At 70.4% G+C, this 56,436-nt stretch carries 49 protein-coding genes (2 of these 49 only partly in view); 22 read left to right on the top strand and 27 right to left on the bottom strand.

Annotation, left to right across the window (positions count from 1 at the left end; genetic code table 11):
• Positions 1-435: the 5' portion of a phosphatidate cytidylyltransferase gene (locus LPC04_RS11125; RefSeq protein WP_275682288.1), read on the bottom strand. 465 nt of this gene lie to the left of the window's left edge; 435 of the gene's 900 nt are visible here — the first part of the coding sequence; its start codon is at positions 433-435; its stop codon lies off the left edge, out of view.
• Positions 436-474: 39 nt separating this feature from the next.
• Entirely contained in the window at positions 475-873 is a 399-nt protein-coding gene (locus tag LPC04_RS11120; RefSeq protein WP_275682287.1) for a response regulator, read from the bottom strand.
• Positions 874-1,082: 209 nt separating this feature from the next.
• On the opposite strand from LPC04_RS11120, the gene LPC04_RS11115 reads away from it, so the two are divergent.
• From LPC04_RS11115 to LPC04_RS11105, 3 genes are read left to right on the top strand one after another with little or no spacing between them, the layout of a single operon-like run.
• Positions 1,083-2,318, top strand: a complete 1,236-nt coding sequence (locus tag LPC04_RS11115) for an AI-2E family transporter (RefSeq protein ID WP_275682286.1) — start codon at positions 1,083-1,085, stop codon at positions 2,316-2,318.
• 2 nt (positions 2,319-2,320) lie between these two features.
• On the top strand, positions 2,321-3,535 hold the full coding sequence (locus tag LPC04_RS11110) for a DUF2252 family protein (protein ID WP_275682285.1): 1,215 nt from the start codon (positions 2,321-2,323) through the stop codon (positions 3,533-3,535).
• Between the two features lie 10 nt (positions 3,536-3,545).
• Entirely contained in the window at positions 3,546-4,628 is a 1,083-nt protein-coding gene (locus tag LPC04_RS11105) for a cation diffusion facilitator family transporter (protein WP_275682284.1), read from the top strand.
• Here the strand turns inward: LPC04_RS11105 and LPC04_RS11100 are convergent.
• From LPC04_RS11100 to LPC04_RS11075, 6 genes are all read right to left on the bottom strand, one after another.
• Positions 4,561-5,025: a hypothetical protein gene (locus LPC04_RS11100; RefSeq protein WP_275682283.1), complete on the bottom strand. Its 465-nt coding sequence runs from the start codon at positions 5,023-5,025 to the stop codon at positions 4,561-4,563. The genes LPC04_RS11105 and LPC04_RS11100 overlap by 68 nt on opposite strands.
• A complete protein-coding gene (locus LPC04_RS11095; RefSeq protein ID WP_275682282.1) occupies positions 5,025-5,522 on the bottom strand; it encodes a GAF domain-containing protein in 498 nt (165 codons plus the stop codon). Before LPC04_RS11095 ends, LPC04_RS11100 begins: the two co-directional genes overlap by 1 nt.
• Positions 5,523-5,708: 186 nt before the next feature.
• A complete protein-coding gene (locus tag LPC04_RS11090; RefSeq protein ID WP_275682281.1) occupies positions 5,709-6,470 on the bottom strand; it encodes a ribonuclease T2 family protein in 762 nt (253 codons plus the stop codon).
• A gap of 237 nt (positions 6,471-6,707) precedes the next feature.
• A complete protein-coding gene (locus LPC04_RS11085; RefSeq protein ID WP_275682280.1) occupies positions 6,708-7,220 on the bottom strand; it encodes a hemerythrin domain-containing protein in 513 nt (170 codons plus the stop codon).
• A gap of 75 nt (positions 7,221-7,295) precedes the next feature.
• Complete coding sequence (locus tag LPC04_RS11080) at positions 7,296-8,576, bottom strand: MFS transporter (protein ID WP_275682279.1); 1,281 nt, start codon at positions 8,574-8,576, stop codon at positions 7,296-7,298.
• 3 nt (positions 8,577-8,579) lie between these two features.
• Complete coding sequence (locus LPC04_RS11075) at positions 8,580-9,221, bottom strand: TetR/AcrR family transcriptional regulator (protein WP_275682278.1); 642 nt, start codon at positions 9,219-9,221, stop codon at positions 8,580-8,582.
• A gap of 151 nt (positions 9,222-9,372) precedes the next feature.
• Here LPC04_RS11075 and LPC04_RS11070 point away from each other — a divergent pair, with 151 nt between their 5' ends.
• Positions 9,373-9,795: a hypothetical protein gene (locus LPC04_RS11070; protein ID WP_275682277.1), complete on the top strand. Its 423-nt coding sequence runs from the start codon at positions 9,373-9,375 to the stop codon at positions 9,793-9,795.
• Here the strand turns inward: LPC04_RS11070 and LPC04_RS11065 are convergent.
• From LPC04_RS11065 to LPC04_RS11055, 3 genes are all read right to left on the bottom strand, one after another.
• A complete protein-coding gene (locus LPC04_RS11065) occupies positions 9,792-11,984 on the bottom strand; it encodes an ATP-binding protein (protein ID WP_275682276.1) in 2,193 nt (730 codons plus the stop codon). The genes LPC04_RS11070 and LPC04_RS11065 overlap by 4 nt on opposite strands.
• Before the next feature lie 90 nt (positions 11,985-12,074).
• Positions 12,075-12,902 (bottom strand): biliverdin-producing heme oxygenase, encoded by an 828-nt coding sequence (locus LPC04_RS11060; protein WP_275682275.1) that lies wholly within the window; start codon positions 12,900-12,902, stop codon positions 12,075-12,077.
• Positions 12,903-13,023: 121 nt separating this feature from the next.
• Positions 13,024-14,028 (bottom strand): aspartyl/asparaginyl beta-hydroxylase domain-containing protein, encoded by a 1,005-nt coding sequence (locus LPC04_RS11055; protein ID WP_275682274.1) that lies wholly within the window; start codon positions 14,026-14,028, stop codon positions 13,024-13,026.
• 223 nt (positions 14,029-14,251) lie between these two features.
• Here LPC04_RS11055 and LPC04_RS11050 point away from each other — a divergent pair, with 223 nt between their 5' ends.
• Positions 14,252-15,361, top strand: a complete 1,110-nt coding sequence (locus LPC04_RS11050; protein WP_275682273.1) for a nucleoside hydrolase — start codon at positions 14,252-14,254, stop codon at positions 15,359-15,361.
• A 37-nt stretch (positions 15,362-15,398) separates the two neighbouring features.
• Here the strand turns inward: LPC04_RS11050 and LPC04_RS11045 are convergent, their stop codons facing one another.
• Entirely contained in the window at positions 15,399-15,662 is a 264-nt protein-coding gene (locus tag LPC04_RS11045; protein ID WP_275682272.1) for an SWIB/MDM2 domain-containing protein, read from the bottom strand.
• Positions 15,663-15,766: 104 nt separating this feature from the next.
• Positions 15,767-18,037: an aminotransferase class V-fold PLP-dependent enzyme gene (locus LPC04_RS11040; RefSeq protein WP_275682271.1), complete on the bottom strand. Its 2,271-nt coding sequence runs from the start codon at positions 18,035-18,037 to the stop codon at positions 15,767-15,769.
• Between the two features lie 274 nt (positions 18,038-18,311).
• Here LPC04_RS11040 and LPC04_RS11035 point away from each other — a divergent pair, with 274 nt between their 5' ends.
• The 3 genes from LPC04_RS11035 to LPC04_RS11025 are packed head-to-tail and all read left to right on the top strand — an operon-like array spanning position 18,312 to position 20,871.
• Positions 18,312-19,418 carry a sensor histidine kinase gene (locus tag LPC04_RS11035; RefSeq protein ID WP_275682270.1) on the top strand — a complete coding sequence of 369 codons (1,107 nt, stop codon included), beginning with the start codon at positions 18,312-18,314 and terminating at the stop codon, positions 19,416-19,418.
• Positions 19,415-20,161: a LytR/AlgR family response regulator transcription factor gene (locus tag LPC04_RS11030; protein WP_275682269.1), complete on the top strand. Its 747-nt coding sequence runs from the start codon at positions 19,415-19,417 to the stop codon at positions 20,159-20,161. Before LPC04_RS11035 ends, LPC04_RS11030 begins: the two co-directional genes overlap by 4 nt.
• Positions 20,158-20,871 carry a head GIN domain-containing protein gene (locus LPC04_RS11025; protein ID WP_275682268.1) on the top strand — a complete coding sequence of 238 codons (714 nt, stop codon included), beginning with the start codon at positions 20,158-20,160 and terminating at the stop codon, positions 20,869-20,871. The genes LPC04_RS11030 and LPC04_RS11025 overlap by 4 nt, the downstream gene beginning before the upstream one ends.
• Positions 20,872-20,941: 70 nt before the next feature.
• Here LPC04_RS11025 and LPC04_RS11020 read toward each other — a convergent pair whose 3' ends face one another.
• A complete protein-coding gene (locus LPC04_RS11020) occupies positions 20,942-21,205 on the bottom strand; it encodes a hypothetical protein (protein ID WP_275682267.1) in 264 nt (87 codons plus the stop codon).
• On the opposite strand from LPC04_RS11020, the gene LPC04_RS11015 reads away from it, so the two are divergent.
• From LPC04_RS11015 to msrA, 6 genes are all read left to right on the top strand, one after another.
• On the top strand, positions 21,174-22,124 hold the full coding sequence (locus LPC04_RS11015; protein WP_420854714.1) for a purine-nucleoside phosphorylase: 951 nt from the start codon (positions 21,174-21,176) through the stop codon (positions 22,122-22,124). The two genes, LPC04_RS11020 and LPC04_RS11015, sit on opposite strands and share 32 nt — an antisense overlap.
• Before the next feature lie 401 nt (positions 22,125-22,525).
• The gene (locus tag LPC04_RS11010) at positions 22,526-24,805 is read left to right on the top strand and encodes a TonB-dependent receptor (protein ID WP_275682266.1); all 2,280 of its coding nucleotides are present in this window, start codon (positions 22,526-22,528) and stop codon (positions 24,803-24,805) included.
• A gap of 69 nt (positions 24,806-24,874) precedes the next feature.
• Complete coding sequence (locus LPC04_RS11005; protein WP_275682265.1) at positions 24,875-25,912, top strand: 5'-methylthioadenosine/S-adenosylhomocysteine nucleosidase; 1,038 nt, start codon at positions 24,875-24,877, stop codon at positions 25,910-25,912.
• Positions 25,913-26,120: 208 nt separating this feature from the next.
• A complete protein-coding gene (locus tag LPC04_RS11000; RefSeq protein ID WP_275682264.1) occupies positions 26,121-27,152 on the top strand; it encodes a hypothetical protein in 1,032 nt (343 codons plus the stop codon).
• A 162-nt stretch (positions 27,153-27,314) separates the two neighbouring features.
• Positions 27,315-27,764, top strand: a complete 450-nt coding sequence (gene msrB, locus LPC04_RS10995; protein ID WP_275682263.1) for a peptide-methionine (R)-S-oxide reductase MsrB — start codon at positions 27,315-27,317, stop codon at positions 27,762-27,764.
• On the top strand, positions 27,761-28,264 hold the full coding sequence (gene msrA, locus LPC04_RS10990) for a peptide-methionine (S)-S-oxide reductase MsrA (protein WP_275682262.1): 504 nt from the start codon (positions 27,761-27,763) through the stop codon (positions 28,262-28,264). Before msrB ends, msrA begins: the two co-directional genes overlap by 4 nt.
• A gap of 34 nt (positions 28,265-28,298) precedes the next feature.
• Here msrA and LPC04_RS10985 read toward each other — a convergent pair whose 3' ends face one another.
• The 6 genes from LPC04_RS10985 to LPC04_RS10960 form a co-directional block, all read right to left on the bottom strand.
• Positions 28,299-29,486 (bottom strand): vWA domain-containing protein, encoded by a 1,188-nt coding sequence (locus tag LPC04_RS10985; protein WP_275682261.1) that lies wholly within the window; start codon positions 29,484-29,486, stop codon positions 28,299-28,301.
• Positions 29,483-31,915 (bottom strand): DUF5682 family protein, encoded by a 2,433-nt coding sequence (locus LPC04_RS10980; RefSeq protein WP_275682260.1) that lies wholly within the window; start codon positions 31,913-31,915, stop codon positions 29,483-29,485. The genes LPC04_RS10985 and LPC04_RS10980 overlap by 4 nt, the downstream gene beginning before the upstream one ends.
• A 17-nt stretch (positions 31,916-31,932) precedes the next feature.
• Positions 31,933-33,024 (bottom strand): ATP-binding protein, encoded by a 1,092-nt coding sequence (locus LPC04_RS10975; RefSeq protein ID WP_275682259.1) that lies wholly within the window; start codon positions 33,022-33,024, stop codon positions 31,933-31,935.
• 10 nt (positions 33,025-33,034) lie between these two features.
• Positions 33,035-34,648, bottom strand: a complete 1,614-nt coding sequence (locus LPC04_RS10970; RefSeq protein ID WP_275682258.1) for a DUF5691 domain-containing protein — start codon at positions 34,646-34,648, stop codon at positions 33,035-33,037.
• Entirely contained in the window at positions 34,648-36,000 is a 1,353-nt protein-coding gene (locus LPC04_RS10965; RefSeq protein WP_275682257.1) for an SWIM zinc finger family protein, read from the bottom strand. Before LPC04_RS10965 ends, LPC04_RS10970 begins: the two co-directional genes overlap by 1 nt.
• 108 nt (positions 36,001-36,108) lie before the next feature.
• The gene (locus tag LPC04_RS10960; protein ID WP_275682256.1) at positions 36,109-37,014 is read right to left on the bottom strand and encodes a LysR family transcriptional regulator; all 906 of its coding nucleotides are present in this window, start codon (positions 37,012-37,014) and stop codon (positions 36,109-36,111) included.
• Between the two features lie 94 nt (positions 37,015-37,108).
• Here LPC04_RS10960 and LPC04_RS10955 point away from each other — a divergent pair, with 94 nt between their 5' ends.
• Positions 37,109-37,993, top strand: a complete 885-nt coding sequence (locus LPC04_RS10955) for an aldo/keto reductase family oxidoreductase (RefSeq protein ID WP_275682255.1) — start codon at positions 37,109-37,111, stop codon at positions 37,991-37,993.
• 160 nt (positions 37,994-38,153) lie between these two features.
• Here LPC04_RS10955 and LPC04_RS10950 read toward each other — a convergent pair whose 3' ends face one another.
• From LPC04_RS10950 to LPC04_RS10940, 3 genes are all read right to left on the bottom strand, one after another.
• Positions 38,154-38,744, bottom strand: coding sequence for a YdeI/OmpD-associated family protein (locus LPC04_RS10950; protein ID WP_275682254.1), 591 nt, complete (start codon positions 38,742-38,744; stop codon positions 38,154-38,156).
• A 155-nt stretch (positions 38,745-38,899) separates the two neighbouring features.
• A complete protein-coding gene (locus tag LPC04_RS10945) occupies positions 38,900-40,402 on the bottom strand; it encodes an exosortase/archaeosortase family protein (RefSeq protein WP_275682253.1) in 1,503 nt (500 codons plus the stop codon).
• 60 nt (positions 40,403-40,462) lie between these two features.
• Positions 40,463-40,654: a hypothetical protein gene (locus LPC04_RS10940; protein ID WP_275682252.1), complete on the bottom strand. Its 192-nt coding sequence runs from the start codon at positions 40,652-40,654 to the stop codon at positions 40,463-40,465.
• Positions 40,655-40,988: 334 nt separating this feature from the next.
• Between LPC04_RS10940 and LPC04_RS10935 the strand changes: the two genes are divergently transcribed.
• Positions 40,989-43,763: a GGDEF domain-containing protein gene (locus LPC04_RS10935; protein WP_275682251.1), complete on the top strand. Its 2,775-nt coding sequence runs from the start codon at positions 40,989-40,991 to the stop codon at positions 43,761-43,763.
• Positions 43,764-43,769: 6 nt separating this feature from the next.
• On the opposite strand, the gene LPC04_RS10930 is transcribed toward LPC04_RS10935, so the two are convergent.
• Positions 43,770-45,479: a tetratricopeptide repeat-containing sulfotransferase family protein gene (locus LPC04_RS10930; RefSeq protein ID WP_420854713.1), complete on the bottom strand. Its 1,710-nt coding sequence runs from the start codon at positions 45,477-45,479 to the stop codon at positions 43,770-43,772.
• Between the two features lie 175 nt (positions 45,480-45,654).
• Between LPC04_RS10930 and LPC04_RS10920 the strand changes: the two genes are divergently transcribed.
• Positions 45,655-48,663, top strand: a complete 3,009-nt coding sequence (locus LPC04_RS10920; protein ID WP_275682248.1) for a pyridoxal phosphate-dependent decarboxylase family protein — start codon at positions 45,655-45,657, stop codon at positions 48,661-48,663.
• Entirely contained in the window at positions 48,656-50,485 is a 1,830-nt protein-coding gene (locus LPC04_RS10915) for a tetratricopeptide repeat protein (RefSeq protein ID WP_275682247.1), read from the top strand. Before LPC04_RS10920 ends, LPC04_RS10915 begins: the two co-directional genes overlap by 8 nt.
• Here LPC04_RS10915 and LPC04_RS10910 read toward each other — a convergent pair.
• From LPC04_RS10910 to LPC04_RS10900, 3 genes are all read right to left on the bottom strand, one after another.
• Entirely contained in the window at positions 50,482-51,909 is a 1,428-nt protein-coding gene (locus LPC04_RS10910; RefSeq protein WP_275682246.1) for a glycoside hydrolase family 30 protein, read from the bottom strand. The genes LPC04_RS10915 and LPC04_RS10910 overlap by 4 nt on opposite strands.
• Before the next feature lie 93 nt (positions 51,910-52,002).
• The gene (locus LPC04_RS10905) at positions 52,003-52,908 is read right to left on the bottom strand and encodes a LysR family transcriptional regulator (RefSeq protein ID WP_275682245.1); all 906 of its coding nucleotides are present in this window, start codon (positions 52,906-52,908) and stop codon (positions 52,003-52,005) included.
• Between the two features lie 44 nt (positions 52,909-52,952).
• On the bottom strand, positions 52,953-53,705 hold the full coding sequence (locus tag LPC04_RS10900; RefSeq protein ID WP_275682659.1) for an SDR family NAD(P)-dependent oxidoreductase: 753 nt from the start codon (positions 53,703-53,705) through the stop codon (positions 52,953-52,955).
• Between the two features lie 175 nt (positions 53,706-53,880).
• Here LPC04_RS10900 and LPC04_RS10895 point away from each other — a divergent pair, with 175 nt between their 5' ends.
• The 4 genes from LPC04_RS10895 to LPC04_RS10880 form a co-directional block, all read left to right on the top strand.
• On the top strand, positions 53,881-54,789 hold the full coding sequence (locus tag LPC04_RS10895; protein WP_275682244.1) for an alpha/beta fold hydrolase: 909 nt from the start codon (positions 53,881-53,883) through the stop codon (positions 54,787-54,789).
• A 103-nt stretch (positions 54,790-54,892) separates the two neighbouring features.
• Positions 54,893-55,162 carry a BufA1 family periplasmic bufferin-type metallophore gene (locus tag LPC04_RS10890; RefSeq protein WP_275682243.1) on the top strand — a complete coding sequence of 90 codons (270 nt, stop codon included), beginning with the start codon at positions 54,893-54,895 and terminating at the stop codon, positions 55,160-55,162.
• A 32-nt stretch (positions 55,163-55,194) separates the two neighbouring features.
• Positions 55,195-56,031, top strand: coding sequence for an MNIO family bufferin maturase (gene bufB, locus LPC04_RS10885; RefSeq protein ID WP_275682242.1), 837 nt, complete (start codon positions 55,195-55,197; stop codon positions 56,029-56,031).
• Positions 56,024-56,436: the 5' portion of a DNA-binding domain-containing protein gene (locus LPC04_RS10880; protein ID WP_275682241.1), read on the top strand. 358 nt of this gene lie beyond the right edge of the window; only the first 413 of its 771 coding nucleotides appear in the window; it begins with the start codon at positions 56,024-56,026; its stop codon lies off the right edge, out of view. Before bufB ends, LPC04_RS10880 begins: the two co-directional genes overlap by 8 nt.

Here is a 56,436-nt window from a genome sequence, read left to right as displayed (position 1 = left end):
GAGCAGCAGCGTCGCGCCCGGCCGCCGCGCGGCGAACAGCGCGAGCGAAAGCGCCGTCATCGCGCCGACGCTGGCAAGCGCCCAGCCGCGCGACAGCAGCACGCCTTGCAGGGCCAGCGCCACGAGCAGGCCTGCCGAGGTTACGCGCGAGACCGGGCGGTCGGCGAGCCGGGCCAGGTCGATGGCCGCGAGCAACGACATCGCCAGCACCAGCGCCACGACGCCCACCGGCCGCAGCGCCCACGCGAGAAAGACCGGCGGCAGCAGCAGCCACCACGACGTGACCTGCTCGCGCAGCGATCCAGTGCCGATCGGGCGCGTCAGGCGCACGACGATGAGCGTGGCGACCGCAAGGCCGGCCAGCAGCGCCAGGCCGACCAGCGCGCCCGCCTCGAGATCCGGCCACGGCGGCAGCAGGGCGGGCGCGGCGCTCATCCGGCGCGACGCGATATCGGCATCGCGCCCCGCAAGGCCTTACGACCCACCCAGCGCCGCCAGCAGGCGATCGATATCGACCGGCTTGACCAGGTGCGCGTCGAAGCCGGCGAGCGTCGCCCGCGCGATGTCGTCGGCGCCGCCGTAGCCGGTGAACGCGATCAGCCGCATGGGCTTGCCGGCGAGGCGGCGGCGGATCTCCATGGCGAGCTGGTAGCCGTCCATGCCGGGCAGGCCGATGTCGATGACGGCGGCGGCGGGCGCGAAGGTCTCGAGCTTGGCCAGCGCCAGGTCCGGGTGAATGGCCGTCGCCACTTCGTAGCCGAAGGCCTGCAGCAGGATCTCCATCGACTCCACCGCGTCGACGTTGTCGTCGACCAGCAGCACGCGCTGCGCGCCGGCGGACGAGGAATCGGTCGAGCTGGGGACGTTGGACATGCGGCGATGGGCCCGTCAGGTGGATGGCGTGCGGATTATGGCAGCGAAGGCCGCGCGACTCGCCGGCTGTCCTACATGCGGTCATCCAGTCGGCCTACCGCGATCGGGGAAGGCGCCGTCCACACTGGAAGCAACTCGACAACGATGGCGGAGACCACGATGGAACACGACGGCCCACGCAACGAATGCGGCATCCGCAAGGGGGCTCGATGAGCGCCGTCCACGTCATCCCGTCCGGGGACGAGACGCTGGAGCTGCCCGTGCAGGTGGCGGGCGACGGCGACGAGCCGCCGCGCGAGAAGGAGCGCGTGCTGCTGCACATGCCCATCGACGTGCGCAACATGTCGATGATCGTCATCGCGTCGCTGCTCGGGCTGTATGCGCTGCGCTGGGCCGCGGAGATCGTGATCCCGGTGCTGATGGGCCTGCTGTTCAGCTACGCGCTGACGCCCCTGGTCAACGGCCTCGTGCGCGTGGGCGTGCCGCGCGCGCTCGGGGCGGCGGTCGTGATGATCGCGCTGGTCGGCGGCATCGGCTGGGGCGCGTGGTCGCTCGACGACCAGGCCAACAACCTGATCGAGTCGCTGCCCGACGCGGCCCAGAAGCTGCGCGACACGCTCCACCCCGCGCGCCGCGACCCGACGCCGTCGACGATGGACACGGTGCAGAAGGCCGCGGCGACGCTGGCGCAGGCCACCGACAGCACGGCGAAGTCGACCCCGGGCGTCGCCAAGGTGCAGATCGTCAAGCCGTCCTTCAACATCCAGGACTACCTGTTCACCGGCACGATGCGCGCCGCCGAGGCCGCGGCGCAGGTGCTTGTCGTGGCCTTCATCACCTACTTCCTGCTCGCCGCCGGCGACACGTTCCGGCGCAAGCTCGCGCGCATCGCCGGGCCCAACTTCGCCAAGCGCAAGATCACCGTGCAGGCACTCGACGAGATCACCGAGCAGATCCAGCGCTACCTGCTCGTGCAGCTGCTGACCAGCGTGGTCGTGGGCATCGCCACCGCGCTCGCGTTCTGGGCGCTGGGCTTCAACAACGCCGCCGTGTGGGGCGTGCTCGCCGGCGTGATGAACCTGATCCCCTACGTCGGCACGGCGCTGATCTGCGGCTCGTCCGCGATCGTCGCGCTGCTGCAGTTCGGCACGCTGCACATGGCCGTCGCGGTCGGCTCGGTCTCGATCGTGCTGCACGTCGTCTCGGGCTACATGATCACGCCGTGGCTGACCAGCCGCACCAGCCGGCTCAACGCGGTGGTCGTCTTCATCGGCGTGCTGGCCTGGGGCTGGCTGTGGGGCGTGTGGGGCCTGTTGCTGGGCACGCCCATCCTGATGGCGCTGAAGGCGATCTGCGACCGCGTCGACGACCTCAAGGCCATCGGCGAGCTGCTGGGCGGCAGCGACAAGTCCGGCGAGAACGGCAGCGGCACGGTGGCGTCCTGAGCATGCCGACGACCCGCACCCGAACGATCGCCCCGGCCGACCGGGCCGTCGCGCTGCAGGCCCAGCGCAACCTCAAGATGGCACGCTCCGCGCATGCCTACGTGCGCGGCAACACGAAGCAGTTCTACGAGTGGCTGCAGGCGCAGGCGCCCGACTCGCTGCCCGCCGGCCCGGCGATCTGGATCTGCGGCGACTGCCATCTCGGCAACCTCGGGCCGATCGGCAACGTCCACGGCAGCGTCGAGATCCAGATCCGCGACCTCGACCAGACCGTGATCGGCAACCCGGCGCACGACCTGATCCGCCTCGGGCTGTCGTTGGCGATGGCCGCGCGCGGTTCCGACCTGCCGGGCGTGACCACCGCGGTGATGCTGGAGCAGCTGATGGAGGGCTATTGCGCCGGCCTGGCCGGCGAGTCCGGCGAGCCCGATGCGCCGTTGCCCGCGCCGGTGCACCTCGTCATGAAGGACGCGCTGCGCCGCTCGTGGAAGCACCTGGCGCGCGACCGCTTCGACGCCGTCGTGCCCAGCGTGCCGATCGGCAAGCGCTTCTGGAAGCTCACGTCCGACGAGAGGGCGGCGATCGCGCGCCTGTTCGAGAAGAAGTCGGTGTCGCGGCTGGCCACGCTGATCGGCTCGCGCGACGACGATGCGCCGGTCGCCGTGCTGGACGCGGCGTACTGGATGAAGGGCTGCAGCTCGCTGGGCCTGCAGCGCTACGCCGTGGTGCTGGGCGTGGGCCAGCCGGACAGCGACGACCTGCAGTACTGCCTGATCGACATCAAGGAGGCCGTCCCCGCGGCCGCGCCGGCCTATGCCAGGCCGCGCATGCCCGACGACCACGCGATGCGCGTCGTCGAGGGCGCACGCCACCTGTCGCCGCACCTGGGCGACCGCATGCTCGCGGCGGAGCTGCTGGGCCGCCCCGTCTTCCTGCGCGAGCTGCTGCCGCAGGACCTGAAGCTGGAGATCGAGCAGCTGACCCGCGCCGAGGCGACCGAGGTCGCGGCCTTCCTCGGCGGCATCGTCGGCAAGGCGCACGCACGCCAGATGGACGCGGTCACCGCGAAGGCCTGGGGCTCGGAGCTGCGCAAGGGCCGCTCGAAGACGCTGGACGCGCCGGGCTGGCTGTGGTCCAGCATCGTCGACCTGGTCGCGAGCCACGAGGCGGGCTATCTCCATCACTGCCGGCGCTACGCATTGCGCGAAGCCGCTTAAAGTGCGGGGCATGGCTGCCCACGACCACGACCACGACCACGATCATCACGCCCATGATCACGGGCAGGCGCACGATCACGACCACCACGATCACTCGCATGGCCACCACGGCCATTCGCACGCCCCGAAGGATTTCGGCACCGCGTTCGCGATCGGCGTGCTGCTGAACGCGGGCTTCGTCGCCGCCGAAGTGATCTACGGCCTGCGCATCGACTCGCTGGCGCTGCTGGCCGACGCGGGCCACAACCTCAGCGACGTGCTGGGCCTGCTGCTGGCCTGGCTGGCGAGCGTGCTGGTCAAGCGCGCGTCCAGTTCGCGTTTCACGTACGGGCTGCGCGGCACGTCGATCCTCGCGGCGCTGGCCAACGCCACGCTGCTGACGCTGGTCACGGGCGCGATCGGGTGGGAGGCCGTGCTGCGCCTCGCGCATCCGGCGGCCACGGAGGGCAACGTGGTGATGGCCGTGGCCGCCGTGGGCATCGTCGTGAACCTCGCGACCGCGCTGCTGTTCATGTCCGGCCGCAAGGACGACCTCAACGTGCGCGCCGCGTTTGCCCACATGGCCGGCGACGCCGCGATCGCGGCCGGCGTCGTCGTGGCCGGCTTCGCGATGCAGCGCACCGGCTGGCTGTGGCTCGATCCGGTGGTGAGCCTGGCCATCGCGCTGATCGTGCTCGTCGCCACGTGGGGACTGCTGAAGGATTCGCTGGCGCTGTCGCTGCAGGGCGTGCCGCGCGAGGTCGATGCGCGGGCGGTCGGGCGCTGGCTCTCGGCGCTGCCCGGCGTCGCCGAGGTGCACGACCTGCACATCTGGGCGATGAGCACGACCGAGAACGCGCTGACGGCGCACCTGGTCTATCCGGCCGGCTTCCCCGGCGACCAGTGCCTGCGCGGAATCTGCGACGAACTGCGCGCGCACCACGCGATCGGCCACGTCACGATCCAGGTCGAGACGGGCCAGGCCGGCGGCGGTTGCCCCGGCGCCGCGGCGCCCGACGACGACGAGGCCGCCACCGGCCTCGCGTTCACGCCGCCGTGTGGCTCTCCGCTGGAGCCGTCCTCAGCGCCGCGATCGCATCCAGCACGCCCTTGACCTTGAACGGCCGCAGGACGAGGCGCCTGACCTCGAGATGCTTCAGCCGCAGCGCCAGCGGCGTGTCGCACGCCGCGGCGGTCACGGCGATGGGGACGTCGGGCGCGCACTTCGTCTCGCCGTCGCGCACGCGGCTCATCAGCTCGAGGGCGGCGGCTTCCTCGTCCAGCGACAGGAACAGCGCATCGAAGGACCGGAACGACACCAGCGTCTCGGCCTGCTCGATGGTGGTGATCTCCTTCGGATTGGCCAGTCGCATGTCGCGCGCGACGGCCGCGACGGTGCGGCGCAGCAGGAACTGCGGCTCGACGAGCAGCAGCTCGATCGGCGGCGCCGCGGGCACCGGCGCGACGGGCGCGTGCGCGGGCAGCGGCTGCGGAGCGTGGATCACGGCCATTACCCGGTCACCTCCTGCGAGACGAGTTCGCTGACGACCAGCTCGCGCAGGGATCCGAGGATCGCGAGATCCATGGCGTCGAGCGTGCGCGGCTGGTGGTCGATCATGCACAGCGTGCCGACGATCTGGCCCGTGGGCAGCTGCAACGGGGCGCCGGCGTAGAAGCGCACGTGCGGCGCGCCGGTGACGAGCGGGTTGTCCTGGAAGCGCTCGTCCTGCAATGCGTCCTCGACGACGAGGATCTGCGGCTGCACGACCACGTGGCCGCAGAACGAGAGGTCGCGCTCGGTCTCGCAGACGTCCAGGCCGACGCGGGCCTTGAACCATTGGCGCTTGGCGTCAACCAGGCTCACCAGCACGATGGGCATGTCGAATTCGTCGGCGGCAAAGCGCACCACGCGGTCGAAGCGTTCCTCGGGGGGCGTGTCCAGGATCAGCATCTCGCGCAAGGCCTGCAGGCGCTGCGCCTCGTCGGTCGGAATGGGGGCGGGGATCATGGGTCGCGGCGATGGCCGGAAGTCGGGGCTTGGGACGTCTTCGGCCGTTCACGCCGCGATCTTGAAGCGAATCGCGGTGCCCGTGTGCGGCCGCGCAGGAGTCGTCGAGGATTCCCTACGCGATTCCGTCACTCGGCGTGCGGGGGGCCGGCGCGGTGTCGCCGCGGCGGCCCCCGCCGACGTGGTTCAGTTCGTCACGGCCTTGATGTAGATCGAGCCGCTGCTCTTGCACAGCTGGCTGGACGACGCCGGCTGGATCGGCTTGGCCATGTACGACGACTGCACCGTCGTCGGCAGCGGGTTGGTCGGCAGCTTCATGTGCAGGCGCACTTCCTCGAGGTAGGACTTGCCGCCCGAGCTGATGCACAGGTACTCGATGTCCGTGCTGGCGTAGGTGCCGTAGTCGAGCTTGGCCGCCGCCTGCAGCTGCGCCAGCGTCACGTGGCCCCCGACGTTGGCGCTGACGGTGGAGCCGAGGTTGCTCGCGTTGACGCTGGCGAGCATGGCCAGCGTGGGCGCGAAGAAATTCTGCTGCGACAGGCCCGAGCACGTGCCGTGCTCGATCCATTCGTGGCGCTCGAGGTCCGACTGCGTGCCCGGCTCGGAGACCTGCAGCTGGGCCTCGGTCGCGGCCTGCAGCACGACGGCCGGCAACTGCGTCCACTCGCCGTTCTGGTCGAGCTTCTTGTTGGCTGCCGACACGCCGCAGTACGACTCGCTCTGGGGCCACAGGCCGTGCAGCGAGAACGTCTTGTTGTCCTGGCGCGAGGGCGTCTCGCTCTGGCACTCGGGCTTGCTGGAATTGGTCAGGCAGAACGTGGGCTCCCAGCTGATGGCCAGGGCGTAGTTCTCGACAGGCGACGCGGCGTGCGCGCCGGGCGACGACGCGAGTGCGACGACGGTGAGCGCGCCGCAGGCGGCGGCGCGGAGGGTCAGGGACGGGTTCATGCTCGGAATCTCCAGGGGTTTGTGATGGATCTCACGCTCGTGGCGTTCGACCGGCCCGGATTCCAGCAGAGGATCGTGACAAATCACATGGGGAAAGGCCGCTCCAGAGATTCCCTCGCCCGGCCCCATTCGAGTGCATCCACCTATGAGAAAAGCGCTCGCGGAGCGCGCGGAACGGCGTCCACGCGCCATACCCCATACCGTGTTCTGGGTATGGTGCCGCGGCGCGGTTCAGCTTCACGACGGCTCGGGCATCGCCATCAGCTGCTTCTTGCGCGCGGCGATCTGCTCGCCCATCGCGTCGAGGTCCAGCGAGGTCTTGCGCAGCTTGGGGAAGAACTCGGTTTCCTCTTCCTTGACGTGGTGGTCGATGTACTCGCCCAGCACGTGCACCTTGGCGTCGAACAGCGGCTGGTCGCTGGTCATCGTCTTGATCTGCGCGATCAGGCTCTTCGCGCTGGCGTGCTCGACGTAGGCCTCGTCGACGATGTCCTCGTCCCGGGTCAGCACCGTGCGCGCGGCCGGATAGAGGATCTCTTCCTCCACCTGCGTGTGCACCGCGAGCGCGACGCAGATCTGGCTGGCCAGCAGCATCCGCTCGTCACCCCGGCCGCCGGCGTCGGCAAGCTTCTGGTACTTCTGGAACATCGCCTTGACCTCGCGATGCTCGGCCATCAGCAACTGCAGGGCGTCCTGCTGCGGGGGTTGCGACGCGGCCTTCGCGTGGGCGGCGGGCTGGGTGGCGGACATGGCGCTCTCCTGGCTGAAATGGTTGGGTACCGAGTTTTTCGGCAACCCGTATTCCCAAGGCGGAAGAGCGCGCGTTCAGGCCGCCTTCGCGGGCGCCGGCCGCTTGACGAGGAAGATCGCCACCGCCGCGACGATGCAGGTCGCGCCCGCGGCATACAGCGCCGGGCTGTACGACTGCATCACCGTGCGCGTGAGCCCCGCGCCGTACGCGGCCACGGCGCCGCCCAGCTGGTGGCCGGCGAAGATCCAGCCGAAGATCATCGGCGCACGCTGCTTGTCGAACGCGGCGCTGGTCAGCCGCACGGTCGGCGGCACGGTGGCGACCCAGTCGAGCCCGTAGAACACCGCGAACAGCGACAAGCCGACGACGGTGAACGTGGAGTGCGGCAGCCACAGCAGCGACAGCCCGCGCAGCCCGTAGTACCAGAACAGCAGCTTGCGCACGTCATAGCGGTCGGACAGCCAGCCCGACGCGATCGTGCCGATGAAGTCGCACGCGCCGATCGTGGCCAGCACCGACGCGGCCGGCACCGGGCCCAGGCCGTAGTCGCCGCACAGCGTGATGAAGTGCGTCTGGATCAGCCCACTGGTGGACAGGCCGCAGACGAAGAACGTGCCGAACAGCACCCAGAACGCGCCGCTGCGCGAGGCCATGAACAGCGTGCGGATCGGCTCCATGAAGCCCGGCCGCCAGGCGGTCGGCGCGGGATCGACGTGGGCCGGATCGGCGCCGAACGGCCGCAGCCCGAGTTCCTTCGGACGGTCTCGCAGCAGGCAGAACGCGAGGCCGGCGACGACCAGGCAGCTCGTGAAGACGGGGATCACGGCCATGCGCCAGCCGTGGCTCTGGATCAGCGACGCGGCGATCGGCAGGAAGATCAGCTGCCCCGTCGCCGAACTCGCGGTCAGCATGCCCATCACGAGACCGCGCCGCTGCTCGAACCAGCGATTGGCCACGGTCGCGCCCAGCACCAGCGCCGTCAGGCCCGAACCGACGCCCAGCACCAAGCCCCACAGCACGACGAGCTGCCAGAGCGCCGTCATGCGGGTCGCGAGCACCATGCCCGTCGCGATCAGCAGCAGCGCGCTGCAGATGATGCGGCGCAGGCCGTAGCGTTCCATCAGCACGGCGGCAAACGGGCCGATCAGGCCGTAGAGCGCGAAGCGCAGCGCGATCGCGCCGGAAATCTCATCGGTGCTCCAGCCGAACTCCTTGCTGAGCGGCACCAGGAAGGCGCCGGGCAGGCCGAGAGCGGCGGACGAGGTCAGCATCGTCAGGAAGGCGATGCCCATGACGACCCACGAGAAGTGGATGCCGCGGCGGCCGAACCAGTGGGCAACGGGGGTGGCGAACATGCTTCAGGCCTCCTTGGTCTTGTCGCGTGCGCCCGCGCGCGCGGGCGCGGGCGCGGGCGCGGGCTCGGGCGTCAGGCGCGCTCGCGCGGCGGCGAGGATCTCCGCCGCCAGCGGCGCGCCCTCCGTCGCGCGGGCCAGCATCATGGCGCCGGCCAGCGTGGCGAAGTCGGCCAGGGCGGCGCTGCGGCTGGCCGATGCGTCGGCACCGTCCTCGACGCTCGCCAGGATCTGCACCAGCGACTCGAGGCCATCGAGATAGGCCGCGCGGATGGGCGCCCCGGCCGGCTCGCGCGCGACATCGGTGGCCAGCGAGACCGACGGGCAGCCCATGGCCACGTCCTTCAGGCTCTGCGGCGTCAGGAACTTGTCGACCAGCAGCGCGCGTCGCGACGCGTCGTCGGGCTTGCTGGCGATACGCTTGTTCCAGCGCTCGGCCGACTGCTCGAACGCGCGCGCCACGGCCACGCCGGCGAGCGCGTCCTTGGACTCGAAGTGGCCGTAGAAGCCGCCGTGCGTGAGGCCGGCGGCGCCCATCAGGTCCGCGACGCTCACGCCCTTGATGCCGCGTTCGCGGAACAGGCGGGAGGACGCCTCGGTGATCTGTTCTCGGTGGCTTTCGGCCTCGGCTCGGGAAACGCGCGGCATGGGGATTCCAGCGGGAGATGCGATGTTTAGAGTTTAATCATCATGAATAATGAATGTCAACCATCATGAATAACGGCGGGGTCATGCACCGGGCAAGCGCGTTGCTCCTCGAAGGTGCATCATCCAGGCATGCACTCATCGGGAGACAGCGATGCGACCGACACACCGATTCCCCGCTGCAGCCGGCGTGCTCGTGCTCGCGATGCTCGCCGCCGGCTGCGCCACCGCGCCATCGGGCCACGATGCCTACGAGAAGGCGCTGGCCCAGTGGCAGGGCGCGCCCGAGGAAACGCTGCGCGAGCGCTGGGGCAAGCCGGTGTCCGAGGAGCAGATCGACCACGGCAAGTGGCTCACGTACTTCGTCAACAACGGCACCGCGCCGGCGCCGACGGTCAGCTTCAGCATCGGCGGCTTCGGATTCGGCGGCGGCCGCACATCGGTGGGCGGCGGCGTCGGCGTGACCACGCCGATCGGCCAACCGACGACCATCGGCTGCACGACGCGCTTCCTCGTCGAGAACGGCAAGGTGACGACCTGGAACTTCGAAGGGCCGGGCTGCGGCAGTACCGGCTAGCCGGGCGCGCGCCGCAGCGGAATCCGCGCCTCGAAGGTGACGGTGCCGTCGCCGCCGATGTGGACCAGCGTGCCCTGATGTCCGCGCACGACCTCGTGGGCGATGTAGAGGCCCAGCCCCATGCCCGTGCGGTTGCGCTCGTTGGCAGCTGACTGGCGCTTGAACGGGTCGAACAGCGCGACCAGGATGTCCTCGGGGATCGGCGGCGCGTCGTTCGTGATGCTGACGACCGCCAAGCCGTCTTCCTCGCGCGCCGTCACGACGATGCGGCCCTGGCCGTGGTGGCGGGCGTTGCTCAGCAGGTTGGCGACGACCTGCGTGTAGCGGCCCTCGTCGGCATCGGCGACCAGTGAGCCGGGCAGCGAGACGTCCAGCGAGATCCCCGGATAGGCGACGTGCGACTCCTCGACCAGCTGGCGGATGACGGCCACCAGGTCGACGCGGCTCCACTGCATCGTCAGGTCGAAGCCGTGGTGCAGCCGCGAGATGTCGAGCACGTCGCCCAGCAACTGCTTCATGCGGTGCGTGGAACTGCGGATGACCGAGTTGAGCCGCTCGGACTGGCCGCCGCGCTCGATGGCGCTGTTGGCCATGCTCAGCGACTGCAGCGGGTTGCGCAGGTCGTGGCCCAGCACGGCCCACAGCTGGGAGCGCAGCTGGTCGATCTCCAGCACGCGGTCGGCGTAGGCGCGGCCGACGCTGTCCAGCAGCTGCGAGGCGATCTCGAGTTCGACGTCGTTCCACGGCTCGGCCTGCCCGCGCACCGTCTCGCGCCACTCGGCGAACGAGCCGCGTGGCGTCAGGCGCGGCCCGAGCGGGCCGTGCGCGATGACCTTCTCGGGCTTGCCGCCCCAGCGGATCGTCTGCACGACCTCGCGCCTCAGGCCGACGATCCAGCCCTGGCGCGGCGCGTCGAAGCGCAGCGCGAGCACGCCGCAATAGCGCTCGTCCTCGGGCTGGCCGGGCAGCGGCGGCGGCAGTTGCTCGCCGTGGAAGACGTGCACCAGGGCGGCGTCACCGTGCTGCGCGAGCCACGTCGCCAGCGCCTTCGCCCAGGCGGCGTGCACGTGATCGGCCGCGCGCGGGATGCCGCCCAGCGTGACCAGCAGCGCATCGCAGCCAAGGTTCTCGCGCAGCGCCGGCGACTCGCGCATCACGACCTCGCCGACCTCGCCGCCGACCGCGATGGCGCGCACGATCTCCGTGCGCAGCCAGGCCGCGCGCGCGATCGCGCCCTCGCGCTCCTTGGCCGCCAGCGACTGCACGGTCGACGCGATCACCTGCGCCATCACGTCGACGGCCATGCGGATCGGGTAGGGCACCTGCAGCGGCGCCATGTGGTGGCAGGCCAGCATGCCCCACAGCCGGCCGCCGATGACGATGGACACGCTCATGGATGCGCCCATGCCCATGTTCTTCATGTACTCGATGTGGATCGGCGAGACGCTGCGCAGCACGCTGTGGCTCAGGTCCAGCGGCTCGCGCTGCGTCGCGTCGGCCAGCAGCGGCACCGGCTCGTAGCCGACGTCGGCGATCAGCCGCAGCGTGTTGAGGATGTAGAGCCGGCGCGCCTGCGCGGGGATGTCGCTGGCCGGATAGCGGCGCCCGAGGTAGGGCTCCAGCGCGTCGCTGCAGGCCTCGGCGACCACGTCGCCGGAGTCGTCGTGGCCGAAGCGATAGGCCATCACGCGGTCGAAGCCGGTCATCTGGCGTACCGCGATCACGGCGGCGTCCAGCAGGCGCTCGATCGAGCGCTGGCGCTTGAGCGTGTCCATCGCGCGATAGGCGAGGTGCGCGAAGGTGGAGACCTCGCCAGCGGCCGCGGCGCGGCGCTCGAACTCGCAGATCACGCGCCCGTGCTGCGCGTGCAGGACGATGTCGAAGGTGCTGCCGCGCAGCGTCGCCTCGAGCGAGTTCGTGACCAGCTCGTCGCTGTTGGCGTCGGCCAGCGTGTCCTGCAGCAGTTGCTCGAGGGCCGCGTCGTCGCCGAACGCGCCGGGGCGCAGCGTGCGGCCGAACTCGAGCGGGATGCCCAGCAACGCGGGCACGTTGGCGCTCGCGTGGCTCAGGCGCCCGAGGCGGTCGAAGGCGAGCAGGGCGCCGTGCGGCTGGATCGAGCCGGGAATGTGGATCGGTTCGCGGTCGCAGTTCTCGAGGTTGAGCTCTGCAGGAGACGTGGACGGCTGCATCGCCGCATTTCAACACCAAACGCCCCCGCTTTCGGCCGCGGTGGCCCGGGAGATCCCGACGTCCCCGGCCGGGCGGTTGCGCGGGACGGGTCAGAGCGGCATACGCTGCGTGTCGCCGCCGTCGTCCTCGCCGCCGTCCATCGGCAACTCGACGAGCGTCGGCTCGTCGCCGGACTCGTCCTTGTCCGGCAGGTCGATGTGGATGTCGGCCAGGGGAGCGGGCTCGGGCCCCGTCGACTCGGCGCGCAATGCGCCGTAGGCCATCAGCAACGCGGGCGCGATCTGCGTCGAGGGCTCGACGTGGATGGACGCCTGCTCGGGTTCGGGTGGCGCGAGCGGCGAGAACAGCTCGATCAACGCGGCGAACGTGCGCTTGGCGCTCCGGCAGGCGCGCGCGGTGTTGCCGGAGGAGTCGCCGATCTCGAGCGCCGCCTGCGTGCGGAAGTTGGCCCACATCGCGCCCGTCTCGCCGCCGAAGCCGTGGAAGTAGCTGGCGCCGCGCCCTTGGTCGAGCCCGAGCGTCCGCTTGAGTTGCGGCGCGATGACGCGCCCGCCGAGCGCCGAGCCTTCGATCACGTACAACGAGCCCATCGCCTCGGCGGGATCGCCCAGCGGCAGGGTCGCGGCCAGGCGGGAACTCATGGCGACCGGGCCGACGCCCGCGACCGCGCGCAGCCATTCGACGTCGGCGCTCGCGAAGCCGCCGCGGCGGCGGGCCCGGAACCAGGGCTGCAGGCGTTCGGGCAGCGCGGCATGGACGCGCGGCTCCCAGGCGCGCAGGAAGGCGTCGAAGCCGCACAGGATCGCGCCGTAGCGCTCCAACGGCATGGGCTGGTCCAGGCGCAGGACGTGCTCGATCCGTTCGTGCTCGGCACGGGTCGTCAGGCGCAATTCGGCGAGGGCGTTTTCGGAGCTCAAGGCGGGTTCGTCCGGGCGGACGACAAGACGGGGCTTGTGCTCGATCGTAGCGGATCAGCTGGGCCATGGACGGCCGCCAGGCGTGACGTCGTCACGCTTGGCGCGACCCGAACATTTCGTTTCAGTTGAACGACGAGTTTGCTGCGCGGCCGTGGTCGTCCGCCGCATGGCCGCCGACATGCGACGACACCACGTTCTGGATCGTGCGGAACGAGGCGGGCAGCACGGGCAGCAGCAGCAGCGCGACGACGCCGACCGTCAGCCCCGCCTTGGTCAGCTTGTAGACCGTGCGGTTCCAGGCCTTGAAGCGGCGGCGGTACTGGCCGGCCACGTCCGAGAGGAAGAACAGCTTGTTGACGAGGCCCGTCCGGTCGCCGGGTTCGTTGGGCGAAGCCGCGGCGGCCACGACGTTGCGGCCGAACCACAGGTTGAAGCGGCGCGCGAAACCGAAACGCATCGGGCGGGCGACGTCGCAGAACAGGATCAGGCGCTCGACGTCGGTGCGGTTCTCGGCGGTGTGGATGAAGGTCTCGTCGAAGATCACGCCTTCGCCGTCGCGCCAGCTGTAGCGCTGCCCGTCCACGTCGATGTAGCAGCCGTCGTCGTTGGGCGTGATCAGGCCGAGGTGGTATCTCAGCGAGCCGGCGTACGGATCCTTGTGGGGGTTGAGCACGGCCCCGGGCGGCAGCGTCGCGAACATCGCGGCGCTGACGTTGGGAATGCCGCGCAGCAACTGCGTGGTGCGCGGGCACAGGCGCTCGGCCGACGGATGCGCGTCGCCGTACCACTTCAGGTAGAAGCGCTTCCAGCCCGACTTGGCGAACGAGTTGAAGCCGGCGTCGTCCTTCTGGTCGGGCGCCCTCATCCGGGCGTGGGCCATCAACGCGAGGCCCTCCTCGCGGATCGTCGCGGCGTTGGCGCGCAGCGGCTCCAGCTCGGGAAAGTAGGTCTGCGACGGGTAGGGCTTGTTCGGGACGGCCGAGAAGGCGTACAGGAACACGTTGACCGGCGCGAGCAGGCCGGAGTGGTCGAAGACCTGGCCCCAGAAACTGTGGCGCACGCGGCCGCGGAAATGCACCACGAGTATGCAGGCGAGGTAGAGGGCGATGATGGTCCAGGTGATCATCGAGGTTCCGGAGCGTGGTCCTGCCAAAGAACGCAAGCATGGCTCAGCTTGCCGGCTCCCGGCCAGCGGGGTGCCGATAATGACTGCTGATCAGTATGGAATTGCCGACAGGTCAGGGTGTGCTCAGTCCACCGATGATAGGTCCTGACAGGCATTCCGGATACTCGGCGGTACGGCGCTTGCTTGCCGTCGCCCCATCCCGATTTTGCCCGAAAGGCCTCCGATGATCCGTTGCCTCGCCGCCGCCCTGGCGGCCCTGCTGCTTGCCACCGGCAGCGCGCCGTCGTCGGCCGCCGACGGCCACCGCCTCGTCATCGTCGACCAGGACATGTTCGGCCCCGGCGGCAGCAACATGAACTCCGTGCTGATGCTGCTGCAGGCGCCCGACGTCGACGTGCTGGGCATCGTCGTCAGCAGCGGCGACGGCTGGCGCGAGGAGGAGATCGCGCAGACGCTGCGCATGCTGGAGCTGGTCGGCCGGCCCGAGGTGCCCGTCTATGCCGGCGCCGAGTTCCCGTTGCTCAACAGCGCGGCCCGCATGAAGGCCTGGGAGCGCCGTTACGGCCCGCTGGTGTGGAAGGGGGCCTGGACGGACTCGTTCGGCGGCCAGCCGCGCGCCGAGTACCACGCCGACCCCTTCCTGGTGCCGCCGCTGGCTGCCGGCCCCCCGTCGCTGAAGGCGCAGGCCGAAAGCGGCGTCGACTTCATGATCCGCACCGTGCACGCCCATCCGGGCCGGGTGACGCTGTGGATGGGCGGCGCGCTGACCGACCTGGCGCTGGCCAGCCGGCTCGACCCGGGCCTCGCCGCGGCTACGCGCGAGCTCGTGTTCATGGGCGGCAGCTTCAACCCGGTGGCGGCCGACAACAGCTTCGCCGACGAATACGCGCATTCGCCGCGGCGCGAGTTCAACATGCTGTGGGACGCCGAGGCAGCCTCGGCGGTGCTGCACGAGGCGTGGCCGCGGGTCGTGCAGATCCCGGTCGATCCGACCACGCGCACCTTCTTCAGCAAGGCGCTCTACGCCGAGATCGGCCAGGCGAAGACGCCGGTGGCGAGTTATGTCGCGCGCTTCGGCGAGGGCTTCCCGATGTGGGACGAGCTCGCGGCCGCGGTGTGGCTCGATCCGTCGCTGGTCAAGCGAAGCCAGAAGATGCTGGAGGACGTGGCGGCCGGCGACGGCGCCGACTACGGCAGCACGCTCAGCTGGCCGCTTGGCCGCGGCCCGGGCCTGGGCGAGCGCGAAGTCGAGGTCGTGCAGGACGTGGACGTGCCGCGCTTCGAGCGCTTGACCGTGAAGCTGCTGAGCGCGGGCAGGGCGCCCGCGCGCTGAGGCGCGTCACGCGCGGAGGCGCGCGACGCGGCGAGGCTCAGCTCAGGTGCTTGCCGACCAGGCCGGTCATCTCGAACATCGTGACCTCGTCCTTGCCCATCACGGCCTTGAGCTTGGCATCGCACAGGATGTTGCGCTTGTTGGCCGGGTTCTGCAGGTTGTGGGCCTTGATGTAGTCCCACAGGGCCTTGGTGACCGCGGTGCGCGGCAACGGTTCGCTGCCGACGATGGCGGCGAGGGCCGGGCTCGGCTTGAGGGCCTTCATGAAGGCGGAAGTCTTGGCGGGTGCTGCAGTAGCCATGAGGAAACCTCTCGAAAACGGGAAAGGGCGCGAGCATACGCCTCCGCGACGACCCTGCTGTGGCGTCAGGACCGCATGAACCTGTGGTAGAGCGTTTCGGGCGGTCAGCCGAGCGCCGCGGCGGACTGGGGCTCGTCGACGGATTCCGGCCGCCACAGGGCCACGCCGCCCGCCAGGCTCCAGGCGTTGTCGTGCCCCAGGCGACGCAGCGCGCCGGCCGCCTGCGCGCTGCGATTGCCGCTGCGGCAGTAGAACACCACCGGCGTCGGCGCGGGCAGCGCGAGCCAGTCAGGCAGCGCCTGCGGCAGCTGCGACAACGCGATCGCCTGGTGGCGCACCTGGGGAGCCGCCAGCGCCGGCGCGTGCCCGAGGCGCTGCTCGTAGCCCTCGCGGACGTCGACGAACAGCAGGTCGGGATGCGCGCGCAGCAGCGCCTGCAGCGCCGCCGGCGTCAACTCCTGGGACAGCGCATCGTCGCGCGGTTCGAGGCGCGCGCCGCAGGCCAGCGTCTGGTAGCCGGTCAGGCCCAGGTCGCGCTCGAGATCGGCCTTGGCCGCGGCGAAGCCGGCGGCGTCCAGCCCGCCGCCCAGCACGCGCGCCACCAGCGGCTGCGCGCGGCGCTCAGTGGCCAACGTGCTGGCGAAGCGGTCGTCGTAGTCGTGGCCGGGCAGCAGCAGCGTTGCCGGACCGACGACCTGCGCCAGCTTGAGCAGCGATCCGCCGAACGACAGCGGGGCGCTCTGCTCGAAATCGCTGCGGCCGAGTGCGCCGGGCATCACCGTGTCGCCCACGAAGGCCAGGCGCAGGCCTTTGGCGTCGTGCAGCAGATAGGCCGTCGAATCGAGCGTGTGGCCGGGGATGGCCAGCCGCGTCAGCGACAGGCTGCCCAGCTCGATCGCGCGCGCCCCTTCCGGCCAGCCGAGCGCCTCCAGCGGGCCGATGGCGTCCATCTGGTCGGCGAGCGCGGCGCGCAGCTCGCCGGCGGACGACGCGTGGTCGCCATGGCTGTGGGTGTCCAGCACCGCGGCGAGCGTATAGCCCTGGCAGTGCAGCAGGTCGGCCAGGCGGGTGCTGAGCTCGGGCAGCGGATCGATGACGACGCAGCGCCGGCTGGCGGCGTCGGCCAGCAGGTAGCAGCAGGCGCCGTCGACGATGAAGCGCGTCAGGCCCTCGGCGGCCAGCGTGCGCGGCTGGCTGGGCACGAGGCAGCACTCGCGCAGCGACTTGCCGCAGGCGCGGATGCGTTCGCAGGCCTCGGCGATGAACTCGTCGTCGGCGGCGGGGCCGAAGGACAGTCGCACGGCCGACGCGGTCTGCCAGGCCGGCAGGCCCATCGCCTCCAGCACGTAGCTGGGCTGCGCCTTCGAGGCGCTGCAGGCCGAGCCGCCGCTGACGCGGACGTCGGCGGCGTCGAACAGGTCCAGCAGCAGCTTGGAGGCGAGGCCTGGCACGGAGAAATTGAGCGTGGTGGGCAGGCACAACGCCGGCGGCGCGTTGAAGACGAGCGTCGGGAAAGCTTCCACGAGCGTGTCGGCGAGCCGGTCGCGCCAGGCCCGCAGCGTGGCGGCGTCGCGGAAGGTGCCGCCATCCTCGAGCGCCGCCAGCACGGCGCCGAGCGCGGCGACGCCGGTCATGTTCTCGGTGCCGGAGCGCTGCGCCGCCTCCTGCCCGCCGCCGGCCATCAGCGGCGTGAACGGCACGCCGTCGCGCACGTACAGCAGGCCGATGCCCTTGGGCGCGTACAGCTTGTGGCCGGAGAAGGGCGCGTAGTCGATGCGGCGCCGGGCCAGGTGCAGCGACAGCTTGCCCAGCGCCTGCACGCCGTCGACCAGCCAGAGCGCCGGGCTGGTCGCCAGCGCCTGCTCGATGCCGTCGAGGTCGCTGATGATGCCGGTCTCGTTGTTGGCGGCCATCGTGCAGACCAGGCCCGCCAGCGGCGCGCGCTCGCGCAGCCAGGCCAGGTCGTGGCGTCCGTCGCCGCCGACCGGGATCGCCTGCACCTGCAGCCCGAGTTCGAGCAAGGCATTCCAGTGGCGCAGCGATTCGGGCACGGCCTTGTGCTCGGTCGCGCCGTACAGCAACAGCGGCGGGATGGCCTCGCCGCGGTCGCGGCGGTCGCGCAGCGCGACCAGCGCGGACAGCACCGCCGTCTGGATGCCCTCGGTGGCCCCGCTGGTGAACAGCAGCCGCCCGGTCGGCGCGCCCAGCACGCGGCGCGCGCGGGCGCGGACGTCGTCGATCAGCGAGCGCGCCCGCAACCCGGTGCTGTGGATGCTGCTCGGGTTGCCGTAGTCCTCGGCCATCGCCGCGAGGGCGGCTTGGCGCGCCTGCGGCAGCACGGGGGTGGTGGCGTTGGCGTCGAGATAGATTTCCATGGCGTCGGGGCTCCGGGTGGGTGCCGAGAAGGCATGGGGAACTATCGTATCGGCGAGGCGCTGAAACAACATTCCAGAATTGGCGCTGAATCGGGAACATGTTGCCAAATTGGCCAGCTCAACGGCGTGGATTTGGAAAGTCATTTCCGGTCGCCCGGGCCGGACGGGCCGCCTGCGGCATCACCCCGGCGCGGCCAACCGCATTCCGGTCGCAGATTCCCGCAATCCGTCCCGCGGCGCCCGCGGCGGGCAGCCGGTTACGTACCATGGCGCCATGTCCCGGAACATCGCTCCCACCACCCCCGACGACGGCAGCCGCCGTTCGCTGTGGATCGCCTACGCCTGCGCCTGCGCGGTCGCCTGGCTGCTGTACGTGCTGGCCGGCGCCGAATTCCAGCGTGGCCTGTGGCAGCTGTGGCAGGCCGTCTACCAGGCCACGCTGAGCCTGTGGCCGCCGATGCTGCTGGGCGTGGGCGTGTTCCCGTGGGTGCACCGGGTGCAGGACGGGCAGCGCGGCACGGCGCTCGAGGTCGTGCTGCACGTGGTCGGGGCGATCGTGTTCGGCGTTGCCTGGCAGGCGTGCGACTACACCGTCTCGACGCTCCTGTACGGACACGTCTATGCCAACGTGATGCTCGTGCAGACCGTGCTGTGGCGCGCGATCTGGGGCGTGATCGCCTACGCGGCCATCGCCACGGCGTTCACCGCCTGGCTGCAGGCGCGGCGGGCGCGCGCGGCGTCGCTGGCCGCGGCGCAGGCCGAGTCCGCGCTGGCGCGCGCCGAGCTGGCGGTGATCAGCGGCAAGCTCAATCCGCACTTCCTGTTCAACACGCTCAACTCGCTGATCGCCCTGACGCGCAAGGACGCCAAGCAGGCCGAGGCCGCGTTGATGCGCTTCTCGGGCATGCTGCGCTATGTGCTCGACACCAAGCGCAGCGCGTCCGACCGCGTGCCGCTGGGCGACGAGATCGAGTTCGTGCGCGACTACCTGGCGCTCGAGAGCCTGCGCCTGGGCAAGCGGCTGCGCGTCGAATGGGAACTCGATCCCGACACGTTCGCCGACGAGATCCCGCCGCTGAGCCTGCAGCCGCTGGTGGAGAACGCCATCCAGCACGGCATCGCGCCGCGCGTCGATGGCGGCCGCGTGGGCATCCGCAGCGCGCGCAACCTGATGAACCAGGGCCTGGAGCTGAGCGTGGAAGACGACGGCGCCGGCTGCGAGCCCGCCCGGCTGGACGACCCGGCGCCCGCCCGCTCCGGCATTGGCCTGACCGCGCTGCGCCGCCGCTTCGCGCTCGACTACGACGGCCGCGCCCGCCTGCAGATTCGCACCCAACCCGGCGCGGGCTTCCGCGTCGATCTCTGGATACCGCAACCATGACCGAACTCACCAAAGTGCTCATCGCCGAGGACGAACCGCTCGCCGCCGAGGCGCTGGCCGACTGGGTCGCGCAGATGCCCTCGCTGCAACTCGTGGCCACCTGCGGCGACGGCGCCAGCGCGCTGGCGCAGATCCGCGCGCTGCGGCCCGACCTGGTGCTGATGGACATCCAGATGCCCGTGCTGACCGGCCTGCAGGTGCTGCAGGCACTGGCCGGCGACGCCCACCAGCCGTCGGTGATCTTCACCACGGCCTACGACGAGCACGCGCTGACCGCGTTCGAGCTGCACGCCGTCGACTACCTGCTCAAGCCGTTCACGCACGAGCGCTTCGTCGAGGCGATCAACCACGTGCAGCGCGAGGCCCAGGCCCCGCTGGCCGGCACGGTCGACGCGCTGCAGACGCCCGACGGCGCGCCGCTGACGCGTGTGCTGGTGCGCGACCAGGGCCGCATCTTCCCGATCAACGTCGACGCGATCGAGTACCTGCGCTCCGACACCAAGTACACCGCGCTGGCCGTCAAGGGCAAGAGCTACCTGGTGCGGCTGCCCATCGTCACCTTCGAGCAGAAGCTCGATCCGGCCCGCTTCGTCAAGCTGCACCGCAGCTGCATCGTCAACCTCGACTTCGTCGAGTCGCTGACGCCCGACGAGAACTCGCAGCTCGTCGCGCGCATGACCGACGGCACGCTCATCACCGCCAACCGCGACGTTTCCAGGAAGCTCAGGGAGCAATCGATATGAACCGCCATCTTTCTCCGCTGGTACTGGCCGCGCTCGTGCTCGCGCCCGTCCTCGCGCACGCGCAGGCGCCCGAGGGCAAGATCTACGCGCCGGGCCCGTTCGACAACGTCGTGCTGGACGGCGCGGGCCAGGTGCGCCTGGTGCAGGGCGACCGCGACGAGGTCTTCGTGGCCGGCGACGCGAACGCCCAGGAAGCGGTCGAGGTGCGCCTGAGCGGCAGCCGCCTGAAGATCGACCTGCCGGGCAGCTGGAAATTCTGGAACAACGGCAGCGGCGCGCAGGTGGAGGTGCGGGTGCGCCACCTGAGCCGGCTGACGTTGTCCGGCGCGAACGACGTCGTTGCACCCGGCCCGATCACGGGCGACCACCTGACCGTCAGCATGGCCGGCTCCGGCGTCGCGCGCTTCGATCAGTTGCAGGTGAGCAACCTCAACTTCGAGATCTCCGGCGCGGGCGAAGGGCAACTGGCCGGCAAGGTCGACCAGTTCCGGCTGTCGGTGTCGGGCAAGGGAAAGATCGGTGCCGAGCAACTGCGGGCGGGCGGAGCCGACGTGTCGATCAGCGGCGTCGGCAACGCGGTGCTGTGGACGGTGAACTCGCTGCGCGTGCAGATCTCGGGCGCCGGCCATGTCGATTACTGGGGTCAGCCGACGGTGCGCAAGTCGATCTCGGGGTTCGGGTCCGTGGATGCGCGGGGCGACAAGCAATGAACCCTTATGGATCAAATGGATACATCACTATTATGAAGCTGTTTCTAGGAAATGGGCTCATTTAAATCAATCACTTGAACCGCGAAGTTAAAGCGCAATGCGCATAACCAATCAAGGGTGTGCAATCGAAAGTTGATGTGAAGCTTGAGGTTGCGCGAGGCTGTCGAGCACGCACAATGAGGGGAATGCCTCCAACGGGAACCCCCTTGTCACGCCAGTCCTCCTCCTCACGGCGCGTCGTCGCCGCCATCGCCGCCGCCGTCTCGTTGCTGGTCGCGGCCGCGCCATCCACCGCCGCCGCTGTGAAGACCAGGCCGGTCAAGGTGATGGTCATCACGCTGTTCGGGCCCGAGGCCGCGCCCTGGCTCGCGCAGCTTCCGATCAAGCAGACGGTTCGGGTGGCCGGGTTGTCGGCGGACTATCCGGACATCAAGTGCACCGACTCGGGCATCTGCGTGATGACCACCGGCATGGGCCACGCCAACGCCGCGGCCTCGACGATGGCGCTGGTGCTGAGCCCGCAGCTCGACCTCTCGCATACGTACTTCGTCGTCACCGGCATCGCCGGCATCGATCCGAACGTCGGCACGCTGGGCGCCGCGGCCTGGGCACGCTACCTGGTCGATTTCGGCCTGCAGCAGGAGTTCGACGCCGCCGATGCCCCGCCGCAGTGGCAGGGCGGCTACGTCGGCATCGGCGCGGCCGACCCGTCGGTCAAGCCCAAGCTGGAATACGGCACCGAGGTGTTCCAGCTGGACGAGGCGCTGCTGCAGCGCGCGCTGGCGCTGTCTCGCGATGCCCATCTCGAGGACAACGACACCGCCGCGGCCTACCGCAAGCAATACCCGCAGGCCGCCGCCCAGGCCGCGCCGTCGGTCCTGCAATGCGACACGCTGGCCGGCGACACGTGGTGGCACGGCACGCGGCTGGGCGAGCGCGCATCGAGCTGGACGCGCCTGCTCACGGACGGCAAGGGCACCTACTGCACCACGCAGCAGGAGGACAACGCCACCTACGAGGCACTGCGACGCGGCGCGGCCGCCGGGCGCCTCGACCTGCACCGGGTGGCCGTGCTGCGCACCGGCGCGAACTTCGATCGCCCGCATCCGGGGCAGACGGCGCAGGAGTCGCTCAACACGCCATCGGGCGGCTTCCCGATCTCCACCGCCAACCTCTATCGCGCGGGCTGGCCGCTGGTGTCGGACATCGTCACACGCTGGCCGCAATGGCGCGAGGGCGTGCCGGCGCAGTGAGCGCGTTCGCCGGGAGGCGAGCGGGCGCGGCACCGTCCACGCACGATTGAGGCGCGCCGCGCACCCGGGCGGTGCGGGTTGCGCGCCGCGGATCCACGATGCCGGGGCGTCCTTCGACGGCGCAGCTTGGGCGAGCGCCCGAGGGCTCGCTTGTCCACTGCAAACCGAGGTCAGAGCGGGGACGCGCGGAGCCGGCGGCACGCCATGTTGCCGAATGCGAAGGCGCTCGCCCATAGCCGTCGACACATGGCCGTCATTCGACAGCCCGCATGAGCGCGTCGCCGTGCCGCGCAACCCTCGCAATCACGATGTGGCATGGCTTCCACACCCCATCCTGAACTGTGACGTGGCCCTCGTCTTGCTTTACCGTGCGCACACATAAATTTTCAGGACTCGATCCGATGACCACTCGCATCTCCAGTCGCCAAGCTTCGCGTTCCACCACGCCGCACTCCCCGGTCAAGCCCCTGGCCATGCTGATCGCGCTCGCGTTTGCGGGCACGGCCGCCCACGGCCAGGCCGTCGCGCCGGCCGATGCCGCGTCCGCGGCCGAGGCCGGCAAGCTCCAGACGGTGACTGTGACTGCCGAGCGCATCACCGAAGACGTCAAGACCGTGCCGATCTCGGTCAGCACGATCGGCGGCGAGGCGCTCGACGTGCTCAATTCGGGCGGCGAGGACGTGCGCGCGCTGTCCGGCCGGGTGCCCAGCCTGAACATCGAATCGTCGTTCGGGCGCGCCTTCCCGCGCTTCTACATCCGTGGCTACGGCAACACCGACTTCCACCTCAACGCCTCGCAGCCCGTCTCGCTGATCTACGACGACGTCGTCCAGGAGAACCCCATCCTCAAGGGCTTCCCGATGTTCGACGTCAACCAGGTCGAAGTGCTGGCCGGCCCGCAAGGCACGCTGTTCGGCCGCAACACGCCGGCCGGGGTGGTCAAGTTCGACTCGGTCGCGCCGTCGCGCATCGCCAACGGCTACTTCAACGCCAGCTACGGATCGTTCAACACGGTCAACCTCGAAGGCGCCTACGGCATGCCACTGGGGCCGGACTGGGCGATCCGCGGCTCGATGCTGTCCGAGCACCGCAACGGCTTCGTCACCAACACGGCGCCCGGCGCCGGCCCGGGCAAGCTCGAGGGTTACGACGACGAGGCCGGGCGCCTGCAGCTGCTGTACAAGCCCTCGGGCACGTTCAGCGCGCTGTTCAACGTGCACGCGCGCGCGCTGGACGGCACGGCGCGCCTGTTCCGCGCCAACATCATCAAGCCGGGCACCAACGATCTCGTCGACGGCTTCGATCCGTACCAGATCTCGATCGACGGCAAGAACTCGCAGACCGTCGACACCGACGGCGCCAGCGCGAAGCTGCGCTGGGACATCGGCGGCAACAACATCCTGAGCTCGATCACCGGCTGGGAACACGTGCACGCGGCCAGCCGCGGCGACGTCGACGGCGGCTACGGCGCGGCCTATGACCTGCCGATGGGCCCGGGCGTCATCCCCTTCGCGGACGAGACCTCCGACTCGATGAACGGACACGAGCAGTTGAGCCAGGAGTTTCGCGTCGAGCACGGCGGCACGGGTCCGCTGACCTGGCAGACCGGCCTCTACCTGTACCACGAGAAGTACAAGATCTCGAGCTTCTCCTACGACACGCTGTTCCACGGGCCGACCACCGAGGTCGACGCGACGCAGCACAACACCGCCTGGGCCGTCTTCGGTTCGGTCGGCTATGCGCTGACCGACAAGTTCAAGCTGCGCGGTGGCCTGCGCTACACCCGCGACCGCAAGTACCTCGACACCATCCCGGTCAGCGACACCGCCGTCAACGACAGCGCCGGGCTGTCGAAGAGCACCAGCGATTCGCGAACCAACTGGGACCTGAGCGGCACCTACGCCGTCACGCCCGACGCCAACGTCTACGCCCGCGTCGCCACCGGCTTCCGCGCGTCCAGCATCTTCCCGGCGTCGGACTTCGGCTACCTCACGTACGCCAAGCCCGAGACGACGACGTCCTATGAGACGGGCGTGAAGGCCGACCTGTTCGATCGCCGCGCCCGAGTCTCGGCCGACGTCTTCCACTACGAGGTCAAGGACCAGCAGCTGAGCGCGGTCGGCGGCGAGTCCAACGCCACCCAGCTGATCAACGCGAAGAAGGTGCAAGGCCAGGGCTTCGAGATCAACCTCGACGCCTACGTCCTGCCCACGCTGCTGGTGACCCTGAACGGCAGCTACAACTTCACGAAGATCAAGGATCCGGGCCTGACGGTGGCGCCGTGCGCCACCTGCACGGTGACCAATCCGAAGGACGCCGCCGGCAACGTGCTGATCAACGGCAACCCGCTGCCGCAGGCGCCCAAGTACGTGGCCAACGTCACCGCGCGCTACGGCATCCCGACGGCCAGCGGCGGCGAGTACTTCGTCTACACCGACTGGTCGTACCGCAGCAAGGTCAACTTCTTCCTCTACGAGTCCAAGGAGTTCACCGGCAAGGCGATGACCATCGGCGGCCTGCGCGCCGGCTACGACTGGGACGGCGGCAAGTACGAGGTGGCGGCCTTCGCGCGCAACATCACGAACCAGATCCGCGTGACCGGCGGCATCGACTTCAACAACCTGACCGGCTTCATCAACGACCCGCGCACGGTCGGCGTGCAGTTCAAGGCGACGTTCTAAGATCGGCGACGTCTGCGGCCGCGCGGGCTCGTGCCCCGCGCGGCCGCTTTTTCATTTCTGGAGTTCCCCGTGAAGAAATTGATCGTTGCGTCGTTGCTGGCGCTGGGCCTGTCATCGGCGTTCGCGGCCAGGCCGGCGGCCAAGTCCGCCTGCCTCACCGAGTGCACGCCGCGCATCGGCATCGTGTCGGCGTTCGGCCAGGAGGCCGACATCCTCGTCGCGCAGACGCAGCAGCCGCACGCCTGGGTCATCAACGGCAACCGCTTCACGACGGGCGTGTTGCGCGGCGTGCCGGTCGTGATCGTGCTGAGCGGCGTCAGCATGGTCAATTCGACGATGGTCACGCAGCTGATGGTGGACCACTTCAAGGTGCAGCGGCTGGTGATGTCGGGCATCGCGGGCGGCGTGAACCCGGCGCACCATGTGGGCGACGTCATGATCCCCGACCGCTGGGCCATGCCGCTGGAGGTGTTCTGGAATCGCGACAGCGTGCTGCCCGCCACCTGCGGCAAGGCGGCCGATGTCTCGTGCCTGGGCCTCAAGCTGGCGAGCGCCGACGGCAGGCCCGTGCCGCCGTTCAGCCTCGCGACCGCCGCGGGCGCGGTGCCCACGGGCCTGTTCATGCGCGAGAACTTCGTCATGACCGCGGCCAACGCGCCCGCCGGCGAGTTCCGCTTCGACTACCCGGTCGACGCCGAGATGCTGGCCGTCGCGCGCGAGATCCAGCCGGCGCTGGCGCGCTGCGGCCCCAGGGCGACGAAGACGCCCGGCGGCGAGCCCGACCCCGCGCTATGCGTCAAGACGATGCCGCAGGTGATCGTCGGCGGCCGCGGCGTCTCGGGCTCGGCCTTCCTCGCCAATCCGCAATACCGGACGTACCTGTTCGAGCAATTGCAGGCGCAGACCTTCGAGATGGAGACGGCCGCGCTGGCCCACGTCGCCTACGCCAACGCGATCCCGTACATCGCGTTCCGCAGCCTGAGCGACCTCGCCGGGGCCGAGGAGTTCAACGCCGACGCCGTCGCGCTGTTCGCGAGCGGCCTGGCCGAGACCAACGAGGCCGCCGTCACGCTGGCGTTCCTGGACGGCTGGCGCAGGCACAAGTGACGGGCGCGTAAGGTTTCGGCGCCTCGCGCGACTAACGTCGGAGACGCCATTGCCCGCGCGTTTCGCGCATACGGGGTACTGTATGTAAAGCTCAGGATTCGTGTAAGAGATCACTGGCCTCGACGACCAACGGAGGCTGCGGCCAGCACCGGCCGCGGCGCGCGGATGCCGGGCGGCATCGCGCAGTTCACCTCCAGGAGAGACAACGATGATCGAACGAATCCTGACGGCCGCTGCGGCCGCCGTCCTGCTGATGGGCGCCGCGACGGCGGCGTCCGCCGAAGGCGCGCTCGTGCTCGCCGCATCGAACGCGACGACCAACGAGCTGCTCGTGCTCGACACCGTCGGCAATGTCCTCAGGCGCATCCCGACGCAGGGCCAGGGCGGCGTCTCGGGCAACGCCGGCGGCATCGCGGCCAGCCATGACCGCGTCGCGGTCGTCAACTTCGGGTCGTCCAACGTGTCGATCTTCGAACGCGACGAGGGCGGCCGTCGTTTCCGCCTGGAGCGCGTGATCCCGACCCTCGGCAGCCCGGTCAGCGTCGCCTTCGGCAACGACCACCTCTACGTGTTGACGACGACCCACGTCGAGTCGCACCGTGCCGGCCCGTTCGGCGTGGTCCCGCAGGTCGACGGCCAGGCGCAGCTGCTGCACGGCGACGCCACCGCCGCGCAGGTAGGCGTGATCAAGGGCGAGCTGATCTTCACCGAGAAGAGCAACGCGATCGAGAGCGTGCGGCTGTCGGGAGACGGTGCGGTCGCCGGCAGCGCGAGCCTTGTCGCCAACATCCCGGCCAACGTCAACGCGCCCTTCGGGCTGGCCGCGCGCGGCGACGAGGCCTACGTGACGATCGCCCATGCCGACGAGATCAGCCTGGTGCGCAACAACACGGTGCTCGCCGTCACGCCGTCGGGCACGCAGCATGCGCCGTGCTGGGTCGCGCTCGACGGGCCGTTCCTGTTCTCGGCGAACTCGCCCAGCCAGTCGGTCTCGCGCTACGCCGTCTACGGCCAGAAGATGGTGCAGGACGCGGCCGTCGTCACGACCTTCGTCGGCAACCCGACCGACATCGTCTACCGCAACGGGTTCGCCGCCGTGATCGACGCGGCTGCCGGGATCTCGCGCGTGTCGGTGTTCAAGGTCGACCAGGACGGCAACTTCGCGCCGCAGGGCGTGGCCACGCTGAGCAGCGCGGCGACCAACGGCCTGGCCATCGTCGACGCGGACGACTGGCGCTGAGGGCTTGTGCGCCGTGGGCGGCGGCATGTCGGATGCCGGCGTACCATCGGCGCTCCGCGCGCATGGCCGCGCGCGAGCGTGACGCGCGACCCGCGCGAGCTCGACTTGAGTTGGAGCGCCCCGGCCCTACATGGAAGGGACGTTCTTGATGGAGAAACGAAGATGCCCGAGTACAGGAAGACCCCCGAGGCGCTGGCCAAGCTGACGCCCATCCAACGCCACGTGACGCAGGACAGCGGCACCGAGCGCCCCGGCACCGGAGAGCTGCTGGACAACAAGGCGGCGGGCATCTACGTCGACATCGTGTCCGGCGAGCCGCTGTTCGCGTCGTCCGACAAGTTCGAGTCGGGCTGCGGCTGGCCCAGCTTCACCAAGCCGATCGCGCCCGCGTTCGTCGACGAGTTCCGCGACGTCACGCACGGCATGATCCGCACCGAGGTGCGTTCGCACCATGGCGACAGCCACCTCGGCCACGTGTTCGAGGACGGCCCGCGCGACCGCGGCGGCCTGCGCTACTGCATCAACTCGGCGTCGCTGCGCTTCGTGCCGCGCGAGCAGATGGAGGAGCAGGGCTATGGCGAATACCTGAACCAGGTGGAGGACGTGCAATGACGACGGAACGCGCAGTGCTTGCAGGCGGCTGCTTCTGGGGCATGCAGGACCTGATCCGCAAGATGCCCGGCGTCAAGGAGACGCTGGTCGGCTACACCGGCGGCGACGTGCCCAACGCGACCTATCGCAACCACGGCACGCACGCCGAGGGCATCGAGATCCGCTTCGACCCGGCCGTGCTCAGCTATCGCGACCTGCTGGAGTTCTTCTTCCAGATCCACGATCCGAGCACGAAGAACCGCCAGGGCAACGACAAGGGCACCAGCTACCGCTCGGCGATCTACTACACGTCCGACGAGCAGAAGCGCGTCGCCGAGGAGACGATCCGCGACGTCGACGCCTCGGGCCTGTGGCCGGGCAAGGTCGTGACCGAGCTCGAGCCGGCGGGGCCGTTCTGGGAGGCCGAGGCCGAGCACCAGGACTATCTCGAGCTGTTCCCCAACGGCTACACCTGCCACTTCCCGCGGCCGGGCTGGAAGCTGCCGAAGCGGCAGAAGTGACGCGGGGCGGCGCGGCGCGCGGGCGCTGCGCCGTTCAACGGGCCGCCGGGCTGTTGACCATGCCGTTCGCGGCGGCCCATTGCGCGACGTCGTCGCGCCGGATCGCCGCCGCCATCAGCGCCGGGAAGGCGTCGGGCGTGCAGGCGAAGGATGGCATGCCCAGCGTCGCCAGCTTGGCGGCCAGGGCGTGGTCGTAGGCCGGCCGGCCCTCGTCGCTCAGCGCCAGCAGCGTGATGCACTGGACGCCGCTCTCGACGAGTGTCGCGGCGCGGCGCAGCAGGTTGGCTTCCACGCCGCCTTCGTAGAGGTCCGAGATCAGCACGAAGATCGTGTTGCGCGGCTCGCGGATGAGCGTCTGGCAATAGCCGACGGCGCCGTTGATGTCGGTGCCGCCGCCGAGCTGCACGCCGAACAGCAGCTCCACGGGATCATGGAGCTGCTCGGACATGTCGACGACCTTCGTGTCGAAGACGACCAGCTTCGTCGACACCGCCGGCAGCGTCGCCATCACCGCGCCGAAGATGCTGGCGTATACCACCGAGTTGGCCATCGAGCCGCTCTGGTCGATGCACAGGATGATCTCGCGCTGCGGCCTGCGCGCCTTGCGGCCGTAGCCGTGCAGCGTCTCGGGGACGACCGTGCGGTACTCGGGCTGCCAGTGCTTCAGGTTGGCGCGGATCGTGCGGTGCCAGTCGATCTCCGCGTGGCGCGGGCGCCGGTTGCGGCGGCTGCGATCGAGCGCGCCGCTGATGGCCGAGCGCATCGGTTCCTCGAGCCGCTTCATCAGGTCGTCGACGACCTGCCTGACGACCATGCGCGCCGTGTCCTTGGTGCTGGCCGGGATCACGCGTGACAGCGCGATGAGGCTGGCGACGAGGTGGACGTCGGGCTGGGCGCTGCGCAGCATCTCGGGCTGCAGCAGCATCTCGCGCAGGTTCAGCCTCTGCAGCGCGTCGTGCTGCATCACCTGCACGACGGAACTGGGGAAGTACTTGCGGATGTCGCCGAGCCAGCGCGCGACGCTGGGCTGCGAGCCGCCCCGGCCGCCGCGGCGGCTGGTGCCTGCCAGTCCGCCGGCGTTGCCTTGCGAGTCGTAGAGCGCGGTCAGGGCCTGGTCCATCTCGATGGCCGTCCCGGCCAGCGGGCCGCAGGCCTGTTCGGCCTCGTTGCCGATCACCAGGCGCCAGCGCGCCAATCGTTCGCGCTCGGGGATCGAACTCATGCGGCGTCTCCGTTCGAGGCGGCTGCGGGCAGGCCCAGCAGCGTCCGCAGCAAGGGCAGGGGCAGGGCGGCGCGGTCGGTGTCCCAGGCGCCGAACACGTCGTCGCCCGTGCCACCCGGCGCGGCGGCCTGCGCCGGGCCGGCCTTCTGGCGCGCCTTGTGCGACAGGTCGTGCAACTCGCTCGCCGCGAAGGCCGAGAACGTGCGGCGCACCAGCGGCAGCACGCGGATGAAATGCTCGTCGCTCAGTGCGGAGAGCCAGTCGTCCACCAGCGACCAGACGGTGGCGTCGTGCAGCAGGACGACCGCGTTGCGATTCAGGAATCCCTCGAGCCAGGCCGCCGCATGCGCCGGTTCGGCGCCGGCCGACAGGTTGAGCGACATGGCTTGCGCGGCGGCGTCGTTCGTCCACTCGCCGGCGTCGAGCAGCAGGCGCGTCGCAACGCCCTTGAGCAGGTCGTGCGCGCCGACCTGCCCGGCCACCTGGCCCAGCGCGCGGCGCCAGGCGTGCGTCGCCGCCTCGCCGTCGCGCAGCGCGATCGCCGCATGGGCCGACAGCACCACGCCGCGCAAGGCCTCGGCCGCGCTGTCGTCCAGGCCCCCGCAGGCCACGGGCAGGCCGATGGCGGCGCGCAGCGCGAGGCCGTCCAGCACGTGCGAGACCAGCGCGGCGTCTGTCTGGCGCACGTTGCCGTAGCGAAAGACGTTGGCCAGCGGCGGCAGCGTCGCGAGCAGTTGCGCGGCGTCGCCGGTGAGCGCGGCGCGATCCTCGAGGGCCTTCGTCGCGGTGGCCACGGCGAGGTCGAGGTCGGCGAGCAGGGCTTGGTCGACCAGCGCGGACAGCTCCGCCAGGCTGCCGGCCTCCGCGCAGCGGGCCTGCGTGCGCGCGGTGGCCGCCTGTTCGACGGTCTGGCCCCACAGGCTGGCCTCGATCAGGCGCAGCGCGAACTCGGGCTGCCATTGCAGCGTCCAGATCTCGTGGAAGGTGCCGCGCGCCGAACGGCCCACCTTGGCGACGCTGCCCCAGGGCACGTCGAGCAGCGCCAGGCGGTGCAGCAGGTGGCTGCGCGCGAGGTCGTTGTCGCCGCGCAGGTCGAGGTCGAGCGACTTCTGCGCGGCCTCGGGCTTGAGCCGCAGGCGCTTCTGCAGCCCCTCGAGGTCGCGTTGCAGCGGCACGGTGGGCACCGACGGCGGCACGGCGCCGAGCTGGTCGCCGACGACCAGCGCGTCGCGTATGAAGTGCAGCGCGGCGTCGTCGCCCAGCGTCAGCACCGTGCGGCTGGCCTCGTCGAGCTCGGTCAGCCCGGGCGCGGGACGTTCGCGCAGCGCGGCCAGCGTCTCGGCCAGGCGGGTGGCCTCGATCAGGTGGGCCGACGAGCAATCGAGATCGCGCTCGCGCATCAGGCGCGCGACGCGCGCGAGCCAGCCGACGGCGCGCTGGCCGGGGCGCTCGTGCGTGTTCCACAGGTGCTCGTACCAGCCGGGCGAGGCGATGCCGGCACCGTAGCCGCTGGCACGCGTGAGATGGCGGTATGTCCACGGCACCCAGGTCGACTGCACCTTGACCTTGGGCAGGCCCTTGAGCAGCGCGGCGTCGGCCTTGGCCGTGACGCTCGCGCGCAGCGCCGGCAGGTGCCAGGCGCCGCAGACGACCGCGATGCGCTCGAAGCCTTCCTTCTGCGCCGCGCGCACGCACTGGCGCATGTACGCCTCGCGCAGGGCCTCGCGCTGCGCGGCCTCGGGCGTCGGGTGGCGGTCGCCGAGTTCGGCGCGCAGCGACGTCATCGCCGTGGCGATGGCCTCGAACAGCTCGGTGCCGTCGGCGCGTTCCTCCACCATGTGGTTCCACCACGACTCGCCGTCGTCGTAGCCCGCGGCGCGCGCCAGCCAGGTGAGCGGGTCACGGTGCTCGAGCGGCTCGTCGGCCTCGGGGACGATCGCTTCGTCGACGTCGGCCGCCGCGGCCGGTTCGACCTCGACGGGCGGCGCGGCCTGCGCCGCCTCGGCCGCGGCCTGGCGCGCCTCGCGGGCCGCCTTCTCGAACGCCAGTTCGTGCGCCAGCGGCAGGTCGATGAAGCGCGCCGGCGCGCCGTGGGCCGCGGCCCAGCGCAAGGCCTGCCACTCCGGCGAAAAGGTGGCGAACGGATGGTAGACGGCCAGCCTGGGCTCGTCGGGGCAGTAGCCGAGCAGGGCGACCGGCGGCACCATGGCGTCGTCCAGCACGAGCGCGAGCAGGTCGTCGGACTCGGGCGGCCCTTCGATGAGCACGCAGTCCGGCCGCAGCTCGTCGAACGCGCGCACCAGGCTGCGCGCGCAGCCCGGGCCGTGATGGCGGATGCCGAAGAAGTGCGTCGCCGGCGCGCGGCGGCGTTCCACCGGGGCCTCGGCCGAGGTCGCGGGCGGCGCGACGGCGTCGTCGTGGTCGCTCATGCGGGAACCGCGCGCCGTCAGTTCATCTCGCGGAAGGCGCGGTACAGATCCTTCCAGTCGTCACGCTCCTTGACGACCGTCTCCAGGTACTCGTTCCACACCACCTGGTCCTGCACCGGATCCTTGATCACGGCGCCGATGAGGCCGGACGCCATGTCGTGCGGGCGAAGCACGCCGTCGCCGAAGTGTCCGGCGAGCGCCATGCCGCTGTTGATCACCGAGATCGCCTCGGCGGTGGACAGCGTCGAGCTGGGCGACTTCACCTGCGTCTTGCCGTCGGCCGTCTTGCCGCTGCGCAGTTCGCGGAAGATCTGCACGATGCGCCTGACCTCCTTCAGCGCCGGCGGCTCCGCCGGCAGCTGCAGCGCCGCGCCCATCTCGGCGACGCGCTTGACGACGATCGCGATCTCGTCGTCCTCGCTGGCCGGCACCGGCAGCACCACCGTGTTGAAGCGGCGCTTGAGCGCGGCCGAGAGCTCGTTGACGCCCTTGTCGCGGTTGTTGGCCGTGGCGATGACGCTGAAGCCGCGCACGGCCTGCACCTCGGAGGCCAGCTCCGGGATCGGCAGCGTCTTCTCGGACAGCACCGTGATCAGGCTGTCCTGCACGTCGGCCGGAATGCGGGTGAGCTCTTCGACGCGCGCGATCTTGCCCAGGCGCATCGCGTTCATCATCGGGCTGGGCACCAGCGCCTTTTCGGACGGTCCGTTGGCCAGCAGCTGAGCGTAGTTCCAGCCGTAGCGCAACTGCTCCTCGCTGGTGCCGGCGGTGCCCTGGATCAGCATGGTGGAATCGCCGCTGATCGCCGCGGCCAAGTGCTCGGACACCCACGACTTGGCCGTGCCCGGCACGCCGTACAGCAGCAGCGCGCGGTCGGTCGCGAGCGTGGCGACGGCGATCTCCATCAGGCGCGCATCGCCGATGTACTTGGCGCTCAGCTCGAAGCCGTTATCCAGCTTGCCGCCCATCAGGTAGTGCACGACGGCCCAGGGCGACAACGCCCAGTTGGCCGGGCGCACGCGGGTGTCGTGGCGACGCAGTTCGGCCAGTTCCTCGGCGAACTGATGTTCGGCGTGCTGGCGCATCACGGAGGGGGAAGGTGCGGTCATGGTGTGGGCCTCAGGGGAGATGGGCGTCGAGGGCGCGGCGCGCCTGGATGATCTGGCGGCCCTCGTGGCGGGCGCGGCTCACGGCGGCGGATTCGGCCGGCTGTGCGGGCCAGTCGTCGAAATCGGCGAGCAGCGCGAGCGGCAGCACGCTGCACAGGTCGGGCAGGGTGCGGCCGACGGCGTCCTGCGCGTGCACGATCGGGTCCTGGGCGGCCGGGATGTCGGCGGTCGGTCGCAGCGCGAGGGACTGCTTCACCCGCCGGATGATCAGGCTGGACAGGCGCGGCGACAGTGTCTCGCCGGGTCGGCAACTCGCGACGACGGTGAAGATGGTGGGCACCAGCGGCGCGTCGGCCGACTTGAGCTGCGCCTCGAACCAGCGCTCGCGCCCCTCCGGCGAGACGACCCGCAGCACCAGCTCGCGGTCGCCCAGCACGGCGCGCGGGCCGGCGTTCTTCGTCCAGTCGTCCAGCAGCGCCTCGGCCCACGCTCGATCCGGCGCGCGGCGCAGCACGTCGCGCCAGGCCAGCCAGAGAGCCTGCGCCCAGTCGCTGCCGTCGGCCCAGGCCGCAAGCTGTTTCGGCTCCAGGCCGGTGTGCCCCGTCCACCACGCGAGCGGCACCTGCCTCGCCAGCTGGTACAACCACCAGGCGCGCTCGCCCATGTTGGCGATGCCCACGGCCGGCTCGACCTGGTCGGCCTTCCAGTCGTCGGCCGCCTCGGTGGGAGGCTCGATGATCCAGCGGCGGCCGGTGAGCAACGAGCCGCGAGACATCAGCGCCGCGATGCGTTCGCCGGCGCGACGCGGGTGGGCGGCCTCGGGCAGGCGGAGCAGCAGCTCGAGGGCCTCGGCGCGCACGTCCTGGCTGCGGTCGGCGCGCAGCTGATCGAGCAGCGGCTCGTCGGCCATGCCCAGGCCGACCGACAGGCCGCGTGCCAGCTCGGCACGCTCCTTGGCGGGCAACTCAGGCAACGCGGCGACGAGACGCTCGCGCGCCGCGCGCGGGTCGCGCGCGCGTTCGCTCGCGAGAAACGCCTTGCGCTGTTCGAGCGTGCCCTCGACCCATTGGCGCGGATCGTCGTCGTCGCGCGTGGCGACGCCGGCAGCGAACGCCCAGTCCTCGCGTTGCCGTGCCAGCCACACGCCGCGCTCGCCCAGCAGCGGCTGGATCGTCGCGCGCAAGGCCAGCGACTGGCGCGCGAGTTCGAGCGCGAGCGGCAACAGCGCGTGCGGCAGGCGCAGGCCGGCCTTGGCGAAGCGCAGGAAGAAGTCCTGCTTGAGTCGATCCGGGCCTTCGCGCAGGGCCCAGCCGAACCAGTGTGCGATGGCCGGATCGTCGGCGACGGGCTGCGAGTCGTGCGCCGCCGGCCCGACTGGCTCGCGCGCGCACGCCTGCGGTCGCGCGCCCGCGAGGCCGCAGACCGCCAGCACGCCCGCGACGCGCAGGACGTCGGCGGCCGCCTGGTCGATGCCGGAGGCCTCGGTGCCGGGCCGTGCCACGTCGGCGAGCGCCGCGATCGTGGCGCCGATCTCGCCGGGCCAGCGAGGCAACGGCGCCGAATGGCGATCGGTGCCGACCATCGCCACCGGCAGCAGCGCCGACCAGGCCGAGGCGTCCTGCATCACGCGGCCTCCTTGATCCAGGCGGGTCGGCCGCCGTCCGTCCAGGCGGTCAGCGGCTGGATGGCGGCGCCGTCCCATTCGCCCGCGAGCGTGACCGACGCACCGCCCGTGCAGGCCAGCAGGCGCCACAGCTCGGCATCGCCCAGTCGCAACGGCCACGCCACGTCGGCCTGGCGCAACCAGGGCCGGCCATCGGTGACCTCGACGACGACATCGCGCAGCAGCAACGGATGCAGCGCGATCCAGGGGCAGGCCGCCACGCGTTCCGCCACCTGCCGCCAGGGCGCCTCGGGCGACGACGCACCCGGCGTGCGTTGCAGGAGGTCGCCGGCCTCGCGAGCGTCCGATGCTTCGCCCCGCTCGAGTGCCAGGGCCCGCAACGGACTGGCGCCCGGAAAGAATGCCAGCGTTGCGTCGATCGCCGTGCCCGAGAACCAGAATTGATCGAAGCCTCGGCCTGCGAAGGCGTGGTCCAGCAACCACCCGGCACGTCCGCTTCGCGTGCCGTGCAGCCAGGCCCGGCGTTCAGTCAGCTTGTTGGCGCGCTCCTCGGTGACGCTGCCGAGAACGAGCCAGCGGTCGGCGACGCGCTCGCCGGTCGCCGACACCTCCGCCTGGTCGTGCGGCCAGCCGGCCAGCGTGCGCAGGTCGGCCTGCTGTTCGGGCGAGAGCGTGTCGCGGCGGCTGAGTGCATCGCAGGCCAGTTGCAGCAGGCCGAGGCCTTGCAGCGTGCGCTCGGGCCAGCGTTCGTCGCGGCGCACGCCGGCCGCGGTTTCCTGCAGGCGGGCGCCCAGGCCCGGTGCCTGCGCGTCGACCATGCGGGCCGACATCGTGGCCCAGGTCTTGAGCACGGCGGCGTCGAGCGAGCCGATGCCGCGCGCGAGCTGGTCGGCGAGGAAGCGTTGCAGGTCCAGCGCGGCGCCCTCGATGCGCTTCCAGCGCTGGGCTTCGCGCTTCGCCGCGGCCTGCGGGTCGACCGGCGCCGCGGCCTGTTCGGCCCGCTGGGTCTCCTTCTTCTGCGCCTTCTCGCCGCGCGAGGCCAGCCATTCGCCGACCCACGCCGGCGGCTGGCCATCGACGAAACGTGGCGCGTGCTCCACACGCAGCATGAGCAGCGCCAGCCCGTGCTTGCACGGGAACTTGCGGCTCGGACACGAGCAGCGGAACGCCGGCCCCGACAGGTCGACCTGCGTCTGGTACGGCTTGGAGCCGCTGCCCTGGCACTCGCCCCAGGCCGCGGACTCGTTCGCGCCGAGCAGTGGCCATTTGGCGGGCACCACGAGGCCGCGCGCCGCCTTGGCGGATGCGTCGTCGGGCGCAAGTGCGGTCACTTCCTCCACGGTCAGCGTCATGCTGGCGTGTCTCCCTGGTTTCCTTGTGCTGCCAGTCTACGAGACGTTCGTGACGAGCCCGGCGCGCGCTTACCGGGATTTCCACCCATTCGGCGCCGGGCGACCCGCTCAGTCCGCTTCGTTGCGGCTGATGAAGTCGATGAACGCGCGCAGCGGCGCGGGCATGTAGCGCCGGCTCGGGTAGTACAGGAAGGGCCCGGTGAACGGGCGCCACCAGTCCTGCAGGATGGGCTCGAGCGCGCCGCTGTCGAAGTGCGGCTGCAACCACGCCTCGAACAGGTGGACGACGCCGCTGCCGCCGATCGCCGCGTCGACCGCCAGATCGGTGGCCGTGCCGATGCGCACGGTGAGCGGGCCGGTCGGCTCGATCTTGACGACCTCGCCGTCGCGCTCGAACTCCCACGCCGGCGTCGCGCCGCTGGGGAAGCGTCCGCACATGCAGGCGTGTTGGAGCAGCTCGCGCGGGTGCGCGGGGCGGCCGTGGCGGGCGAGGTAGGCGGGCGACGCGGCCGTCGCGGCGCGTTGCTGGCGCGGGCCAATCGGGATCGCGATCATGTCCTGCTCGAGGCGCTCCTCGTAGCGGATGCCCGCGTCGCAGCCGGCGGCCAGCATGTCCACGAAGCTTTCCTCGGCGATGACGTCGAGGCGGATGTCGGGATAGGCGGCGAGAAAGGCCGGCACGATGCGCGGCAGCACGAGCCGCACGGCGCTGACGGGCACGTTCAGCCGCAACGTGCCCGCGGGACGGTCGCGGAAGCCGTTGACGACGTCCAGCGCGGCCTCGACCTCGTCGAGCGCCGGGCCCAGCCGTTCGAGCAGCCGGGTGCCGGCCTCCGTGGGAGCGACGCTGCGCGTGGTGCGGTTGAGCAGGCGCACCGCCAGGCGGCTCTCGAGGCGGCGCACGGCCTCGCTGAGGCTGGAGGCGCTGCTGCCCGTCGCGCGCGCGGCCTCGCGAAACCCGCCGGCCCGCACGACGGCCACCAGGGCATGGAGATCTCCCAGGTCGGCCGCCATTGTTCGCCTTTCCGCACAACCCGTATCGATTGCGCCATCTTATCGTGCAGGCACGGGCTGGCTACATTGGCTTCCAACACGAAAGGAACTCCCCATGATCGACATCGGCAAGGCCGGCACGTTCGCCCTCGGCGCCCGCAAGGTCAAGCGCATCGGCTACGGCGCGATGCAGCTCGCCGGCCCGGGCGTCTTCGGGCCGCCCAAGGATCGCGCGGCCGCGCTCGCGGTGCTGCGCGAGGCGGTGGAGCAGGGCGTCGACCACATCGACACCAGCGATTTCTACGGGCCGCACGTCACCAACCAGATCATCCGCGAGGCGCTGCATCCGTACCGCGACGACCTGGTCATCGTGACCAAGATCAGCGCGCGGCGCGACGACAAGGGCGGCTGGCACCCGGCGATGTCGGCCGCCGAATTGACGCAGGCCGTGCATGCCAACCTGCGCAACCTCGGCCTGGACGTGCTCGAGGTCGTCAACCTGCGCAGCATGCTGGACGTGCACGGGCCGAAGGAAGGCTCGCTCGAGGAGCCGCTGACGGCGGTCGCCGAGCTGCAGCGACAGGGGTTGATCAGGCACGTCGGCCTCAGCAACGTCACGAGCAGGCAGGTGGCCGATGGCCGCAAGATCTGTCCCATCGTCTGCGTGCAGAACATGTACAACCTGGCGAACCGCGAGGACGACGCGCTGGTGGCCGAGCTGGCGCGCGAAGGCATCCCCTACGTGCCGTTCTTCCCGCTGGGCGGATTCACGCCGCTGCAGTCGAAGACGTTGTCGGCCGTCGCGCGGCGCCTGGGCGCGACGACCATGCAGGTGGCGCTCGCCTGGCTGCTGCAGCGCTCGCCCAACCTGCTGCTGATCCCGGGCACGTCCTCGGTGGCCCATCTGCGCGAGAACCTGGCCTCGGTCGATGTGCAGTTGTCGCCGGACGTGGTTGCCGAACTCGATGGCATCGCGCAGGGCGGGGCGCCTGCGCACTGACGCGCGAAAAAAAAAGCCTGGCGCTGGGCCAGGCTCGGAATCCTCCGTGAACAGTCGCTGAAATCACGAGGCTCGGGATCTGCAACTTGATCAGGCTGCGATCTGGAACGGACTCTAGGCCGCCGCAGGCTCATGGCGTGAGCCCGCGCGGGATCGCGCATCAGCGATCGTTCATGCCCATGCCATCGAGGATCAGCGGGATCGCCTTCTCGACGCGCGCCTCCCGCGTCGCCGATTGCTTGGCGCCCGTGAAATAGAGGTGGTATTGCCGCTGCCGACCCGGCGTCAGCTTGAGAAAGGCTTCCCGCAACGCGGAGTTCCGGTCAAGCCTGTCCTGGAATTCCTTCGGATAGACCAGATCCGAACTCTTCTTGAACGCCACCTTCAATCCCGACTTCTCGACCTCCACGGCCTGCTTGACGAAGCCCTTGATCGCCTTCTCGAGCTTGCCGATCTCGCCGACCGACGTGAATCGCATCTGCCTCTGCGACTGCGAGTTCTCGCCGGGCTGGACGAGCAGGCCCTTGGTATCCTTCAGCAAGGCGCCTTTCATGAACAGCAGCGTGCAAGTCTCCTTCAGCGGCATGATCAGGACGATGTTCGCGCCCTCATGGATGTAGGTGGGCTTGGCCCATTTCAGCTGTTCGGTGAGGTCGCAGTCCAGGAGGATGGCGCGCAGCCTGGCGCGCTCGTCGTGCCAGGTGCGGGCGTTCGCGAACCAGGCGTCGATGTCGGCGGTCTTGGGGCTCATGGGCGGGTGCTCGTCGGAGGCGGTGCGGCAACGCGCCGACTCTACCGCTTACTTCGCAGCGGAGTCGTGGGCTACCCACAGCGCGGTGGAGGCATAGCGTGGCTTGTACTGCGCATAATGTGCGTTATGTCAAATCACACTTCACCGTCAGCCCTTCAACGCCTCATCCCGCAAAGCAACCGCAACGCCCCCGCCGCCTCGCCATCGCTCAGTCCATCCCCGTCCACGACCAGCATCACCGAACGCTGCGGATCGGCGAGTCCCTGGAGCCTGCTCCAGGCCTGCGCGGCGCGTATCCGCAGGACGGAGTCGGTCATCAGGACGGCGTCGCAGTATGCCGTCTCCATGTCGCGCCGTTCTTCGACTTGCGTGCCCTGAAGGATGGCCCGGCCGTAGGTGACGCATCCGTGCGAATCGCACTGGATCACCCGCCTCGTCTGCATGTCGTGCCAGCGGCCGGACGGACCGACGGGCATTTGCCAGCGCGGCAGCTTGGCCTCAGGCGACAGGGTCTCGACGACCGAGGCCCGGATCTCCAGCCTGTCTCGGCGGTAGATCGCGGCGGACGTGGCCGTGGCGTGAACGGCATCGATTGTCCAGCGCAGGCCTGCATCGGTGCGGGCCGCGCCCGCCAAGGTTGCCGGCAACGGCAGCATGGCCTGCGGGCCGGGGCGATCCCTGTCGGCCGAGGCGGCTCCCAACGCCTGTCCCGTCGCGGTCAAGGCCCAGACCGTCAGCGGGACGGACAGGCCAGTCAGCATGGGCGCGAATCGATCGCGGCGACGAACCGCAGACTGCAGCGCGCCCGCTGGCAACGGCGAGGCCGCATCGCCTCGCAGGCGGGCCAGCGCGAACAACATGAGCACGAGCACCGCCAACACCGACAGCCACTGGATCTCGGCATGCGCCGTCAGGTTCATCTGTGAACCGCGCGCCCAGTCGATCCACACGATCGCGACGACCCGCACCAGGTTGGATGCAACACCGACAAGGGCTGCGAGGACGGCGAGCGACAGGACCTTCCAGATCGACCGGTACAGCAGCGTCCCGAAGAAGAATCCGAGGAACATCGACAGCGTCACCGAAGCCAGGCCCGAGCACTCGTCGATGACGATGTAGTGCTGGGCGCCGATCGCGACCTCGTAGCCATCGACGCGATGCGGCATCCCGGCGACGACGGCGAAGAGGTCGATGCCTCTCAGGGTGAGGTTCCGCAGCACCGGCTGCAGCACGTCGGCGGAAGGCACCATCAGGAACAGCAGCGCGAGCGTCGCGAAGCACTCGCGATACAGATGCCGGCCCAGTGCGCTGCGAGCGATGCCATGAAACGCGATCACCAGGGCCAGTTGCTGCACCACGGCGATGTGCATCAGGTCGCTGAGCCACCAGAGCATCGCGGCCGGCACGGTGGCCCACAGGCCGCGGAGATCGGGTGCCGCGCGATTTGCGCGCACGCGCTGGCTCAGGCCATGGAGCACCGCCGGCACGACCAGCCAGCACCACTGGAAGGCAGAATCGTCGCGCCAGGTGCGCGCGAGTTCCTCGCAGGTCGGCGCCATGACGAGCGCCGCGATGCCGCAGCCGACGGCGGCGTAGGCAGCGACCCGGCGATCGCCCTCGCCCGTCGTGCGCTGGACGCCAGCGTCGACGGAGGTCATGAGGCGAAGAAAAAGGCCGGCGCACTGGACTCCAGTGCCCGGCCAGCAGACAACGCCAGCTCAGCGACCCTGCTTGCGGCGGATGACGGCGACGCCGATCACCAGGCCGGCGGCGGCCAGTGCCAGCAGCGCGCCGCGGCTCAGCGCGTCTTCCAGCGGCGTTCCCAACGGCTTGATGTCCGCGGCGAAGCTGCTGGCGGCGGCGGTCATGGCCGTTGCGAAGGCGGCGACGCGCGCCAGTTTGTTGCTCATGGTGGTTCCTTTGATGAAGTTGGATCGCTTGGGCAAAGAGCCGGCGCGGTTTGGTCAAGAGGCTTAAGCACTAACCGTGCCGTGCCGATGGCATCAATGAAATCAACCACTTGGCGCACGATTCGAAACGCCGCATCCATCACTGTAAAATTATCCGACAGTCCCCTCTTCGGCGCCTTGTCGGCGTCGGCGCTTGCCTCGCGCGCACGCCCTCGCCCGCACCGTGGCGGACTTCGCACGTGGTGCCGCCATCTGTCCGCTTCGCGCGGCATCGCGTCCTGGCGCTGGGTTAAAGTCAGAAAATGCACAACGCATCCCGGCAAACGTGAGTGCCGTGTCCCTTCCCTTTGTCGTCGACGAGCAGGACCTGGAGCAACAGGAGCGCACCCTGGCGCCCTCGGGCGAAGCCCGGCTGAACGGGCTGGTGCCCCTGGCCTGGCACCTGCGCCAGCGCGACGGCAAGCGCGCCATCGGCCTGGCCCGGGAGGCGCGCGAACTGATGCGCCAATTCGAGCTCGGGGAGACGCGCGCGCGCGCCGTTGCGCTGCGTCTCGCGCTGGTCGAAGCGGAAGTCAGCTGGGGCCTGGCCGACTACGAGCACGCCCAGCGCCTGGTGGACGACGCGATCCTCGCGGCCCAGGCCTCGGGAGACACCGCCGCCGCGGCCGACGCGCGCTGGATAGCCGCCTCGCTGGCGAGCGACCTGGGCGACACGGTCCGCCGCGACGAATCCCTGCAGGCCTGCGAGGCGCTGGCCCATCGCCTCGGCGACGTGCAGCGCACGCTCATCGCCCGCGCCGCCATCGCGCGCTGGGCGGTGTTCAGCGATCCGATGCTGGCGCGCGAGCGCTGGGGCGATGCGTTCGGCGACGGCAGCGGGCCCTGGCCGGTCGGCGTCGCGACCTGGGTCACCGACTTCCTCGGCAATCTCGCCTTCTCCGACGGCGACAACGGCCCCGCGATCCTGCACCGCCTGCGCGTGCACGAGGATGCCGTCGCGAGCGGCCAGTGGCAGCGCGCGGTCGTCGCGCTCACCAACATCGGCGCCTGCTTCTCCAACCTCAACGACCACGACAGCAGCCTGATCTGGATGCAGCGCGGGCTGGACGAGGCGCGCCGCCTGGGCTGGCCGATGGCGGTGGCCGGCGCGCTGATCCAGCTGGGCGGCATCCTGCAGCCGCTGGGGCGGCTGGACGCCGCCATCGAGCTGCTGCAGGAGGCGCGCGGGATGCTGGTCATCGCGCCCAAGTCGCGCAGCCTGGTCATCGCCCTGCACTACCTCGGCGAGGGGCTCAACCTGCAGGGCAAGCACGCCGAGGCCCTCGAGGTGCTGGCCGAGCTCGAGATGCGCGCCAACACGCTCAAGCAGTCGGACATGCTGATGGAGGTGCGCCTCGCGCGCGCCACCGCGATGGCCGGACTGGGCCGGCGCGCCGAGGCCCTGGCGCTGGCGCACGACGCCCTTGCCTCCTGCCGTGAATTCAAGCGCCGCGTCGTCGAGATCCGCGTGCTGATGGAGCTCGCGCGGCTCTACACCACGACGCCGCCCGGCGAGCCGCCGGCGGACGCCGAGGATCACGCCGCGGCGCTGGCCTGCCTGCGCGAGGCGGTCGCGATCTCGCAGTCGATCGAGGGCTACCAGATCTCCGGTGACCTCTACGACGCCCTCGCGCAGGAGCACGCGCACGCGGGCGACCATGCGGTGGCCTACGAGGTGTCGCGCCAGGCCGCGAAGGCGCGCGAGGCGACGGTCGGCACGGCCGCGCTGAACCGGTCCATCGCGATGCAGATCGGCTTCCAGACGGAGCGCACGCGTGCCGATGCCGAACTGCAGCGTTCGCTGGCGACCACGCTGCAGCAGACGACGGCCACGCTCGAGGTCCTGGGCGCGATCGGCCAGGAGATCACGCGCCACCTCGACGAACAGGCCGTCTTCGACATCCTGCAGGCGCATGTGCACGACCTGCTGGACGCCACGCACTTCTCGGTCTGGGCGCTCAACGCCGCGGGCGACACGATCGAGCTGGCGTTCGGCATCGACGAGGGCCAGCCCATGGTCCCGGGGCGCCAGATCCCGATGGACCGCGAGGTCTCGAACGTCGCGCGCTGCGCCCGGACACGTCAGGAGATCCTGCGCCAGGAGGCGCCGGAAGGCTACAACCCGAACCACATTCCGGGGACGTTCCGCGCCGCGAGTGCGCTGTATGCGCCGCTGGTGGTGGGCGACAGCCTGCTGGGCGTGATGTCCATCCAGTCGCCGAAGGCGCATGTCTACGGCGAGCGCGAGCGGCTGATCTTCCGCACGCTGTGCGCCTACGGCGCCATCGGCCTGCACAATTCGCGCGCCTACAAGCTGCTGGGCGAGACGCTGGGCGAGCTGCAGCTCGCGCAGGACGAGCTCGCGCGCAAGAACGCGCTGCTCGAACAGGCCTATCTACAGCAGCAGGAGGCCAGCTTCACGGATCCGCTGACGCAGCTGCGCAACCGCCGCTTCCTGATGGCCCACATCGAGGACGAGATCGCGCTGACGCTGCGCCGCTCCGAGCGCCAGCAGCGCCAGTCGCCGATCGAGCCCACGCTCGACCACGACCTCGTCTTCTACATGCTGGACATCGACTTCTTCAAGTCGGTCAACGACCAGTACGGCCACGCCGCAGGCGATGCGGTGCTGGTGGAGATGGCGCGCCGGCTGCACAGCGTCATCCGCGAGACGGACTTCCTCATCCGCTGGGGCGGCGAGGAGTTCCTGCTCGTCGCCCGTGCCACTCATGCCGGCGAAGGCGCCGTGCTGGCCGAGCGGCTGCGCGGCGTCGTCGCGGAGCAGCAGTTCGACATCGGCGACGGCAAGTCGCTCGCCGTGACCTGCTCCGTCGGCTTCGCGAGCTTTCCGTTCCATGCGAGCGAGCCGAGGCTGGCGAACTGGTCGGAGGTCACGCGCCTGGCCGACCAGGCGCTGTATGTCGCCAAGGAAGGCGGACGCAACCGCTGGGCAGGCGTCGAGGCCACTCGCGCGCCGCGGGATCGCGCGCACTTCGAGCAGATCTGCCGCGACCCGCGGGCGGCCGAGGCCCAGGGCGACGTGACCCTGCTGCGCTCGCAGGCCGAGTGAGCCGCCTCAGCGATAGTCATTGACGACGTCGGACAGTGCGCCGAGGTGGCGCTCGTACGCCTTCCAGCGCGCGACCGAGGTCCGGTAGATGGGCTTGCGCACCTGCGCGACGCTGGCGGTCTTGACGATGCGCCGGTTCTGGTGGAAACCGAGGCAGCGCTCGTCCCACGGCAACCCGAGATACTCGACCAGCCGGCGCGCCTGGTTCTCGAAATCGCCCACCATCGCTTCGTAGGAAACGTCCAGGATGCGCCCCGCGGGCAGCACGTCGTGCCAGTGGCGCATCAACTCGTGATAACTGACCCAATACCTGCCGGTCATGCCCAGGTCGTAGCTGTAGCCGAGATTGTTGGCGATGAACAGGCGCGAGAAACACGAGAAGCAGGAATCCATCGGGTCGCGCATGGAATGCACGATGCGCGCGTTCGGGAACATCAGGTGGATCAGGCCGATGTGCTGGAAATTGTCCGGCAGCTTGTCGACGACATGCGTCGCGTTCGGTGCGAGTTCCCGGATGCGTTCGATATAGCGCCGGCCGAGCTGAAGATATTCCTCGGTGGAGTATTCGGCCAGCGTCTGCGGGAATGCACCGCCGTCGGCCCCGGGGTCGCCGTTCTCGACGTGCAGGGTTTCCGGAAGCCAGGTGATCTCGCCCGCCCCGTGGATGTTCGGCAGCGTCGCCAGCACCTGTTCCAGCAGCGACGTGCCTGAGCGCGGCATGCCGACGATGAAGATGGGCGTCGGGCCCGCGGCCGAGGGCGGCAGCTCGTGCCGCGCGAGTTTCTCGCGGGTGAATGTCGCGATGATCCGGCGCTGCAGATCCAGGTGCGCCGCCTCGTCCCACGGCGTCGTTTCGCGCTTGATGCGATTGCCCTCGGCGTAGGCGGCGAAGGATTCCTCGTGGCGGCTGGCATCCTCCAGCATCTTGCCCACGGTGAACCAGTATCGGACCTGGCCCTCGCGCGGCAGCGACGGCAGCCGGTGCTGCTGCGACAGCATCTGCTCGATATGCGGATCGCCCGGCTTGTAGGTCTTGAACTGGGCGAGATTGCAGTGCGCCTCCACCTGCAGCGGCCGCAGTTCCAGGATTCTCTCGAACGCGGCGCGGGCCTCGTCGACGAAACCCTGCAGGCGCAGGCTGCTGCCGAGATTGTTGAGCGCCTCGACATAGTCGGGCCGATACGCCAGTGCCTGGCGATATTCGGCGATCGCGCGGTCGTGTTCCTCGCGGTCCTGCAGCAGCACGCCCAGATTGAAATGGGCGACGGCGAATTCCGGCTTGAGTTCGATCGCGCGCACCAGATGGGCCTCGGCCTCGAATATCCGGCCGAGCCGGCGCAGGCAATTGCCGAGATTCGCGTGCGCCTCGGCCAGGCCCGGGCTGGCATCGAGCGCCGCGCGATACGACTGCTCGGCCTCGGTGAAGCGCTGCAAGGCCTCCTGGGCGACGCCCAGCGCGTTGCGCAGCGCGGCGTCGCGCGGCATGCCCGCCAGCGCCATGCGCAGCGGGGCCTCGGCCTCGGCGTGGCGGCCCAGCGCGACAAGCAGCAAGCCGAGATTGGCCTGGGCGGCGGCGAAGTCCGGCCGCAGCGCGACGGCCTGCTTGAACCACGCGACCGCCTCGTCGCCGGCGCCCCGCCCTGCCGCGGCGATGCCTTGCTGGAGCAGCTGTTCCACGCTCGATACGGCGGCGATGTCGTCGTGCAATGTCGTCATCGAGCCAGTTTGCCATCGCGCCGGGCACCGGTTGGAGAGGCGTCTCCCGAGGGCTACCGCGTTTCGGGTAGCAAGCTGAGCGCAGGCTGAGGGGGCGCTGGCTAGGGGCGAAGTCGGCGGCGAACACCGGCTTTTTGGACGGATCGCCTTTCAATCGGCTTTCAACAATACGGGGATGACATCTTTCGACTTCGATGACACCGGCGCGTCCCTGGACCCGACCGACTGGGCCAGCTTCCGCGCCCAGGCGCATCGCATGCTCGACGACATCCTCGATTTCACGCGCGACATCCGCCAGCGCCCGGTCTGGACACCGGCCCCGCAGCACGTGCGCGACGAGTTCCGTGCCGCCCTGCCGCATTCGCCCTCCGACCTCGGCGCCGTGCACGACGCCTTCATGCGCGACATCCTGCCCTACACCGCCGGCAACTCGCACCCCGGCTTCATGGGCTGGGTGCAAGGCGGCGGCACGCCGGTGGGCACGTTGGCCGAGATGCTGGCCGCCGGCCTGAACGCCAACCTCGGCGGCCGCGACCAGATCCCGCTGGAGGTCGAGAAGCAGGTGTTGCACTGGGTGCGCGAGCTGTTCGCGTTCCCGGCGACGGCCAGCGGGCTGTTCGTCACCGGCACGTCGATGGCCAACCTGATGGCCGTGCTGATCGCGCGCACCCGGGCGCTGGGCGCGGACGTGCGGCGCGACGGCCTCGGCGCGTCGGAGTCGCGCCTTGTCGCCTACACCTCGGCCGGCGCGCACAACTGCATCGCGCAGGCGATGGACCTGTCCGGCCTGGGCAAGGCCGCGCTGCGCCTCGTGCCGATGAACGAGCGCTTCCAGATCGACCTGGCCGCGCTCGAGGCCGCGATCGCGCAGGATCGCGCGGCCGGCCTGACGCCGTTCTTCGTCGCCGGCACGGCCGGCACCGTGGACGTCGGGGCGGTCGACGACCTCGGCGCGGTGGCCCGGCTCGCGGATCGCGAAGGACTCTGGTTCCACGTCGACGGCGCGTTCGGCGCGCTGGGCATGCTCGCGCCGGCGCTGCGTCCGCTGCTGGCCGGAATCGAGCAGGCCGACTCGATCGCGTTCGACTTCCACAAGTGGGGCCAGGTGCCCTACGACGCGGGCTTCCTGATCGTGCGCGACGGCCAGGCGCACCTCGACACCTTCGCCGCCCCCGCCGCCTACCTGCGCCGCGAGAGCCGCGGCCTGCAGGCCGGCTCGCCCTGGCCCTGCGACTTCGGACCCGACCTGTCGCGCGGCTTCCGGGCGCTCAAGACCTGGTTCACGTTCAAGGTCCACGGCGCGGACAGGATCGGCCGCGCGATCAGCCAGACCTGCGACCTCGCGCGTCATCTCGAACAGCGGATCAAGGCCGAGCCGCGGCTGGAGCTGCTGGCGCCCGTGGCACTCAACATCGTCTGCTTCCGCTACCGCTGTGCCGACGCGGATGCCGCGAATGCCGACCTCCTCGTCGCGCTGCAGGAGTCGGGCCTGTGCGTGCCGTCGTCGACGACGATCGATGGCCGATTCGCGATCCGCGCTGCCATCGTCAACCATCGGACCCGGCGCGAGGACGTCGACACGCTGATCCGCGCCACGCTGCAGATCGGCGACCGCCTGACGCATGCGAAGGCGAAACGCGCCGTGCCCGCCGCACCCGTGCCCTTCGTGCTGCTGCCGACCGAGCAGTTGCTGACGCAGGGCGGCGACGAGCGCCTGCTGCCGGTGGCGCCGGGCCGCCTCAACAAGTACGGCTGCGCACCGGTGCCCGACGCGGGCCTGGCCGCATTCGGCTCGTCGACGGCCACCTCGATCTCCACGCTTGGCTTCGCCGCCGCCGACCGCCTGCGCGGCGAGCTGCTCGCCGAGGCCGGCGCGGTCGACGCCGAGCTGCTGTATCGCCGCGAGTGCGACCGCGTGCGCGCGACGCTGAAGACGCTCTGCGGCGTCGACGACATCGCCGGCCTGGACATCGCACTGGCCGCCTCCGGCACCGACCTGCACCTGATCGCCGCCGAGTGGGCCAGCGGCGGCAGCGCCAAGGCGCCGCTGGTGATCATGATGGATGCCTGCGAGACCGGCAGCGGCGTGGCCGCGGCGCTCGGCGGCCGCCACTTCGGCGAGGCCTCGCCGCAGGGCGCGGTGCTGGTGGCCGGCGCGCCGGTCGACCAGCGCAATGCGCCCGAGGTCGTGCAGGTCGCCATCCGCGACGACGACGGCGCGCCGCGGCCGCTCGCCGACGTGCATGCGCAGATCGAGTCGCAGGTCGTGCGCGCCGTGGCCGCGGATCGCCGCGTGCTGCTGATCGCACTCGACGTGTCCAAGACCGGCCTGCTGGTGCCGGGCCCGGCGTGGGTCGCGGGCCTGCGCAGGCGCTGGCCGCGCTATCTCGACGTGGTGGTCGACGCCTGCCAGTTCCGGCTGTCGCCGGCATCGCTGCGGCGCTATCTCGACACCGGCTGCCTGGTCGCGATGACCGGCTCCAAGTTCCTCGCCGGCCCGACCTTCTGCGGCGCGCTGTTCATTCCGCCGGCGATGACCGCGCGCTGGCGCGACCGCCCGCTGCCGCCCGCACTCAGCGCCTATAGCGCGCGCGCCGAATGGCCGCAGGGCTGGGCCGCGGCGACGCACCTGGACGACGCCACCAACTTCGGCCTGCTGCTTCGCTGGCAGGCGGCGCTGGCGGAGCTGCAGGCGTTCGCGGACGTGCCCGCCACGAAGGCCCGCGACTTCGTCGAGACCTTCGCCGCCGCCGTGCGCGCGCGCGTCGAGGCCGAGCCCGCGCTGCGGCCGCTGCAGGTGCACGCGCTGCAACGCGGCGCCGGCGACGACGCATCATGGGATGCGACCCCGACCATCTTCCCCTTCGTCCTGCACCGCCTCGCGCCCGACGGCACGCGCGTGCCGCTGACGCGCGCCGAGACGCTGGACATCTACCGCCTGCTGCCCGACGACGCCGCCGGCCCGCGCTGCCAGCTGGGCCAGCCGGTGGCCTGCGGCAGCCGCGATGGCGTGCCGGTCAGCGCGCTGCGGCTGTGCCTGAGCGCGCGCCTGATCGTCGAGGCCACGGCCGACGGCGACGAGTCCGCCGCGCGCGTCATCGCCCGCGCGCTGGCCGCCCTCGACAAGCTCGTGCACCTCGTCGCCACCCGACACCCTTCCCTTTCGAAGCTCCAACATGCCTAAGACCGCCCATTCCCCGGCCGCGCGCAAGCCGGCGTCGCCGCTGCTGGCCGCCGACGAGATCATGACGCTCGCCAGCGAGGGCCGCTGGAGCGAGCTCGAGTCGCGCGCACGCGCCCTCGCCGCGCGCCAGCCCGGACACGCGCTCGGCTGGAAGGCGCTGGGCTCGGCGCTGATGCAGCAAGGCAAGTTCGCCGACGCGATCACCGCGCTCACGCGCCTGGTCAAGATCGTGCCGAGCGACATCGGCGGCCACAACAACCTGGCGCTCGCGCTGGATGCCACGGGCCGGCCCGTCGAGGCCGAGGCGAGCTATCGGCGCGCGATCAAGGTCAACCCGCGCTATGCCGGCGCGCACCAGAACCTCGGCGGCCTGCTGTCGCGGCTGGGCCGGTTCGACGAGGCGCTGAAGCACCAGCGGCTGGGTCTCGAGATCGAGCCGCAGCGCGCCGAGGCGCACCTGCTCGTCGCGCACGCGCTGCGCGAAATGGGCCAATTGCGCGAGGCCGAGGCCGCGTATCGCCGTGCGCTCGAACTGCAGCCCGACTTCTTCGACGCCCACCTGTACCTTGGCCTGGCGCTGTCCGACCTCGCCGACTTCGAACCCGCGCTGGCCCACCATCGCCGCGCCGTGGCGCTGCGCCCGGACAGCCATCCCGCGCAACTGCGCCTGGGCTCGCTCCTGAGCAAGCTGGGCCGCGACGAGGTCGAGATGCGCCAATGCTTCCAGCGCTGCATCGAACTCGAGCCGCGCAACGCGGACGGCTGGATCGCGCTCGGCAACGAGTTACTGCGCACCAAGGAACACGAGCGCGCGCGCCAGATGTTCGAGGCCGCGCAGGCGCTGCGTCCGCTGCTGCACAAGCCCGCGGTCAAGGCGACGCCCGACTTCACGGTGCTGATGCTCGACACCGCCGGCGCCGGCTGCACGCCCGTCGACTACCTCAGCGGCAAGGCCGTCTACGACCGCAACTTCTATTGCGTGATGGACAAGCCGAGCGAACACGTCGAGCTGCTCAAGACCAGCGGCGCGGTCGTCTTCAACATGATCGGCGACGCCGACAACGGCGCGGGCATCCTGCCGCACGCCGTCGACCTGGCCGATCGCCTCGGCCTGCCCGTCGTCAACCATCCGCGCCAGGTGCTGGGCACGAGCCGCGAGGCCATGGCCGCGCGCCTGGCCGGCACGCCGGACGCGCGCATCCCGAAGACGCTGCGCCTGTCGGCCGCCGAACTCGCGCAGGCGGCGACCTGCGGCGCGTTGAACAGCCTGTCGATGCCGCTGCTGCTGCGCACCGCCGGCACGCACGGCGGCGACGCGTTCGAGAAGATCGAGAGCTCGGAGCCCATCGGCGCCTTCGTCGCCCGGCATCCGGCGGACTTCTACTACGTCACCGAGTACGTCGACTACCGCTCGGCGGACGGCCTGTTCCGCAAGTACCGCTTCATCTGCATCGATGGGCAACTGCTGCCCTACCACCTCGCGATCCACGGCGACTGGATGGTGCACCACTTCCGCACCGACATGGCCAACCAGGCCTGGATGCAGCAGGAGGAGGAAGCCTTCCTCGCGCGTCCGCGCGAGGCCTTCGGCAAGGCTCAGCAGGCCGCCGTGCTGGCGATGGCGCGGGCGACCGGGCTGGACTATTGCGGCGTCGACGTCGGCGTCTGCCCCGACGGCGGCGTCGTCTTCTTCGAGAGCAACGCCACGATGCTCGTGCACGACGAGAAGGACGGCCCGTTCGTCTTCAAGAACCCCTACATCGCGCGCATCAAGGTCGCGTTCGACGCGATGATCGCGCGCAAGGCCGGCCGCGCCGCCTAACGCACGACCAGCGTCTGGATCGCGTGCGCCGGGATGGCCACGCGCGCCTCGTCGTGGCCGACGAAGAAGCGGTAGTCGACCGGCTGGTCGGTCGCGTTCATCACCACGGTGGCTAGCGAGCCGTCGGGGTTGGCCCAGGACGTCGTCGCCAGGCTGCTGCGGCTGCTCGCGGCCTCGACGCGGTGCGCGCCCGGGCGGATGAACTTCGAGAAGTGGCCCAGGTACCAGAAGCTGGGCGTGAACGTGAGCTCGCCGGTGCGGCTGTCCGCATGCACGGGCGCGAAGCAGAAGTTGCCGACGTGATTCGGGCCGCCGTGTTCGTCGAGCAGGATGTTCCAGTCGGTCCAGCCCTCGGCGCCGTTGTTGAAGTCGTTGATCAGCGCCGTGCCGTAGCGCTCGGCGTTGGCCACCGACTGCAGCCGCGCCGGGTCGAAGCCTTCGACGGCGGCCTCGGTCAGCAGCAGGTGCTTGTCGGGCCAGGCGCGCTGCACGGCCGCGACGTTGGCGAACATCGGCGCGCCGCCGGTCCAGGTCTCGTACCAGTGGAAGCCCATGCCCCAGGCGTATTTCGACGCGTCGGGATCCTCGAAGATCACGCGCGCCCGCTGCGTCATCAGGTCGCGGTTGTGATCCCACACGATGATCCTGCGATCGCCCAGGCCGGCCTGCGCCATCGCGGGGCCGAGGTGGTTCTTCAGGAAGTCGCGCTCGTCCTCGGCGCTGTAGATCATCGACTCCCAGCGCTGCGTGGCCATGGGCTCGTTCTGGATCGTGATGCCCCAGACCGTGATGCCCTCGTGCTCGTAGGCGCGGATGAAACGCGTGTAGTAGCGCGCCCAGGCGTTGGCGAACTCGGGTCTGAGCTTGCCGCCCTGCAGCATGCTGGCGTTGGTCTTCATGAACGCGGGCGCGCTCCAGGGGCTGGCGAACAGCGTCAGGTGGCCGCCCGCCGCGGCGATCGCGCGCTTGATCAGCGGGATGCGGAACTCGCGGTCGTGCGCGATGGAGAAGCTGGTCAGCCCGGCGTCGCCCTCGGCGATGTAGGTGTAGCTGGCGCTGCTGAAGTCGGAACTGTGGATCGTCGTGCGCGCCAGCGAGTAGCCGATGCCGTCCACGGGGTCGTAGTAGGCGCGCAGCAGCCGTTCCTGCTCCTTGGCGGACAGCCGGGCGAACACCTCGGCGCTGGCGTCGGTGATCGCGCCGCCGATGCCCAGCAGCGGCTGGTAGGTCCTGGCGGGATCGACGAAGACGGAGATGTCGCCTTCCGGCGGTTGCGTGCCCGGCGCCAGCGTCGCGCTGCTGGTGAGCGCGAGGCGCTGCTTGCCGTCGATCGCGGTGGTATGGACCTCCAGCGTCGCGCCGTGGGCCGGGCCCTGGGCGAGGCCGATCGCGCAGGCGACGGCGGCGGGAATGGCGGGGTTCATGGCGTCTCCGGAAGGCGGCTGGGGGCTCTCCGATAATGTTACCGCTGTTTTGAAAGCGGTTTCATGCGGTGCTCGAGCCTTCCGGCGGGAACCTCAGGCCGCCCGGACGCCTCGCGCCGGATTCAGCACCTCGATCAGGAACTCGGCGAATGCCTTGGCCGACGGCTTGGCGGCGCGGCCGCCGGCGAAGACGGCGTGGACGTCGATGTCCCCGCGGCTCCAGTCGGGCAGCAGCTCGACCAGCGCACCGGATTCGAGCTCGGCGCGGCAGCCCTCGCGTGTCATCGCGACGATGCCGAGCCCCGCCACCGCGGCCGCGACCGCCGCCTCGTTCTGGTTGGCCAGCACCTGGCCGTCGAGCCGTACCGTCACCTCGTCGTGGCCCGGTCGGCTGAAGGTCCAGCCGGCGCCCGTGCCGCTGACGCCGACGATGGCGCGATGCGTCGTGAGTTCCTCGGGCGTGCGCGGCGTGCCTGCGCGCGCGAGGTAGCCGGGCGACGCGACGATCACGCGCGGCGTCGTCAGGATGCGGCGCGCGACGGCACCCGAGCTGGGCAGCGAACCGAAACGCAGCGCGACATCGACGCCTTCGGCGATCAGGTCCTGGCGCTTGTCGTCGATCAGCAGCTCGATGCGCAGCGCCGCATGCCGCTCGGCGAACCTCGGCAGCGCAGGAATGACCGCGCGCACGGCCAGCGACGACGACAGCCCGACGCGCAGCACCCCGCGCAGCTCGCCGGTGCCGCGCGCCTCGTGGTCGGCCTCGGCCAGCGCATCGAGCAGCGGCTCCACGCGTTCGAGGTAGCGCGCGCCGGCATCGGTCAACGTCAGCGCGCGCGTGCTGCGCGTGAACAGCGCCGCGCCGAGGTCCTTCTCGAGGGCGGCGATGGTGCGCGAGGCGGTCGGCTGCGCGATCTCGAGCTCGCGCGCGGCGCGCGAGAAGCTGCCGGTGCGGGCGACGCGCACGAAGAGCCGCAGCGCGGCAAGTTGGTCGTTCATGGCGGCGACGACTATGGCACGAATGCCATGTCGCCGCCGGTGCATCACATGCCGGCGCCGCCGCCCACGAACAGCAGCTCGCCGGTGATGAAGCGTGCGTCGTCCGAGGCGAGGAAGACCGCCGGCAGCGCGATGTCCACCGGCTGGGCAGCGCGGCCCAGCGGCGTCATCGCGATCATCTGGCGCTCGAAGTCCGAGTTCGCGATGCCGGCGGTGTGCACGCCTTCCGTCAGGGTCAGGCCCGGGCTGATCGCGTTGACGCGGATGCCGCGCGGCCCCAGTTCCTTGGCCAGCGACTTGGTGACGACGCCGACCGCGCCCTTCGAGCCTGCATAGACCGCCGCGGCCGGCGGCGCCAGCGCGGTGGCCACGGTGCCGATGTTGACGATCGCGCCGCCGGACGCCGGCATCAGCGCGACGGCCTCGCGGCTGGCCAGCAAGGTGCCCAGCACGTTGGTGTCGAACATCTTGCGGAAGTTGTCCGGCGTGATCGCGTCCAGGGCCTCGAAGCTGTAGACCCCGGCGTTGTTCACGAGCAGGTCGACGCGGCCGAACAGTTCCTTGACGGCCGCGAACAGCTTGCGCACCTCGGCCTCGACGCTCACGTTGGCGCCGATCGCCACGGCCTTGCCGCCGGCGTCGACGATGTCGGCGACGACCTTGTCGGCGTCGCCGCGGCTGGTCGCGTAGTTGACGACGACGGTCGCGCCCTCGGCGGCGAACTGGCGGGCGATGGCGGCGCCGATGCCCTTGGAGGCGCCGGTGACGACGGCGATCTTGTTGGCGAGCTTGGTCATGATGCGTTCTTTCATTGAAGGAAGCCGAAGACGTTCCGGCTTGATTCCAATGTAGGAACGGCGCGCGTTTCGCAGTAGCCGGCCGGGGCGCATATGACTTATGGGCGTCCCGCATGAATCGCCCGGTGGTACAAAGCACGTCGCCGTTGCAGACCAACCCACCGGGTCCCGCTCCATGAAGCTCGTCCGCCTCGTCCTGTTGTTCCTGCTGCTTCCGTTCGCCGTGCACGCGCAGGGGATCGCCGCGCGCTTCGTGGACGGCTACGCCGACTCTGACGGCGTGCGCATCCACTACGTGACGTTGGGCAATCCGAAGGATCCGCCGGTCCTGATGATCCACGGCTTTCCCGACTACTGGTACTCGTGGCGCTTCCTGATGGCCGACCTCTGGCCCGACCACTTCGTCATCGCGATCGACCAGCGCGGATACAACCTTTCCGACAAGCCCGTCGGCGAGCAGAACTACCAGCTCGGGTACATGGTGGGCGACGTGGCCGCCGTGCTGCACCAGCTGGGCCTCGCGAAGGCGACGGTCGTCGGCCACGACTGGGGCGGCGTCGTCGCGTGGCAGGTGGCGATGACCCGGCCCGAGCTCGTAGACAGGCTCGTGATCCTCAACCTGCCGCACCCACGCGGGCTCAGGCGCGAACTCGCGGCCAACCCGCAGCAGCAGAAGAACAGCGCGTACGCACGCAGCTTCATGCAGGACGGCTTCGCAAGCAGACTGAGTGTCGCGGCGCTGGTCGACATCGCGGTGCCGGACAAGTCGGACGTCGACACCCGCGCGAAGTACACCGAGGCGATGCAGCGATCCAGCATCGAGGCCATGCTCGACTACTACCGCCAGAACTATCCGCGCGAGCCGTACGCGCCGGACACGTCGCCGGTCGTCCAGGTCAAGGCACCGGTGCTGGTGATCCACGGCCTCGACGACCCCTTCCTGCTGGCCGGCGCACTGGACGGCACCTGGCAGTGGGTGGACAACACGCTGACGGTGGTGACGCTGCCGCACGTCGGCCACTTCGTGCTGCGCGACGCGCCGGCTCAGGTGATACCCGTAGTCCGACACTGGCTTGCGCATTGACCTCGAAAAACTTTTCGAGCTCCGCGTAAGGATCCGCGAGGTCGGGCGACTGACGGATGTGCCGCACATCGGCGCGCATCATCAACCGTCAAGGAGTTCCAAAATGGACAAGCAAGTCTTCATCCGCACCGCCCTCGCCTCCGTCCTCGCCATCGGCGCCATGGCCGCCCACGCCGGCCCGGCCGCCCCCCAGCCGGACAAGGAAAAGTGCTTCGGCATCGCCAAGGCCGGCGCCAACGACTGCGCCAGCGCCACCGGCTCGCACTCGTGCGCCGGCACCGCCACCAAGGACAACGACAAGGGCGACTGGAAGTACGTCGAGAAGGGCACCTGCGACAAGATGGGCGGCTCGATGATGGCGCCGAAGAAGTAATCTTCGACGTCTGCATCGAACGGAGGCCGGTCGTGACCGACATCGTGCAACCCCTGTCAGGTACCGGAATCGGCCTTCGCCAGCCGCACTACCGCGAGGTCTTCGAGCGGCGGCCGGAGCTGGCCTTCCTCGAGGTCCACAGCGAGAACTTCTTCCTCGACGGCGGCGCCTCGATGCACGCTCTCGAGCGCGCGCGGGCCGCGTATCCGATCAGCCTGCATGGCGTCGGGCTGTCGCTGGCATCGGCCGATGCGCTGGCCGGCGAGCACCTGGCCAAGCTGAAGCGCCTGGTCGACCGCGTCGAGCCGGCGCTGGTGTCCGAGCACCTGTGCTGGGGCGGCGTCGGTGGCGTTCACTTCAACGACCTGCTGCCCTTTCCGTACACCGGCGAGGCGCTCGCGCTGCTGGCCGACCGGATCGACCGCGTGCAGGCGACGCTCAGGCGCCGCATCCTGGTCGAGAACCTGTCGGCCTACGTCGAGTGCCGCCACAGCGCGATGACAGAGACCGCGTTCCTCGCGGAACTCGCGCGCCGCACCGGCTGCGGGCTGCTGCTGGACGTCAACAACCTCTACGTCAACGCGATCAACTTCGGCTTCGATCCGGCCGCGCGGCTCGGCGAGCTGGCGGGCGACTCGATCGGCCAGATGCACCTCGCCGGCCACGCCGTGGTCGACGACTGCCTCATCGACACCCACGGTTCGCTCGTCTGCGACCCGGTGTGGTCGCTGTACGAAGAAGCCTGCCGCCGCTTCGGCCCGAAGCCGACGCTGATCGAATGGGACACCGACCTGCCCGCGCTCGACGTGCTGCTGTCGCAGGCCGCGCAGGCCGACGCCATCGCGCGGCGCGAGGTGGCCCATGCCTGAGCTGCTCGACTTCCAGGCGGACTTCGCCGCCGCGTTGCGGGAACGCCAGCGCACGCCGGCGATGGAACGCTGGCTCGCCGGCAGCGGCGACGTCGTCGACCGCCGCATGGCGATCTACCGCGCCAACATGATGGCCGCGGCCGAGAAGGCGCTGGCGTCGGCCTATCCGGTGATCCGCCAGGTGGTCGGCGAGGACTTCTTCCACGGCCTGGCGCGCGAGTACCAGCGCGGCGCGCCGTCGACCAGTGGCGACCTCACCGGGTTCGGCGAGAGTTTCGGCGCCTTCCTTGCGGCGTTCGAGCACGCGCGCAGCCTGCCCTACCTGCCGGATCTCGCCCGCCTCGAATGGGCGGTGCACCGTGCCTACGGCGCCGCCGATGCGCCCGACTGGGATCCGGCATCGCT

Origin of the sequence: Scleromatobacter humisilvae (assembly GCF_023231945.1) — a bacterium.
Classification (GTDB): domain Bacteria; phylum Pseudomonadota; class Gammaproteobacteria; order Burkholderiales; family Burkholderiaceae_C; genus Scleromatobacter; species Scleromatobacter humisilvae.
This window is presented reverse-complemented; position numbering and strand designations above follow the sequence as displayed.

What these genes read in the sequence shown, in the direction of transcription:
- LPC04_RS11120 (WP_275682287.1), bottom strand. Translation starts at nt 873, where the DNA reads ATGTCCAACGTCCCCAGCTCGACCGATTCCTCGTCCGCCGGCGCGCAG.
- LPC04_RS11115 (WP_275682286.1), top strand. Translation starts at nt 1,083, where the DNA reads ATGAGCGCCGTCCACGTCATCCCGTCCGGGGACGAGACGCTGGAGCTG.
- LPC04_RS11110 (WP_275682285.1), top strand. Translation starts at nt 2,321, where the DNA reads ATGCCGACGACCCGCACCCGAACGATCGCCCCGGCCGACCGGGCCGTC.
- LPC04_RS11105 (WP_275682284.1), top strand. Translation starts at nt 3,546, where the DNA reads ATGGCTGCCCACGACCACGACCACGACCACGATCATCACGCCCATGAT.
- LPC04_RS11100 (WP_275682283.1), bottom strand. Translation starts at nt 5,025, where the DNA reads ATGGCCGTGATCCACGCTCCGCAGCCGCTGCCCGCGCACGCGCCCGTC.
- LPC04_RS11095 (WP_275682282.1), bottom strand. Translation starts at nt 5,522, where the DNA reads ATGATCCCCGCCCCCATTCCGACCGACGAGGCGCAGCGCCTGCAGGCC.
- LPC04_RS11090 (WP_275682281.1), bottom strand. Translation starts at nt 6,470, where the DNA reads ATGAACCCGTCCCTGACCCTCCGCGCCGCCGCCTGCGGCGCGCTCACC.
- LPC04_RS11085 (WP_275682280.1), bottom strand. Translation starts at nt 7,220, where the DNA reads ATGTCCGCCACCCAGCCCGCCGCCCACGCGAAGGCCGCGTCGCAACCC.
- LPC04_RS11080 (WP_275682279.1), bottom strand. Translation starts at nt 8,576, where the DNA reads ATGTTCGCCACCCCCGTTGCCCACTGGTTCGGCCGCCGCGGCATCCAC.
- LPC04_RS11075 (WP_275682278.1), bottom strand. Translation starts at nt 9,221, where the DNA reads ATGCCGCGCGTTTCCCGAGCCGAGGCCGAAAGCCACCGAGAACAGATC.
- LPC04_RS11070 (WP_275682277.1), top strand. Translation starts at nt 9,373, where the DNA reads ATGCGACCGACACACCGATTCCCCGCTGCAGCCGGCGTGCTCGTGCTC.
- LPC04_RS11065 (WP_275682276.1), bottom strand. Translation starts at nt 11,984, where the DNA reads ATGCAGCCGTCCACGTCTCCTGCAGAGCTCAACCTCGAGAACTGCGAC.
- LPC04_RS11055 (WP_275682274.1), bottom strand. Translation starts at nt 14,028, where the DNA reads ATGATCACCTGGACCATCATCGCCCTCTACCTCGCCTGCATACTCGTG.
- LPC04_RS11050 (WP_275682273.1), top strand. Translation starts at nt 14,252, where the DNA reads ATGATCCGTTGCCTCGCCGCCGCCCTGGCGGCCCTGCTGCTTGCCACC.
- LPC04_RS11045 (WP_275682272.1), bottom strand. Translation starts at nt 15,662, where the DNA reads ATGGCTACTGCAGCACCCGCCAAGACTTCCGCCTTCATGAAGGCCCTC.
- LPC04_RS11040 (WP_275682271.1), bottom strand. Translation starts at nt 18,037, where the DNA reads ATGGAAATCTATCTCGACGCCAACGCCACCACCCCCGTGCTGCCGCAG.
- LPC04_RS11035 (WP_275682270.1), top strand. Translation starts at nt 18,312, where the DNA reads ATGTCCCGGAACATCGCTCCCACCACCCCCGACGACGGCAGCCGCCGT.
- LPC04_RS11030 (WP_275682269.1), top strand. Translation starts at nt 19,415, where the DNA reads ATGACCGAACTCACCAAAGTGCTCATCGCCGAGGACGAACCGCTCGCC.
- LPC04_RS11025 (WP_275682268.1), top strand. Translation starts at nt 20,158, where the DNA reads ATGAACCGCCATCTTTCTCCGCTGGTACTGGCCGCGCTCGTGCTCGCG.
- LPC04_RS11020 (WP_275682267.1), bottom strand. Translation starts at nt 21,205, where the DNA reads ATGACCATCACCTTGACCGGCCTGGTCTTCACAGCGGCGGCGGTGGAT.
- LPC04_RS11010 (WP_275682266.1), top strand. Translation starts at nt 22,526, where the DNA reads ATGACCACTCGCATCTCCAGTCGCCAAGCTTCGCGTTCCACCACGCCG.
- LPC04_RS11000 (WP_275682264.1), top strand. Translation starts at nt 26,121, where the DNA reads ATGATCGAACGAATCCTGACGGCCGCTGCGGCCGCCGTCCTGCTGATG.
- msrB (WP_275682263.1), top strand. Translation starts at nt 27,315, where the DNA reads ATGCCCGAGTACAGGAAGACCCCCGAGGCGCTGGCCAAGCTGACGCCC.
- msrA (WP_275682262.1), top strand. Translation starts at nt 27,761, where the DNA reads ATGACGACGGAACGCGCAGTGCTTGCAGGCGGCTGCTTCTGGGGCATG.
- LPC04_RS10985 (WP_275682261.1), bottom strand. Translation starts at nt 29,486, where the DNA reads ATGAGTTCGATCCCCGAGCGCGAACGATTGGCGCGCTGGCGCCTGGTG.
- LPC04_RS10980 (WP_275682260.1), bottom strand. Translation starts at nt 31,915, where the DNA reads ATGAGCGACCACGACGACGCCGTCGCGCCGCCCGCGACCTCGGCCGAG.
- LPC04_RS10975 (WP_275682259.1), bottom strand. Translation starts at nt 33,024, where the DNA reads ATGACCGCACCTTCCCCCTCCGTGATGCGCCAGCACGCCGAACATCAG.
- LPC04_RS10970 (WP_275682258.1), bottom strand. Translation starts at nt 34,648, where the DNA reads ATGCAGGACGCCTCGGCCTGGTCGGCGCTGCTGCCGGTGGCGATGGTC.
- LPC04_RS10965 (WP_275682257.1), bottom strand. Translation starts at nt 36,000, where the DNA reads ATGACGCTGACCGTGGAGGAAGTGACCGCACTTGCGCCCGACGACGCA.
- LPC04_RS10960 (WP_275682256.1), bottom strand. Translation starts at nt 37,014, where the DNA reads ATGGCGGCCGACCTGGGAGATCTCCATGCCCTGGTGGCCGTCGTGCGG.
- LPC04_RS10955 (WP_275682255.1), top strand. Translation starts at nt 37,109, where the DNA reads ATGATCGACATCGGCAAGGCCGGCACGTTCGCCCTCGGCGCCCGCAAG.
- LPC04_RS10950 (WP_275682254.1), bottom strand. Translation starts at nt 38,744, where the DNA reads ATGAGCCCCAAGACCGCCGACATCGACGCCTGGTTCGCGAACGCCCGC.
- LPC04_RS10945 (WP_275682253.1), bottom strand. Translation starts at nt 40,402, where the DNA reads ATGACCTCCGTCGACGCTGGCGTCCAGCGCACGACGGGCGAGGGCGAT.
- LPC04_RS10940 (WP_275682252.1), bottom strand. Translation starts at nt 40,654, where the DNA reads ATGAGCAACAAACTGGCGCGCGTCGCCGCCTTCGCAACGGCCATGACC.
- LPC04_RS10930 (WP_420854713.1), bottom strand. Translation starts at nt 45,479, where the DNA reads ATGACGACATTGCACGACGACATCGCCGCCGTATCGAGCGTGGAACAG.
- LPC04_RS10920 (WP_275682248.1), top strand. Translation starts at nt 45,655, where the DNA reads ATGACATCTTTCGACTTCGATGACACCGGCGCGTCCCTGGACCCGACC.
- LPC04_RS10915 (WP_275682247.1), top strand. Translation starts at nt 48,656, where the DNA reads ATGCCTAAGACCGCCCATTCCCCGGCCGCGCGCAAGCCGGCGTCGCCG.
- LPC04_RS10910 (WP_275682246.1), bottom strand. Translation starts at nt 51,909, where the DNA reads ATGAACCCCGCCATTCCCGCCGCCGTCGCCTGCGCGATCGGCCTCGCC.
- LPC04_RS10905 (WP_275682245.1), bottom strand. Translation starts at nt 52,908, where the DNA reads ATGAACGACCAACTTGCCGCGCTGCGGCTCTTCGTGCGCGTCGCCCGC.
- LPC04_RS10900 (WP_275682659.1), bottom strand. Translation starts at nt 53,705, where the DNA reads ATGACCAAGCTCGCCAACAAGATCGCCGTCGTCACCGGCGCCTCCAAG.
- LPC04_RS10895 (WP_275682244.1), top strand. Translation starts at nt 53,881, where the DNA reads ATGAAGCTCGTCCGCCTCGTCCTGTTGTTCCTGCTGCTTCCGTTCGCC.
- LPC04_RS10890 (WP_275682243.1), top strand. Translation starts at nt 54,893, where the DNA reads ATGGACAAGCAAGTCTTCATCCGCACCGCCCTCGCCTCCGTCCTCGCC.